This is a genomic window from Bacteriovorax sp. Seq25_V (genome assembly GCF_000447795.1).
Taxonomy (GTDB): Bacteria; Bdellovibrionota; Bacteriovoracia; order Bacteriovoracales; family Bacteriovoracaceae; genus Halobacteriovorax_A.
Window position 1 is genome coordinate 400,611 of the sequence record NZ_AUNI01000009.1, and the last position, 57,671, is coordinate 458,281.

The following is a 57,671-nucleotide window of genomic DNA, read 5'->3' on the forward strand; positions in this document are numbered from 1 at the left end:
ATGATTGGGTTTGATGTTGAGACAGAAGATGAAGTTAAAAGATTATATGCTAAGGCGATAGAGCTCGGTGGGTCTTGTGAAGGGAAGCCATCTCGAAAAGGTCCAAGATTCTCCGGATATGTGAGAGATCTCGATAATAATAAGTTATGCTTTTTTAGCTAAGTACATTTATGTTTCCTAAGCTTTATTTGTTCTCTTCTAATATGTTATACTTCAATAGAGTTTAGAAATTAGAATAGGTGAAAAGCTTTGAAATTAAGAAATCAGATAGAATGGGCAATACATTGTATGGAGTTTTTGGCGAGGGCCCCGAAAGGGGTATTCATACCGACAAAAATTCTTGCTAAGTTTCATGGGATTCCTAAGGAGTACTTGTCTAAAGCTTTACAGCAATTGGCCTCGAGTGGACTGATTGAAGGAACTCTAGGGCCGAGAGGTGGTTACCAATTATCAAAAGCACCATCCGAAATTAGTCTCTTAGAGATTGTTGAATCGATTGAGGGAAAGAAAAGAACTTTTAACTGCCAAGAAATTCGTTTTAATAATCCTTGTCTTAAAAAGAAGGACAAAGATAGAAGCGTTAAGTGTGCAATCGCAAGTGCCATGCTCGAGGCCGACGAGGCATGGAGGAGAGTTCTTGAAGACAAGAAACTTTCTGAAATCGTCACCGATATCAATTCGCAAGTTCCTGCAGAGATCTTTGAAAAGGCAGAAGAGTGGGTAAATGAAGAAATGTCTTAGCCCTGTGCTTTTTTGATTCTCCAAAAGATATACCAATTTGACGTGGCCAATAAAATTGTAAAAATAATAAAGTCATAAGCTTGCTTAAAGCCTAATGAGAAAATCATACTAATAGTGAAGGTCACTAGAAGTAGAAAACTTGCTAAGAAAGTTTCTTTTAATTTAATATTGAAGACGAAAAAAATCGCCAATACAAGCTCGACAATTGTCGCGACATAGCCCAGAACGTAAGAGAGTTGCTTTGGAAACCATGGGGTTATGCTTGCTGTATAATTCAAAAACGTCTCAAAATTTCCCCAGACAACTCCCATATTTCCAGCAGGACCAAGTAGGCTTAATCTGTCTGCAATTACCCATAAGTATGTCGTAGCTAGAAAAAATCTACAAACAATAACAAAAATTTTGAAAGACATATTTTCTCCTTGAATTTATTAAGGATATAATATATCCTTAATTTAGGATTAGCAATAAGTTTTGTAAAAAGGAAAATATGAGTCAGGACAAGAAGTGGAAGATTTTTTTCTTTTCTATATTTTTAGGAAATCTCTGTAGTGGGTTATGGATGTTAATAAGTCCTGTTCATTGGTATGAGAACTTTCCTGGTCGAATCCCAGATTTTGGTCCCTTAAATGAACATTTAGTTCGTGACTTAGGATGTATATTTTTACTTCTAAGTATAATTTCATTTAAGTCCATTTACGATAGTTCATGGAGAAGAAATACACTTTTTATACTTCAGGTTTGGTTTACTTCGCATGCCATAGTACATCTCTTTGATACTTTCCGAGGTCTCGTTGCCATAGAGCACTTATATATGGATATTCCTTTGTGTCACTTACCACCAGTCTTAATTGGGTTTATGCAGTTTTATTACTACAAAGAACACAAGTCAGAGTCAAAGGAGTTTGCTTGTTGAAATTTTTCTTCTTCACCTTGGTTGGAATATATCTAGGGTTGTCTCCTTTTTTAACTTACTACTTTTCTCATGGGCCAGCTTGCCCATGTCATGCTTTGATAAACTTAGACGATGAAATAGACTGAGTAAGGAAAGTTTGAAAAACCTCCTCTGTAGATTAATTCAATTTTTCCATGACGTCGGTTAAAGGCTAAATTCATAGTTTTATTTATGAATAACTAATTTTTTATGATTGACATTGTGCAAAGTGGTTACAGTTTTATTATTTTTCACACCAAATTTTAAAGTTTTGATGCTGATATAGGACCCCTACCTTCCCTACAAAAAATGTAAGAGGTTTACTTTTAGTATGTATAGAGCAATCCAAAGTTGATTGAAAGCGAATACTATCTGGTCCCCAACAATCAATAGAAGCAATTGAACCCGCAGCCCAAGGGTCGAAGGTACACTCAAATAAGGATGTTTCCCATATTTTTGTCTTTTTGTTTAGGTACATAAATGATGGTTCAGCCATTGTAGTGTTCTTAGTAAGAATAAATTTGTATGGAGCTTTGTCTTCAGCGCAACATTTTAAAGATAAAGTTGAAAGTAGAAGAATAATGGAAATGTTTAACAATATTTTTTGTCTCATACTGACATCTATTTAATTTTTTTATTATTTAATGTTTTTATTCTAAAGTTCTCTTTATGCTTCTTGTTGTTGAAAAAATAAGAAAAAGACTTGATTATCATTTCTTCAATTTGAACTCTGTATTTTATTAAATCTTTCGGGAGTACATCAAACCTAATTTTGTTCCAGTTCGGAATTTCTGTTCTTTTAGATTTGAAGCGTGTTTTAAGTTCCTTGGCTTCGCCAATATAGAGCTCTTTGTTTTTTTCATCGACGAGATAATATATAACGTTTCGCTGATGTTCTAAACCTTCAAAGTCGTCTTTAGTAAACCATTCACTTTTCGAAATTTTTTCATGTCCTTTAAGTTCATCCTCAATTGATGAGATAGATGGTGACTTCGAGAGTATTTTAAATAGCTCTGGGAAAATTGGTTTTTGAGTAAACTGTGGAGTGAAAAATATAGTGTTTGATTCATTGAAGTATTCAATATCTAGAAATTCCCAAAAGGGAATTTCTTCTTCAATCTCGTTTGATGGAATTGATTTGAGCTTATTTTTGTTTTTTCTTAAAAGTGCTTCTAAATATCGAAAATAAGTCATTGGGAAAAGATTTTGGAGTATTTTTAATACTTCATCATCAAAGCAAATCAGCCATGCAGGATTATTTCTCATTTTTGAAGATTTTCTAATGTAGCCCTTGAACTCAGTTTTAATATTTTTAAACTTAATATTAACAATCGAGGTCTTAGTTTTTCCTGGATCTTTGAATCTACTTTTTAAAACCCATATGTTGACATAGGCATTAGGAATAGTTGTTGTTCTATGCTCAAATATTGAAGCGTCAACCTTCTTTCTCCACACTGGTACTTTTATATCGGATCTTTCTGTTGTCATGAAAATCTTATCGGTTTCTATTCTATCTCCATTAGGGCGATCAAGAGATGGGGGTTCAAAATTATCAATATGAGAAAATCTCGGTTAAGAAAAGTTTATTCAAGCGCGATTAGACTATGATGATATTATAATGAATATAATTAGAGCTGATTTGAATAGATGGCCCATACTGAACCATCCTGTATTTCTTGTGATTTCAAGCTGACTTCTTTAGATAATAGGAAGGTTGGTAATTTGTCGTCTTTGATCCTTTTTTAGTATATGTTGGTTTAAGTCCAAGTTCATCGCATATATTGTTGAAAATCTTTTTTGATTTTTTATCAACAAGAAACCAAAGGCAACCACCTTTAGCCGTTTTGTCTAATGTTTTGATTTTGGTTTTGGAACATTTCGAGATTAATATTTCATACTTGTCTGTAACATCGTCGGATTTAATTGTTACTTCAGCTGGAGACGACGCGGAAATACTTTGATTATCCATGATTATAAGGCTTTTAATTCTTCTCAATGCAAAAGTTCTATCTTCGTTTCTGACTGAACAGAAACCTCTGAAGCAAAGCTTATTGGCCATCTTGAATATGCTGTGTGGTTTGATTTCTCTTTGTGAATCTTTCCCTTGAGCATTTGTATACTCTATTTCAATCGATTGATCTTTATCTATCGCATCTTGAATCATCTTTTTGAATTTTGCCGAATTATTTTTTGCACTTATAGAGCTTTGAAAATAGTTTTGGCTATTTCTGGAATAATTATCATAAAAATAATCATCATCGTTTTGTTTTATCGGATTTGAGATAGTAGTATTCTTTGTTTTCGAGCTAGCTACTTCCTGGGGAATTGATGATTTATTTGAAATTGGTTGTTTCGATTTTCCCCCAATAAATAAATAATAAAAAAAGACTATTGAAAAACATACTAAAAACTCCATCATTACCCCCTGACGATATATTAAATAAAGCAATATAGATGCCAAGTTAATTGAACGAAAATCTGTTATTTATAGATTGATACTTCAAAAAATGTTCAATTTTTAGTCTCTTCTGACCAAAATATAAGCAAAATTTTCTTATCTGTGTACCGACAGGTAATGAATGTCAGCTTCGTCGCAGCACTTAAGAAACTTTTTTGATGTCTCTTTTTTTAGATGTTTTACGTTTTGATTAATTTTTCTTAATCCTGGAGTCGTTTGAAGTAAAGACAACATAAATCTTTTCTCTATTAACCTATTTGCTAGGACTCTGTCTCTCTCTTTGCTAATCATTGCTGTTATTCTGTTGCAATCGTATGTTGCTATCAAGTTCTAATACAGCTTTATAAATAATGAAATTATAAAAATATACGATATCATTGTAATGATATTTTTAGATATATAGCCGAAATATAATAGAATCATTTATTAACTTTAAGTTTATTTATAAAACTCGACTCTTAATGATTAATATTTCTTGATTAATTAATTTGACTCATAAACCCGAATGGTTATCATGCAAAAAAAAGACGACAAATTTATTCTCTCCGCTGGAGATATTAACGGTTTTTTAAACTGTAAAAGACTGACTGAATTAGACACTCTTGTAGCTAATAAAGAACTTATTGCTCCTGAATTTAGTAATCCTCACTTGAAAATTATGCAAGAACGTGGCTTTGAGCATGAAAAAAGCTATGTGGATTATTTAATTGAGCAAGGCCTATCGTTTGAAAGTGCGGAAGTCGGGGTCGGGGAAGATGGATATCAAAAAACTATTTCTCTGATGAAGAAAGGTGTCGATGTTATTACTCAAGGAGTATTGAGGCTTGATGGATGGTATGGACGTAGTGATGTACTTAAAAAAGTCCTCATGAAGTCTAAACTTGGTGATTACAGCTATATTGCATTAGATACAAAGCTCTCTAGAGAAACAAAGGCCGGGTCAATTTTACAATTGTGTTTATATTCAGAAATGTTGGAAGAGATACAAGGTATTTTGCCTGAGGTGATGTTTGTTATCACACCTGAGGATGATGATACGTTTAATGAAGAGTGTTATCGTGTTGATGATTATCAAGCCTACTATAGATTAGTTAAAAGTAAGCTTCTGGAGTCCTTGGGAAACATTCAAGCTTACCCTGAACCAGTAGGTCATTGTGATGTGTGTAGATGGTGGGAGAGTTGTTCTAAAAGAAGGCGTGATGATGATCACTTGTCCATTGTTGCGAATATTACTAAATCACAGAGAAAAGATCTAGAAAGTATTGGCATTAATACGATGAAGGCCTTTGCCTCAGCGAATATAGATGATTTCAAGAAGCTTCCTTCTGGTACTAATTTAAGATCTTTAGAGCTTTCAAAAGAACAAGCGAGAGTTCAAGTTCAAGCAAGAGAAAGTGGCGAATTAGTTTCAGAGTTTATGCCATTTGAGGACGGAAGAGGTCTAAGTCGCTTACCAGAGCCAAGCGCAGGAGATTTATTCTTTGATATCGAAGGTGACACATTTGTTGGACGTCATGGTATCGAGTATCTGCTGGGATTAACATATTTTGATAATGGAAGTCAGAAGTATCAAGGCTTTTGGGCGATAAAACCTTCTCTCGAAAAACAAGCTTTCACTGAACTCATGGAATTCATTTTACAACGAAATAGAGAATTTCCTGATTTTCATATCTATCATTATGCAGCCTATGAACCGGGAGCTATTAAGAGATTAGCTCAAAGATATAGTATATATGAGGAAGAAGTAGACAACTTATTGAGGGCAGATAAGTTTGTAGATCTTTATGGAGTTGTTAGGCAAGGTATTAGAGCAAGTGTTGAGAAGTACTCTATAAAGGACTTAGAAGCTTTTACTGGATATGAAAGAAAGATCGCTCTTAATGATATGATCATTCATAAAAGAGCATTAGAACATAATTTAGAGCTGAGTCGCTATGATGATATCAATGAGGCGATGATAAATGCTGTTCAATTGTACAATCAGGATGATACAGATTCAACTCTTGTATTAAGGAATTGGCTAGAAAAAAAGCGGTCCGAAGCAATAGATGCGGGTAATGAAATCTTAAGACCTGAAGCTCCAGAGCTAAATGTAAGTGAGGAGATAAGAGAGAGAGATCAAAGGTTAATTGATATTAAAAATGCTCTAATCGCAGGCATTGATTTTGATAGCGATTTAAGTAGAGAGGAAGAAGTAAAAGTTTTATTAGGTGATCTTGTCTCATTCTACAGAAGAGAAGAAAAAGTTGCATTATGGGAGCTGTTTAGACTTCGTGTGATGAACGAAGCAGAACTACTTGAAGATAAGTCAGGCCTTGCAGGTCTTCAATTAAAGGAACGTGTCGCCCCAACAGGGAGGGCGAGAACATATACTGATGTATATACTTATCCTTATCAAGAAGCAGATTTTAGATCGGGGGATGAAATCTTTGAGTGCGGAGGTGTGAAAGTCGGAACGCTTGTAGAATATAATCCTTATGAAAGAACGGTAAGAGTAAAAAAGACTGCTGCTACAAATGATCTTCATCCAACATCGATATTTCGGTTCTCCATTGTCCGAGCAAATGAATTAGAAGAAAGTAGTATTAAAGTATGCGAAGAAATAATTGAAAATGGAATGACGGATAAAAAATATAAGGCTATTAAAGATATTCTTTTGAAAAAGAATCCGGATTGTAGTGTGCAAATCCAAGTACCTGAAAATAGTTCAGTGCTTGACCATGCCTATAATATTGTTAGCTCTTTGGACAGTTCGTACCTGCCAATTCAAGGACCACCCGGAGCTGGAAAATCATATACAGGAAGTCATCTCATTCAACATTTATTGAAACAAGGAAAGAAGGTCGGAGTAAGTGCGATTAGCCATAAGGTTATTAACGGACTCTTAACGTCGACAAAGAAGCTAGTTGGCGATGAATTTCAGATCATTCACAAGGTAAGTGATCAAACTGTGGAATATGATTATCGAGTGACAAAGAAAAACCCAGATTGTGAAGCACTGGCAAATGGAGAAGAACCGGTCCTTATTGGTGGAACAAGTTGGTTATTCGCTAGAGATGGTATGGAACAAACATTAGACTATCTATTTATCGATGAAGGTGGACAGTTGAGTTTGGCAAACCTGCTTAGTATCTCTAGATCTGCAAAGAATTTGATAATACTTGGAGATTGCCAGCAGCTCGAACAGCCAATTCAAGCGGCCCATCCTGATGGGGCAGATCTTTCGGCCTTAGAATATATTCAAGGGGAGAGTGCAACTATACCAGAGGATAAAGGACTGTTTCTTGCAAAAACCTTTCGTCTTCACCCAGGGATTTGCAAATTTAATAGTGAGTTATTTTACGAGAATAGACTTTATTCAACAGAAGGGAATGAAGGCCAGAATGTTACAGGACCGATGAATTTAAAGCCATTAATGTATCTAGAAACAGTTCATACTGGAAACTCAAATTATTCACTCGAAGAAGTTGAACGTATTGATCAGTTAATTAATGACTTAGTAAAAAAAGAGCATGAATTTTCTATCTTCAATAATAAAACTCAAAAGCTTGAGACTAAAGTTCTTGGTCTTGAGCATATTATGGTCGTGGCTCCTTATAATGCACAAGTGCAACGATTAAAAGATAAACTTCCTGATGGAGTTGAGATAGGAACAGTTGATAAGTTTCAAGGTCGAGAGGCTCCTATTGTTATTTACTCTGTGACAACATCAAGTCCTGAAGATGCTCCACGTGGAATGGATTTTCTTTATTCGCAAAGTCGATTGAATGTAGCATCAAGTAGGGCCCAGTGTTCTTTTATTATGGTTGCGAATAAAGAAATTTTTGAGCCTTCATGCAAGAGTCCAGCGCAGATGAAGTTAGCGAATGCTTATTGTCGGTTTCTTGAGTTTTCTTTAAATAGATAACTCTGAAATGATTGAATTTGATCTGGTATAACTTTAATGTTTTTTGAAAGCTGAGGTTTATCAATACTCAGTGATCTGTAAAGGTATATTGATTACAGATTAAAATGGAATAAGCCGATTATAGTATAAATAAGGAAATTATGTGATATTTTTAGCCGCTAATCTTTTTAGTGATATTTTACAAAAAGTAAAAAAGAGTAAGACAGATGTGACTATTTTTAGCCCATATGTAAAAATATCGGTACTTAAAGAATTATTAGGTTTTCAAAGCTCACGTCTTAAAAGATCTATAGTCATAAATCTCTCTGTGCAGAATATAGTAAATGGTTCGATCGATCTTGAAGTGTTAGAATACTGTATTAATAATAATATCAAAGTCTATGTGAACAATGATTTACATATGAAAGCATATATCTATGATATGGAATCTGCTCATATTGGTTCAGCAAATTGTACTAATTCAGGTCTAGGGACAAACGAAACACCAAACTTGGAATTACTTATATATACAAATGAGCTTCCACTTCACTTCCTCTATTATTGTAATCATATTATACACAAGTCCAGGCTTCTATCTTTGGATGATCTAAAAAGAATATATCAGATCATTAATGACTTAGAAATTCCGAATACTAAGATTCAAGAAGTTGAGCTCATTTTAAAGAAGGATGAGCCTCTCAAAATCTTAGCATCTGAGTTACCACACACTAGTAATGTAGATTCTATTTTTTTCTATATAAAGAACGGTGAAATACATGAAGACGAAAGCTATATTTTACACGACATCTATATGTTTGATCTTCAGAATTTAAACGCTTCTAGTTTGAATGAATTCAAGAAGAAGCTAGAATTTAGGCTTTTTGAACATCCATTCCTAAAAATGATATTTGATTCTTTTAATGAATCTATAAATTTTGGTATGATTCGAAGGCTTCTTGAAAAAAAATGTGAGGATGATCCTAGACCATCGAGAATTGATGTTAACGTTTTGATAAACAACCTAATTAACTGGATAGAATCTTTTGACAGTGAAAATTATGAAGTTATTCAACCCAATCATACTAAAATATTAAGGAAGAAATAACATGGAGAAAATCGACATATATTTACGTGTTTGGTCTCTGTTACGCGTTTTTTTCTATTTGGAAAATAAAAGAACAGCTAAATCTATAATGCGGTTCAAAGAGATATTAAAACGTTGGAATCTAGGAGAAGATGCTTACGAAATCGGATTCTTTGGAGAAGAGCCTTTTGAAAGAAGTTTAGAAGCAACCTATAAGGAAGTGAATGCTTTTTCACAGGATCTTTTGATTGGGATGGATGAAGTTGTTTTAACTGTTTTGTTCTCAGATTTATGTGACGTTATATATTCTGATGGAGAAATTGGAGAACATGAAAAAGAACTTTTGAACATCCTGAAGAACAATTGGAAATCGGTACTAGATAAAGAGCTTGACTCTGTTTTAAAAATTCAGCCAGGAGAAAACATATTGCCTCAGAATTCTCTTGTTGCTTTGGGGTACCTTTTTCTTATAACGATGAAGTCAGATGGGGTTATTGATAAATCAGAGATATCTAAGTTAAGGGCAAATTTAAAAGTATGGAATAATGAAAATGCAAGATTAATACTTGCTGCAATAAATATTGCGGAAAATGCTGTTGAGTCAAATGATATTCTAAAGATATTTGAGGAACAAAGCTACTTTAATGATGAGATTAAAAATCTAATAGTGCGTTGTTTAGAATATTTAAAGGAAAATGAATATGTTGGTGTTCGTAGAATCATGTACCAACAATTGATGGGCGTGATTTTGGCAGATAGCAAGATACATAATAACGAAAGATGGATAAGAGAAAAAATCAGAGAGATTTGGGATGATATCGAGGGATAGATGTATAAAAAATTAGAAGATTTACTTTTAAAATGCCCTTTTGAGCATCTTCAAAAAGCGCTAGGTGAAGAGATTATAAATCTTGCAGAATATATTAACGATGACTTGACGCCACGTAAGTTAGTTGGAGTTACTATAGGAGGATTTGGAAAATCGATTTTAGAATTAAAAGAAGTACGCTTTATTTTATTAATTAACAATTTGAAGAGTAACGAAATATTAGATTTAGGAAATAGTATTAAGTTGTCCGAGGCAGACCCCGCGAAAATGGCTTTGCTGATTGCTAGTATTCCATTTTCAGTTAACATCAAGACTAAAAAAATATTGGAGGCTCTTGGTTTAAGTGATGATTACATGCCAAAGTTAAAATCTTCAGTAGAGAGTGGGCAAGAAAAAATTTATAAAGATAAAAATAGTTTTCTCTATGAGCAGCTAGATTATCAGTATGACATAAGACGTAGATTGATTAGGCATTATAGACAAATTTCTGGTAGTCGTGCTCTTATTCATATGCCAACAGGGGCGGGAAAGACGAAAACTGCTATGCACATAGTTCAAGAGTTATGGCGTTATGATTACAATTCGACTGGATTCGTATTGTGGGTTGCTCACTCTGAAGAGCTATTAAGGCAAGCTACTGAGACCTTTAAAGATGTTTGGAGATTTCTTGGCCAGTTCGATGTAGAAATTATCAATCTTTGGGGAAAGTTCGACTTGCCGGAAGAACTACCTGAAAATGCAATTATTTTTGGTGGTATTCAAAAACTACAAGCAATTGCCAAGAGAAGTGGAACGGAGATTAGTAAAATTAGTGAGGGATTAAATCTTGTTATTGTAGATGAATGTCACAAAGCCCCAGCTTCTAAAACTTATGATCTATTATCAACCCTACTAAATAGTAAAAATGTATTTAATAAGTTTCCCAATCTCTTAGGTTTAACTGCTACCCCTGGAAGAGCAGGAGGTTATGATATTGAAGACGTTAAATTAAGACATTTATTCGAGAATATAAAAATAGGTATCAATATTGATTTAATGAATAATTATGATCCTGGCTTTGAACATGCTACAAATGCTATTGAGTTACTCCAAAGGAGAAATATTCTTTCTACTTTTTATCGAGATCCCATACATCTAAGTATGGATGATTTAAACTTATCACCCAGCGAGATAAATTCTTTGAAAAAATCATTAGCATCAGATGGTGAAAAAGAGATTTCTTCAGAGGTAATGAATAAAATTGCGAATAACAAAAAAAGAAATAAGTTGATAATTGATAAGCTTTTAGATTTGGAAAAAAATGGAGTTAAAACTATATTTTTTGCTTGTAATGTCAATCATGCAAAAATGATTACTGCTGCTTTATATTTAAACAAGGTCAAGGCTGGTTTAGTTCTTGGTGAAACAAACTCTGTAGAAAGAGAAGATGTTATTTCTGCATTTAAAGACAACGAATCAGATATGAAAATTTTGATTAATGTAGGAGTACTTACTACTGGCTTTGATAGCCCTAATATTGACTGTGTTTTCATTGCTCGTCCTGTCTCTTCAGTTATTTTATACAGTCAAATGATTGGCCGGGGAATTAGAGGAAAACTGATGGGAGGAAAACCTGTATGTAAGCTAATTGATGTTATAGATAATATAAACTTTGGTGATGAAAAATGGGCATTTAATTATTTTGATTCATATTGGAAAATTTAAAGGAAGGATTTATGTCGAATATAATAAATATTAAGAACTATACTGATGCTTTAAGAAACACCGGTTATCGAAATGTGGAGAGTGCTATCGCTGAAATTGTTGATAATAGTCTAGAGGCTGACGCATCAGATGTTCTCATTGTTTGCTCCTTAGATTCTTCGAGTGGTAGAAGAGGGGTAGAGGAAATTGCTATTCTAGACAATGGCATAGGAATGGATATAGAGACGTTAGAGAAATGCCTTGTTATCGGAGAAAGTACTAGAAGAAGTCGAAAAGGAATGGGACGATTTGGGGTTGGATTACCACAAGCCTCGCTTCATGTTTCTCCTCGAGTAGAAGTATATTCATGGCAAAAATGTGGAGACATACGACTTGTATATTTAGATATTGAAGCTATTAAATCGGGAAAACAAGAGAATGTTGGCTATGAAGATTTAGCTGAGATTCCAGCAAAGTATAGAAAATATATGACCAACTTTAATTTTAAAGGGAAAAAAATGGACTTCTCTGAGTCTGGTACCCTCGTTATCTGGAAAAACTGTGATAGGTTAAGGCCTAGAACTGTTGCTCCATTATTCGATAGGTTTAAGTTTTTACTGGGAAGGAAATTTAGATATTTTGTTCATGAGGGTAAGCACAATATTGGCCTAACAGTCTGTGAATCATCAGAATATGATGAGTTATTAAAGCCTAATGATCCTCTGTGTATAATGAATGATAATATGATCTTAGGTGATTTAAACGATCCCAAGCAAATAAGAGGTGATGGTGAACCAATTTTTGAGTATTGGGAAAACGGTGATGTTTGCGGAGAAGTAAATTTGAAAATTCCTTATCTAGACAAAGGGGGCAATAAAAAAAATGGCACAGTGACAGTAAAGTTTAGTTGGGCGAAGTCTGACTTTCACCAAGCAGGCGGAGAGAGTCAAATTGGTAAATTTATCAAAAAAAATGTTGGTGTTTCAATTGTAAGAGCAGGGAGAGAAATTGATTTCGGAAAATTTGATTTCTTTTCTGATGTAAATGAACCACAACATCGCTGGTGGGGGTGTGAGGTGAGTTTTGAGCCGGAGCTAGATGAAGTTTTTGGTGTTGCAAATAATAAACAGCAAGTAGAATTATTTGAACTTGATGGTGATGATTATATTGACGAAGAGATTAAACCCGTATGGTTTACTTTGAATGACTTAATTAATAAGGAAATTTCAAACATTTTTAAAGCTTTGAAAGCGAGAAAGAAAGGAACAAGGGCAGCTGTCAAAAAGACTACTGAAGAGCAAATTGTTGCAAATGTAGAAAAAGATAATAATACAACAACGGCTTCAAGTCACTTCAAAAAAGAAACTTCCACTGAGGACTTATTAAAATTAGCAAAAGAAAATTTAGTAGATAATGGGATACCTGACCCAAGTGAAGAAGAGCTAAAAGAGGCTTTGTCTGTCCCTGTAAAAATTCAGTATAAAGATCTTGGGGACAATTCTACCTTTATAGAAGTTAATAGTAAAATGGGAAACACTTGGCTTACCATAAATACGGGTTCAATTTTTTATCGTGATCTTTATTCTAAACTAGAGAACTATGATGAATCAGTTAAAAGAGCATTAAATTTAATACTTATGGCTTATGCAAGAGCAGAGGATGAAGCTTACAATAATAAAACATTGTATGAATCATTCCATGACGTGAGAGAGCAATGGGGAATCAAGTTGAGAAAATACTTAAAAACTGATTATCAAGCTTAAAATGGAGTTTAGATGACAACAAAATATGATAAATTTAAAATTAAAGACCTAATTGTTGAAACGCTAAATGAAAAAATTGTTTTACCAAATTTTCAACGTGACTTTATCTGGAAGGTAGAACCACAACAGAAGAAATTAATTGCATCAGTGATTCTCAAAATGCCAATAGGAAACTGGTTGTTTTTAATGGGAGAAAAGAAGTCATTTAGCTTTAGAACTGTTGGACAATCAGATTCTAGATTTGAAAATTCGAATACAGAAGAGGTTAAATTCCTCTTAGATGGTCAACAAAGATTGAGTACTATCTGCTCCTGTTTCTCAGATTTGTATTTGGAGGGGAAGGGATCTGAGGATGGAGAGTGGGAACTAATTCATGAAAAGACATTTTTAGGTCTTAGAAATAGATGGTTTCTAACTCTACATAATAAGAATAATGAAAATTTACAGGAATTTGGGCTACAAAGTTTTAACTTTAATGATTTAAATGGAATGGAGCCTTTTGATTTATTCGATAATTTAGAAGTATTAAAGGTGAATAATAAAAATAAAAACAAAGCCGGTCATCCGTCATTGGGAAATGACTACCCTGGAGAAGCAGGCGAAAAACTTGTAAAATATTGTGTTGAAAATTACAAGTTCCCGCTTTATTTAGTTAACGGTCAACATGATTTTCTAAAAAATAGAATAATTGATGGCATTGCAGACAGGCGCTTCAATGAAATGAAAGATTCGGACTATGCGTGGAAAAAAAAAGAAGCATTTATTTCGATTATGAAGAATACTCGTGTTGTATCCCCAAAAGAGGTTGATAAGGTTCTCGAAGACAGGGATGTTTTTATAAAAAAGCTTAAAGGTTTAAGTGATGTATGGGCAGATAAACTTAAAAACTACTTTAAAGAAATTATGATTGAAGAGGTCCCGGTTACTCTTTTACCCATTACCGAAATCGAAAGAGCAGCTTCAATTTTTGATACAATGAATACCGCAGGAACCCCATTAAGTACTTTTGACTTATTTTCTGCAAAATGGGCAAAATCATCCGAATCAACTCTTGGTGAGAATATTCGGCAAAGTCTTGAGAAGCTCGAAGAAGAGGCAATACCAAGTTTCTTTTTGAAGGATTTGCAGAGTAAAAAGAAGCTCACTTTTGACAAAATGAACTTAACTTCATCTGATGATAGTCGCTCACTTGAAAAGGTTATTAAAGATCAGTTTCTTAATTTATTATCTTTAAATAATACGAGGGCTGAGAATTTAGAAAATAATGAATACAAGAGAAACGAACTTGAGGCAATTAAGAGAACAACAATACTACAGCTTAATACATCTCAAATTGATAAGGTTTACAAATGCACAATTCAAGGGCTCTATCGTGCTAACTTATTTTGCTTTTATAGGTTAGGCATTGGTGGAATAATAAACTTGCCATATACATTAATGATTCTACCAATTGCTATCCTATTAGCTGAAGATAAAAATTGGAATTCAGAAAAAATTGTTGCAAGAGTTGAATTATGGTATTGGGTTTCTATATTCAGTGGACATTACAGAGATTCTCAAAATAGGAAAGCGATTGAAGATATAGAACATTTGCAAAAATATTCTAGTGGCGACGTTAAAAATTTTGAAAAGAGAAGAGAGGATATATTTAAAAATAATGGTTATTCAAAATTAGAGAACTTCTTACCATTTGATGAAAAAACTGGAATGCGAGAAATGGATTTAGATTCATGTCCTGGAGCAATAGTTAGCTCCTTCCTAGCGTTTCAATTGAGAAAAACACCTCGATTCATTATAAAGAATACTAAAAAAATGAATATAATTGATACGATTGACGATAAACTAGAGAAACACCATTTAATACCTCTGGGCTCTACAGTTGACAAGTTCACAAGCAGTACCTCAAGCCTAAGAAAAGATAAAAATAATATTTTAAATTCAGTTCTAAACTTAGCATATGTTACGAGCTCAGAAAATCGATCCATTAGCGATATGAAAATTAACGAATACATAAAAATAGATAATTTTCCTTTATCAGATTACTACTTACAGGACAAAATTTTTAAAACTGAGGACTGGAAATCTAAGCCTACAATATATCAAGCATTAAAATCTAGATTTCATGCATTTGAAGATGCAGTGAATAAACATTTAGTCGACTTAGAGAATACCATTGATTGATTTTTAAAACTTTACTTTCCCCAAAATTTACCCCAAAATTACCCTAGAAAACACAACACACTCTAGGGTAATTTTGCAACATGTTACATCCACTTTCTGAAAGGCAACAAGAAACGCTTAGGATAATTCACGATCACATTTGTGAAAAAAACTATCCTCCAACGATTCCAGAGATTCAAGAATACTTAAAAATAAGTAATCCTGGAGCTGTTCACAAGTGCTTCATCGCACTAGAAAAAAAAGGTTACATAATAAGACATAAAGGAATGCATAGAGGCCTAGACTTGACACAAGAGGCCAGGGAGTTATTGCAATGAGATTTGGAGCACACCAAACTTTCCATTTAAGAGATAGCTGGTTACTTAAAGGCTATGACGCAGTAGTAGCTGACGAAAAAATCTTTAAAAGTAATAACTCAGTTGAGACGCTTGGCGTTGGTAAAAATATGGTTGAGGCCATAGAATATTGGATGACTGCTTTAAGTCTTTTAATTAAAGATGATAGCAAGTATTATTTAACAGAAATTGCTCAAGAAATTTTTACTAATGATCAATTCTTAGAACTTGATGGATCTCTACTTACTCTTCACTACCTTTTAGCGTGTAATGTAGAAAATGCAACCTCATTTCATTGGTTCTTTAATAAGTTTGCTGCTACTGAATTTGATACAGAGTCACTACAAGTATACTTAGAAACTTACGTACAATCATTAGAAAAGAAAATTAATCCAAATACTCTAAAAAAAGATATCAGTTGTATTCTTAGGATGTATAAGGAGCCTATCTATAAGGATAAGGTTAATCCGGAAACTGAAAATCCATCTCCCTTCGTAAAGTTTAATCTTGTTACGGAGGAGAATAAAAAACTTAAGAAAAACAAATTGAGAAAATCGGATATTCATCCATTGATTTTCGTTTATTTGACTTATTTGTTTTGGAACGATGTTCTTATGCAAGCAGAGTCATTTAATTTGAGTGAATTAGTTAATAAAGAACTCTCTCCAGGACTTATCATGGGATTCTCTGAAGATGATGTCGTACAAATTATTGAAGAGATAGAACGACTCTACGGAGATAAATATATGACATACTCACGTACTGGTGGATATTTTATTTTAAACTTAAAATCAAAAACAGCAGCAAAATCATTGGAAAATTATTACCAAGAATTTACTACAAGGTTAGGATACTAAGATGTCTCAAACTTCATTATTCAATACAGATGTAATCAAACTAGCATCTAGCTTTAATAGATCTACTAATCTTGAATTAGATTATAAAAGTGGAAACAAGTTAAGCGATATTTTTATAACACCAAAATTCTCATTAGGCATGACTGAAATTCTTGGTTCAATTAGTGAGGAAAACTCGAATCAACGTGTTAGAGTTCTTTCTGGTTCTCCAGGTCTTGGTAAATCGACATTTGCTCTATTAATGTCAGCAATCGTTTCGAAGAAAAATCCACGTGTTGTAAAAAAAATGATTGAGGCAGCCGCTGATTCAGAACTGCTAAATTTATATAACGATTTTCAAAAAAGTAAGAATACAAAATTAGTGCCTGTTTTCTTAAATGGTTACCTTGGAAATATCGAAGACGCATTTATTGAAAAGTTGAAAGATGCTTTCCAGGATGTCGAATTAGAAAGTGAATTATCTAAAGTCCTTCAAAAGTCTTCAAAGAAATATTGGGCCATAGTAGACAAATGGAATAAAGATTATCCAGAGATCTATGAAAGTTACTTAAGTGAAGTTGCGGTTGAATGTGATTCTGTTGATGAGTTCCAAAAATCTCTGAGAAAAGGTCATGTATCAGCACGTGAAATATTTGAAAGAATTTATTCAAAAGTAACAGGTGGTGGATCTCTAGCACTTAAGGCTAATAACGATGTTGTTTCAATTTATAAAGAAGCAATTACACTATTACAAAGTAATGGATATAATGGAATCTTTGTTGTTTATGATGAGTTTGGAAAATATCTTGAAAGAGGTATTCACAACCCATCTGCACTTAATATTCAATTCCTCCAAGATTTTGCAGAGTTTTGTGACAGATCTGGTCAGGCACAATGTCACTTAACTTTAATAACTCACTTGTCAGTGTCTCAGTATGCCAATCAACTACCAATAAATATCCAGAAGGAGTGGGCAAAGATTGAGGGACGTTTTCACGAGACGTCTTTTTATGATAGAGGGACAACTAGTATGGATATGATTTCTCATGTTTTTGAGAAAAATATTTATGTTGGTGATAAGAATCTTGCAAAAAAAGTTGAAAAATTTAATAAATCATTTTGTGATTCAATGAAAGGGAACGGATTAACAGGTATTGTTGATCGAAAAAATTCAGTTGAAGCACTTACTAAGTGTTATCCACTACACCCTGTTACATTAGCGTTTCTTCCTCTACTTTCCCAGAGAGTTGCTCAGAATGAAAGAACTCTTTATACATTTCTAACTCGAGATGAAGAGTTTGGCTTAAAAAGATTCTTAGATAATGGATTAAGCGAAAAAGATTTAATGTTTTTGATGCCATTAGACCTGTATAACTATTTCTCATCTTTAATTGCTAAAGATGTCGGAGTCGGTGGTTCATATAAGGTAAGCTTAATTGTTGAAGAAGCCTTTGGAAAAATACCTAAAGAAGACATCGTTGCTAAACAAATAGTTTCACTCATTGCACTGTCTTCTATCGTTAAAAATTACAATTTTGCGCCACTTAATGAAAGTTTTATAGTGACTTCTTTTTCCGGAATTTATGAAGAATCGGAAGTTAAAAAGGCAATTAAAACACTGCTAGATAAGAAAGTGTTTTTATATAATAAAATATTAAAACAGTACGAATTACAACAAGGTTCAAGTATTGATATCGATGAAGAAATCAATAAATTTAGAGAAATTAAATTAACTAGTAAGGATCTCGTTTCTAGAGTCAAAAATTATTATAAGACAGATTTTATCACACCTAAAAGATATAACTACCAAAATAGTATCACACGCTTTTGTGATACAGAGCTTATCTCTGTTGAAGAGCTGAAGGCCGGCAAATTCACTCGCAAGCCAGACTACTATAGAGAGGATGGATTACTATATTACGTAGTTCCTTTCGATCAAGATGAATTAGAGTTAGCAAGAAGAATTGTTAGAGAAAACAAAGACGAATTAGTGATCTTTGTTCTTCCAAAGACCTTCGTTGAGTGTAAGAGAGATATTGAAGAGCTTAATGCTATCAATGCACTTTTTGGAAACAAAGATGTGATGAATTCGGGTCCTTTGGTGCGTAAAGAACTTGATCGCCATAAGGTGATAACTATCCAAGCAATAAGATCAGTACTTGATCCTTTGATTGGTAAGTTTTCGCTTGATGCAGAAGTTTTCTATTCTAAAGAAAGTATGCGTGTTGGTATAAATTCATATGCGGAACTTTTAATTAAAGTAGGTGAAGTATTTAATTTAGAGTATACCTCATTTGTTCCTTTCAATAACGAAATGATTAATCGTCATAAAGTTTCAGGTAATATCTCTCTTGCTAGAAAACAAATTATAGATCGTCTTTCGAGTCACCCAGAAGAAAAAAACTTAGGAATGGAAGGAAACGGCCCCGAGGTAACAATCTATAAATCTCTTGTTAGCAATTATGGTGTTAATTATAAATCTGACGAGAAAAAATTTACGATTAAAAAGAACAATAAGTTTGCATCACTTCTTTCTGAGTATAAAGAAATTCTTGCAAGCTATCCGAAAGGACTTGTTGTTCAAAAATTGTATGATACTTTGGTTGCCCCTCCGTACGGTCTAAGAAAATCAATAATTCCTTTATATTTATCAATTTTTGATAAGGTTCTTGAGCATCCTGTAAATCACTATTTTGATAATGAATATATTCCTCGTCCAGATGGTGATCATTATGATCTGATGTTAAAGCACCCTAAGAATTGCTTCGTAAAGTACACTGAAATCTCTAAGGCGAAATCTGACTATCTTGCTCAATTAGCAAAGGTCTTTGAAGACAAGACAGATTCTCCAACTGTGAGTAGTGTTATTGAAGCAATATTCAAATGGAAGAAATCTGTTCCTGATTATACTAAAAATAGTGGAAAGCTATCCGTTGAGGAAAAAAAGCTATTAATTTTTATTGAATCTGCTAAAGAGCCTGATAGATTGGTATTCGAAAACTTACCAGATATTTTCAATATTGAACCTATATCAAAGAATACAAGTATCGAGGATATAGAACTTATATCTTCTCAATTGATAAAGATAAAGAAGAAAGTATTTGGAGTTTATCCAGAGTTAATTGCTGACCTTCACAAGTTGCTAATTGAATCACTTCAGTTCTTACAAATTAATTGTTTAAACATAAAGCCTATTTCTTATAAAAAAGGAATGAGCCTAGCTAAGGAGTATCAGGATAATTTAGCACTGCTACCCGAAGAAATTCGTTCTTATCCATTTAATTCGTTAACTGCAAAATTCCTTGGACGATTAAAGTCTTTTGATTCCACAAAGCATTCTCAATATTTTGTAGAAACAATCGCTGATGCTTTAACCGAATCTAATCCACGCTATTGGGCCGAGAAAGGGAAGTCTTTATTTGAGACTAACCTTATTAAATGTAATAATGAGATAGAGATGGTTACAGAGTTACTTGACTCTGAATTTAGTGGGCAATCTGTGGTCGCCTTTATTAACAAACAGAGTGGAGATAAAGAGTACTTACGACTTGGAGTTTATACTGATTCTGGAGAAAATGAGATTAAAGATAGTATCGAAAAGCTACTGTCCTCTTTGAATCCAAAATCTCGTAATAACTTACTTCTATCATTGTTAAAGCCAATTGAAGAAAATAGCCAATCTGTTGAGATTAAGAATGTAAAAGGAAAATACATTGAGTAATATATTTGATTTGAAAAACTTTTCATATGATCCTAGTCGCAGGCAAATCTGCCCTTTATCTGGAGGGAAAGATTCTACGGCTTTAGCAATTTTACTTAAGGGAAAAATTCCAAACCTTGAGTATGTTTTTACAGACACAGGAGCAGAGCTTCCCGAAGCATATGAATATTTAGATAAGCTTGAAGCATTTCTTGGGCAGCCTATTGTTAGGCTTAACTCAGATAAGACATTTGATTTTTTATTACAGAAACATGGTAATTATTTACCTTCAGCACGAGCCCGTTGGTGTACAGCTGAGATGAAAATTAAATCGTATGAGCGTTATATAGGTGATGACTTAATTGAGTCTTACGTTGGAATTAGGGCCGATGAAAATAGAGAAGGTTATATCTCTGATAAGCCAAACATTTCACCGCGATACCCATTTAAGGAATATGGTATTGACCTTGCTGGTGTAAATCAGATTCTTGAAGACTCTGGAATTGGGATGCCTAAGTATTATGAATGGCGTTCTCGTTCTGGCTGTTACTTTTGTTTTTTTCAAAGGCAAATTGAGTGGGTTGGTCTGAAAGAAAGACATCCTGATTTGTTTGAAAAAGCAAAAGAATATGAGAAGCGCGGATATGTTGGGGAAGGTCGAAACTTCACATGGGTTAATGGAACCTCTCTTGAAGAAATGGAAGCTCGCTCTGAAGAAATAAAGCAAAAGCATGAAGAAAAAATGGAGAAGGCTAGAATTAAGGCCTGTGGAAAAAAAGATTTATCGGATATCTTCACTGATGTCGTAAATGATGATGACGGAGAAGATGCCTGCTTAATCTGTGACTTATAACTTTTTTAACTGATGACCTTTAATTATAAACCCTTCTTCCTGTAGGAACTTTTCCCAGTTTAGACGAGTTCCTATATGATTGTGTCCTAGAAGGCCAAACTTCTCTTCTTTCAAAGTCAATTTCTTGAATTTATCAAATAATGGGTAGTCTTCATCTATAAATGTATCTTTTCTGTGTAGTATTGGTGGATTTTCTCTCTGTCTAAATTCCCAGAATTTTACATTGTTTTTTGGGATATCCATTACAAGAGTATAAAGAAGAGCTGGATGAGCAATACTATCAAAATCTTCGTATACAAGAAAAGAAACTTTGTCTTTTAATTTATTTATCTTTAACAAATTACATTCATCGATATCTCCAACTAGCTTTTTTGCAATACCTACTTTAACTTGGATAGGAGCTGGAAGCTTATTGATTAGAGATGGATGTATATAAAATGCATCAGGTAGCTGTTTCCCAAGATTACAGGCTCTGAATGATTTTTGCATTACAGTTTGATTACCAATTGAGAAAAGAAGATTTTCTGCTTCTCTTTTGCAGTTTGAGTACGTACCCAAAAATTCTTTAATATCTAAAACCATATTTTCTGGTAAGTCAGATTGTTTCGGGAAGCCTTTCCTGTCAAATTTTCTAAGTGCAAAAAATACAAGTAAGTCAGTGACTCTAGACTGTCGTATTTGTTCTAATCTATCTTGATCAATATTTTCAAGTAATAAGCTTTTGACCTTTGTCTTACTTTTGAACTCTCTGATTAATTCTTTATAAGAGGAGCTTTCTAGATCAGTAGGTAGTCTACCGTGGTTAAATAGAAACGAAATAGTCTCTTCGAAAAATGGGGACTCTTTTATAAGTTCTTCTAATTTTGGTTTGAATACTTTGACTCTAGTTCTTTCTTTAGAAATGGGGTCAATTCTTGTGTAGTCGAGAATTACTGGACGCTTATATCTAGATTGCAAATAATTTAACTTATCTTGTTCATATCTAAAAATGAAAAAGATTCCCGGAGCGATAGCTATTGCATCTTTATCCAATAATGATTCTAAGTAATTTTTAATTTCTTCTTGTTCATAGTATTTTTGAAATGTTCCTCGAGAAGAGAGGACACCATCCCCAAGACTAATGCCTTCGTAACCCTGTTGAATTTTAGTCATAACTGAGACACAAAGGAGTTTATTCGCTAGTGAATATGCTGTTTTGAGAGTCTCTGATCTTTCATTCGGTTTTTCTATGACATTGAGTACAAAACCAAGATTTACAATATCTGATTTTATATGCTGAGAATCTGGTCGATAATACGGATCATAGCCTTGAATTTTGGAGAAACCATTCTTTGCAAGAATTGTTAAGTCCTGTCCGTGGCCACAACCATAATCAAAAAAGCTAGATTCTTGAGTTAGTAAATTACTCTCTAGCAAGAGGGAGACTGGTCTTGAAACCTTATTTCTTTTTATTGCTGTCTTGTGTCGTTCAATATTTATATCTATCACATTACATTTTATATACGAAATGTTACGATTTACCAAGATACTAAGGAGAATCATACGTGATTTATTTAGATTATAATGCTACTGCGCCATATAGTGATTCTGTAAAAAAATATATACAGGATGGAATGATAAACGATTGGGCAAATCCTTCATCTGAACATGACTTTGGTTTTGAACTTATGAACAAAGTTAAGGACTCTCGTCGTTATATTGCAGACTTTTTTGGAGTGAGTAGTAGATCCATATTTTTTACAAGTGGAGCAACCGAAAGTATAAATTCTGTTTTATCATTTTCAAATTTAACCAAAAACAATGTAAGAACAATTATATCTTCTAAACTTGAGCATCATGCAACTTTAGATACGTTGAAACGTTTAGAGAAATCTGGTTTTAATGTTTTGAATGTGAGTAGTAACCAATCTGGTCAGCTTGATATCAACGAATTAGAGGACTTTTTAAAAAAAGAGAAAAACGCTCTCGTTTCTTTATTGTATGTTAATAATGAAACAGGGGTGATTTCAGATATTCCACAAATATCTCGTTTATGTAAAAAATATGATGCTTTAATTCATATCGATGCGGTACAAGCTCTTGGAAAAATGAACTTCAATCTCGAAGATTTAGAAGTTGATTTTGCTAGTTTTGCTGGTCATAAAATTGGTGCATTAAAAGGAGTTGGATTACTCTATATAAAGTCTCCAAAGACTTATGAACCCTTGATGACTGGAGGAGGTCAGGAAGGAGGTGTGAGGCCAGGAACTTACAATTATCCGGGAATAAAAAGCTTCGAGCTCGCTCTGAGAGATATTAATCCTGAGACAATTGAGTCGATTTGTAATTTACGTGCAGATTTTGAAAAACAAATTGTAAGTAATACTTCCTTTGCAATTAACTGTGTCGGTGTACCAAGAGTTGCAAACACTACTAATATTTATTTGAATGGTCACGATTCTCGTGCTGTTTTATTAAACCTAAGTAGAAAGAATATTATGGTGAGCTCCGGGAGCGCATGCTCTTCTGGGAGCTTCGAGCCAAGTCATGTTATTAGAAATCTGGGTTTTGATAAAGAGTATGCTTCTTCGTGTCTTCGAGTTTCCATCGGTGGGAAGACTACTCGTGAAGAGCTTGCATCCTTCTTAAATGAACTTTTAGTTATTACTTCTTCATTATCTGATTAGATATTTTTAGTAATTCCTCAATAGTATGATTTTTATATTCAAAATAGACTTCAATAGATATTTTTGTAGGTCTATTTGTATCAATCTTTTTAAATTCATATACTTTTGAGTTTAATTGACAATCATCAATATTAAGAAATTTAAGAATTTCTTTCCTTAAACTAAGATCATTAATTCTAAACACTAAAAATGCTAGAAGAGTGTTATTTTTGTTCCAGTTCAAGGCCCCCTCCTGTTCAATAGAAAATATATGTTCGAAAAAGCTCTTTTCACCTATCGATATAGTACATGATTTTAACGACTAGGAATATTTCTTATGTTTAACAATGGTGCTCTCTGGATAGAAATTTTCTCAATAATTTATGAAAGCAAATAATTACTTTGATAATGAAAATAAACTCTTCATCAGAGTTAAGATAAATTAATTTTCTGGCAATCTTTTTAATTTAATTAGTTGATTTACTTTTAAATCTATAGATCATAACTTAAATTATATTAATGATAAACTATTACGACGAAAACTTTCAAAGCTTTATTGATACAACTTTAAATATCGATATGATATCCCTTTATATACCTTTCTGTGAACATCTCAGGGCGAATGCACGCATTCTAGATATTGGCTGTGGTCCAGGTCGTGACCTGAAGTATTTTAAGGAGCAAGGCTATGATGCTCAAGGAGTGGAACCGAGTAATAAATTAGCGGTTTTTGCCCGTGAGCATAGTAATTGTATAGTTCATGAAGGACTTTTGCAGGAAGTTGAGATTACTGGTAAGTTCGATGGAATTTGGGCATGCGCTTCTCTTCTTCATGTACCTAGAAATGAGTTAACTTCTGTATTTGAAAAAATCGAATGTTTAATGAATAGTGACGCAGTTTTTTATTGTTCATTCAAATATGGTGAATTTGAAGGTGAGAGAAATGGACGCTTCTTCAATGATCAAACTCTCGAATCAATACATGAATTTCTACCCAAAAATCTTGAAATTAAAAAGTCTTGGATTACTGAAGATAAGCGACCTGATCGCGATGAACGTTGGTTGAATTTACTATTAAAGCATAAATGAAACTAACTTTCTTCTCCGACACTCACACCAAGCACAGCGAAGTTCCCATTGGTTCAGGAGACATTCTCTTTCACTGCGGTGATATCACTCGAAGAGGTGACTTAAAAGAGCTTACAGACTTTGCAAGCTTCATGGCCACTTTGAATTTTAAGCATAAAATTGTCATTGCAGGAAACCATGACTTCTGTTTTGAAGATAATCGTAGAGATGAGGCGGAAAGAATATTAAGGGATCATGGAATCACTTACCTCAATGATAGTGGAATTGAAATCAACGGTCTCAAAATTTGGGGCTCTCCAATTCAACCCGAATTTTTTAATTGGGCCTTTAACAGAGATAGAGGCGAAGATATCAAAAAGCATTGGGATCTCATTCCTGCTGACACTGATATTTTAATTACGCATGGACCACCGTATGGGATCTCTGATCTGTGCGCTCATGGAGAGCGAGTGGGATGCCATGATCTTCTCATGAGACTCAGTGAACTACGCAATCTTAAGATTCACGCCTTTGGCCATATCCATGAAGGTTACGGACTGACTTCTATTGATGGCGTTAAATACATCAATGCTTGTAGCCTCGATGAGAAATACCAGTATGCTAACGGGCCAATTACTGTAGTTTTGTAGCTTCGTAGAATACGTGAAGCCAAGTTAAGAAATCTTGATTTAGATAAGATGACACTTCCTCCGATAAAGACTTAATCGCACATTCGGAGAAATGCTTTGAAAAGACTTTTGTTGAAGTTGTCAGTTTGTTTAATGTTTACATGTCTGTCTCATTCTTATGAGGCGAATATGTTCTCTATGGGGGAAAATTATGAGGTCTGTACTATTGCAAATTCAGATATCTGTCAGGGAGAAAATTGCAAATTTAAACATTATATAAATCCCAAATGTATCGAGGGGCAACGTAATATCGGTAAAGATCACTTTACCGTTTCTCAAAAATCGAAGCCTAGGCAGGTCTCATTTCGAAAATTAAAATCAATTAATGGCAATAAATATATCGAAACTAATTCAGGTGAAGAAGTTATTATAGGTTTTGATTTTTTAAATGATTATCCTGAAGAAAAACGTCCGCATTTTTCTAATGGGAATCGGGAGACTATTTCAATCCCTTATCCTAAGCTCAAATATTTTAAAAATGACAAGTATCCTGTTGCGTATTTATCAATAGAAGGAATGATGACTGTGGAAGAAATACCTTATTTTGATAAACCCGATGGAGCGAAAATAGATATTTTAAGCTTTTCGACTAACATAGGAGATGATTGCCATAATCAAAATATTATTAGCTTTATCGATATGGACACATTTCCTTACGGCTATAAGTGTTGGAAAACATTTATTAAAGTATATGAAGTTCAAAATGATCTCTGGTTTAAAATCAAATTGCTTGATGGAAAGTTTGCTTGGATCAAGCGTGATCCTGCAATAGTTCACTTATCGTCGCTAATAAATATGAAAAATTATGCTATTGTCACAGCCGATAAAAAAATATTTAGGGATAAGAAAAATCGTTTGATTTCACTCGGTAATGCTGATGTAAACCTTATTGATTACCGTTTTAGGAAAGGAAAATTAGAATATCAAGTAAAAGTAACAGTGCCGGGCTGTGGTGGTAATTATGATGAGAAGGCAATTAAAGCCTATGATACAGGATGGATAAGATATGAGGATTTTCTCACTCTTTGGCAACCCAATAGTTGCTAGAAGAGCCCTCAATAAACTGCCCCTAAACTGCTCCATTTAAATGGGGACAGAATTTCTGATTACTCAATAATTACTTCGCGATAGATAAAGTTATTTCTGGCGGTTCGAATAATAAGACAGTAAATATTTAATATAGCAGGGAAATTTCTAAAGTTGTCCCCATTTAAATGGAGCAGTTTAAGGCTTGTATATCACTGAAAATAGGGGATATTCCCAAAAAGAATACATTTAATTGCAAGAACTTACGATAAGAGCATATGCAATTTATCAAACTTCGATACTTCTTCCAACTAATACTTCTTCTGGTATTAAGCTTCGATAGTATCAATTATAGCGCACACAGAAAAATCAGTTCTACTTACTCCACGCGCCCGATAACTGATATTTCTTGTCGTGAGGCCCTCGATCAATTCTTCGCACCAAATGTCGTTGAAGATAATGTCATTCTCTGGCACGAATTCAAATCCAATGAAGCAATAATTAATCCAAAATATTCAATGCATGAAGATTTTGAAAACCTCGCCGCTGATCCCGACCATAATTTTACGCAAACACATACGAGTCAACTTGAGGCGGTCAGTGGTATCTACGCACGAGAGAGGGGAGTCATCACTGCCAACATCATCAGAGGTCCTGAAGGCACAGAGTTTGTGGATGCTGATGGCATTTTTTGGGATGTTAAAACACCCGTCTCTCCTCAGATAAATGACCGCTGGGAATTTGATATTGATAATGTCGGAACTAGTATTAAAACTAAGCTTGAATCAAAGGATAATATAAATATCCTTGTGGATCTCTCCTATATGCGAGTTGATAATAGAGCACATTTGAGGTCTTGGATTGAAGCTAATATCTCAGAGAATTTTCAAAATCGAATCAAATTCATCAGCGTTCCTGATGCAATTATTGGCAACCATTAAACTGCTCCAGTTAAATGGGGACAGAAATCCCGAAAACGTAATAATATCTCTGCATTAAATTATTATTTTATGAGCTGTTAAAATATTTACAGGCCAAGCACTTAATATAACAGATAATAGTCTTAATATTATCCCCATTTAACTGGAGCAGTTTAAAGTATCTATATATTTTTTAATGTGCTATAGTGCATTAAGGATAAGGTTTTTCTTTTCGTTTCTTCATTTTTCTTTAAAAAGTCAAGTCGACAAACAATCGTAAAATTTAGTTCAAAATTTATTTTCCACAGGAACTTCCTGTGGGGCTGCTATATCGTACATTATTAATACGTACGACATAGTACTCAAATATATCAAAGGAGATAGTATGAGTAACAAAATGTATGTAGGAAATTTATCATTCAACACTGTAGAAGATTCATTAAGAGAAGTTTTCTCTCAATATGGAGAAGTCTTATCTTGTAGACTTATTATGGATAGAGACACTGGAAGAAGCAAGGGATTTGGTTTTGTAGAGATGGAAACATCGCAAGCTGCAATGACTGCTATTTCTAATCTTGATGGTAGCGACCTTGATGGTAGAAACTTAAAGGTTAATGAAGCTAAGCCACAGGAAAGTAGAGAGAGAAGCTTTGGTGGAAGTCGCTGGTAATTAGCATGCAGGCAAATTAAGTTTTGCCTTTTTTTTCGAATAGAAACTAGCTTAATGATAACGTAGCCTCAATAGAAAGTGATAGACAGTTCGTCTCTGATTCTTCGATGCCGATGATATCGTTTTGGGTAAAGAGGATGAGGGAGTAACATGGAACAAGTTGAAAGTATTATTGGTAAAAATATAATTAGTAGCAATGTTGGAATTGGGGAGATTGTGGGTATTACTACTCTTCAAGATGATGGAGAAGAGTTTTACAAAGTTTCTTTTCCAAAAAATAAATGCATTAATTATTTCTCAGTAAAAAACAATACTGGTTATAGAGTATTGGCCACGCCAAAAGTTATCAATAAAGCAATTATTCAATTCAAAACTAGTTTTGATCATATTGAATATGCGACTACTCAAGAAAAAATAAATATGCAAAAACAAATGTTGAAAGAGGTTAACGTGGTTAAGTTAGCGAAGTCTCTTTCAATATTAAATAGTGAGAAGACATTACACGCGCAATTAAGTAAGCCGTTTAATGATTCTCTATCTTCATTTATAGATGAGATTGCTTTTGTTTTAGGTGTTAAGCATGCTGATGCTTACTTAATGCTTGATTTAAAAGTACCGGCGAAAAAGAAAGCCTAATCTTAACATTACAAAAGATGATCGTATTGATCATTTGATATATCAGGAGAATTGATGAAAACAGGAACAGTAAAATTTTTTAGTGATGAGAAGGGTTTTGGATTTATTACACCAGATGGAAGTGGAGATGATATCTTTGTTCATGTTTCATCGGTAGAAAATGGAACATTAAATAAAGACGATAAGGTTACTTATGAAGTTGGCCAAGGGGCAAAAGGTCCTTGTGCAGTTCAAGTTAAGGCAAACTAAAAAAAATGCTGTCGTATACTTAATCTTAGTTACACGACAGCTTTATACACAAATCCGTCATGCTTATCGCATAAATCACTAGAAAAAGTTTGGTTTTTATTTTCTTCTCTCTTATTATGTTAGAGAACAAATTTTAATTCTCCTTAATTAATCGAGAGAAGAGGTGAGTGTGACTATTTTTATAACTTCCGTTATTTTTGGGTTGGTTTTACTTATTTGGAGTGCTGACAAGTTTGTCGATGGTGCATCAAATGTTGCCCGTCATTATGGAATGTCTCCACTTCTCATTGGAATGGTTATTATAGGTTTTGGAACATCAGCACCTGAGATGGTCGTTTCAGCACTTTCTTCGATGCAGGGAAATCCTGGAATTGCTCTTGGAAATGCCTATGGTTCAAATATTACTAATATTGCTCTAATTTTGGGAGTTACAAGTTTAATTGTCCCGATTACTGTTCATTCGCAAGTACTGCGTAAAGAGCTTCCAATTTTATTTATTATCACTTTAATTAGTATTGGTGCACTTATTGATTTTAATCTCTCAAGAGTTGATGCAGTTATTTTACTCCTGCTTTTTGTTGGAATCATGGGCTGGACAATTAGAGAGGGGATCAAAAATAGTAAAGATGCATTTGCCAAGGAGATGGACGTCGAATTAAAGGAGCATAAGGCCCCTCTTTCTCGATCATATTTCATGCTCATTGGTGGTTTGATTCTTCTTGTTGTTAGTTCCAGGCTCCTTGTTTACGGAGCAGTCGGCATTGCTCAAGCTCTGGGCGTTTCTGATATCATTGTTGGATTGACAGTCGTTGCTGTTGGTACCTCGTTACCAGAACTGGCCTCATCGGTCATTGCTGCGAGAAAAGGAGAACCTGATATTGCTCTTGGGAATGTTCTTGGGTCAAATCTCTTTAATACACTTGCTGTTGTTGGTATCTCGGGATCAATTCATCCTTTCGCAATAGAGAAAGAAATTTTCTACCGTGATATTGGTGTGATGACAGTACTCACTTTCTCTTTATTTATTTTTGGATCTTCTTTTAAAAAACAAGGAAAGATAACGAGGTTAGAAGGGGGGATTCTTCTCTCTTCTTATGTGGCCTACACTGTTTATTTAATTTCGACTGTGGCGAAATAATCAAAAGATGGCCGGAAATGGCAGAAGAAGGCTTAGTCCTTCTTCTTTAAATTTTTAATTGTCTCACATAGTTCGTCGATTTTAATCGGCTTTTGTACAAAATCGACCATTCCGGCTTCAATACATCTTTGCTTGTCTTCACTTAGAACGTTTGCAGTCATTGCAATTATTGTAGATGCACTCTTATTCCTTAATATTTGCTTTGTTGCTGTCACTCCATCCATGACAGGCATTTGCATATCCATAAATATAAGGGAGTACTCATTTTTAAGGGCCATCTCAACTGCAATTTTTCCGTTGTCTGCGATGTCACATGAATACCCAAGTTTTTTTAAAAACTTTTTGCAAGAGTTTGATTAATTCTATTATCTTCGACGACTAGGATATTATGTGGATATTCATGAGAAAAGTTTTCATAATTTATTTTACTGCTCTCTTCAATTAATTGATTTCCCTCTTCTACAGTTAGGAAAAAAGAGAATTTTGATCCCTTTTCTTTTTCGCTTTCAACTTTGATTTCTCCACCCATGAGTTGTGCAATCTTTAATGAGATCGAAAGTCCAAGGCCAGTTCCTCCATATTTTCTTGTGATTCCACTATCAACTTGTGAAAACTCTCTAAATAATTTTTCCTGCTCTGTTTTCGACATGCCAATACCATGATCTTCTATACTGAAGCATAGCTGAATATTATTTTCACTATCCATAATTCTTGAAATGATGAAATAAACATCTCCTCCTTCGTTGGAGAATTTGACAGCATTACTGAGTAAATTGATGAGTACTTGCTTTATCCTGATTGCATCTGAAAGTAAAATATTTGGAATTGTGTTATCTATCTCTGTATGTATTGTAATTCCGCGCTCTGATGCAATATTGGCAAGCAGATAAACCACGTCATCGATACTTTTCCTTAGATCAAAACTATATTTTTCAATCTCTAGTTTTCCTGATTCTATCTTTGAGTAATCAAGAATATCATTGAGAATTGTTAATAAACTATCTCCACATGATTTAATTGTTAGTAACATCTCCTTCTGTTCATTGTTTAAAGGAGTATCGCCTAGAAGGGAGACCATTCCGATAATACCATTCATCGGCGTTCGAATTTCATGGGACATGTTTGCGAGAAAAAGTGACTTTGCTTTTGCAAAATCTTCAGCACGGTCCTTTGCCTCAACAAGTAGGTTTTGATATTTTACTTCTTTAGTGTTATCCCAGTTCGTCCCAATCATCGCATACGGCTCCCCATTTTCGTATCTAAGGACAACGGCTTTCGCTCTGATGTATTTAGTCTTGTTCGTAGCTGTTTTTATGCGAAAGGTTGTATCAAAGTCTCTAATGCCATCTATCGCATCTTGGAGCTCTTTTTCGCCTTGCCGTTTATCATCAGGATGAAGACTCTTTTCCCATGCATCATAATGACCAGTGAAGTTATCCTTGTCGATTTCGTAGAGCTTGTACATTGAATTATCCCATACAAGGCTATTGTCTATCAAATTGTATCTCCAAAGAGCAACCCCAGTTCCATCGAGAATCAGTCGTGATTGAAGTTCTGTTAGATCTTTTTCTTTCTTTAGGTTTTGATGTCCTATAATCTCGCCGATTACTTCTAGAAAAGGTTTGAGTGAATTAAAAAATTCATTAGAGTATCCACTCTTACGGTTAGCAACACCCACCATCGCTACGAATTGATTATTGAAATAAATTGGAACACCAAGAAATGCATTGAGGGGTGGGTGTCCTTTTGGAAGGCCTGAAGAACTTGGATGCTTTGAGGGAGTGTTTGTTATTACCTCTTTTCCTGTTTTTATGACTTCCCCAAATAGGGTCGCTAGGTTTTTAAACACCAGTCCATTTTCTGCATTTTCTTGATAGAATTTTTTTGTCTCTTCATTCCAGGAGATATCAGTTATTGCAAATGTTTTTAAGAAAGGATTTGAATCTTGATCACGTAATATTTCACCGATGAAGCCATATTCACTTTGTGTGATTTTTAGAACCTCAGAGAGAAGAAAGTTATAAAATGTATTGCTATTTTTAATTTCTTTTGAAATTGCTATACTTGTATAGTCTATGTACTTTCTTCTAACTTCCGAAATTGATTTAGTGATTTCGTTACTAATAATCTCATTCGTGATATCAGTAAATGTTGCTATCGATGTTATACCTTGATCTGTTGTCAAAGGAAGTGCATTTATTTTCAACCATCTAGAATTGCTTTTTCCTGTTGATATTCCCATTATAACGTCATAAATAGGTTTGTTTTCCTTCAGGCAACGAATCGATGGATGCTCATCAGGCGGAAATAGTGAACCGTCGAGTTTAATTGATTTCCACCTTGGATCGTAAGAGTCAACTCCTTGGAGCTGCTCTTCTGTTAGTTCTAAAATATCAAGTGCACACTTATTGAACTGTATGATCTTTCCTTTTTCATTCTGGATGACTACACCATTAATCATATTATTCAATATTTCTTCAAAATGTTTACTTTGATTTATAACAACTTCTTGAGCTTTTCTTAATTCTAAAAGATTGATGACTTGCTTTGAAAGTGATTTTAGGGCGAGTTTTTGATGTTTCTTCAATGACTTTGCTTCACTGTCAATTACACACAAGGTTCCAATTCTAAAACCATCTGGTGTAATAAGTGGTGCTCCAGCATAAAATCTAACATGTGGTTCTTGAAGAAATAATGGGTTATCACAAAACCTTTCATCAAACTCAGCATCCTCGATAACAAAAATTTCATCAGACATAATAGCATGTCCACAGTATGATATATCCCTTGGAGTTTCTGGAGCATCAAGGCCATACTTAGATTTAAACCATTGTCTCGATTCATCGACGAGACTGATTAAAGAGATTTTCGTCTCACAGATAGCAGCTGCTGTATTTGTGATTTCATCAAAAACAGCCTCGGCTTCAGTATCAAGAATTTTGTATGACTCTAGTTTTTTAACTCTTTCACTGTCATTACTTGGAATTGGTGCTTTTTTCATTTTATATTATCTCTAGTTAGATCTATGAATGAGTAATAATCTTTTTGCGAATAAACTCGAGTTTTTTAATTTATTTTTAGTTAAGTATATTATCGGAACTCATGTCGATAAGATTAATTTAAGTGGTGCTAACTTTGGAGGTTTACTTTTTCCTGAAAAGCCTGAGGTGAAGAGTCGGATATTTGTAGGCATTACTTCACTGTCATTCATAATTTTTACATTTTAAATTTCATTCATTCATTTATTTAAAAGATCTCATTATCAATGTCATATTGAGTTGAAGTTAGTATTTTAACTTTATCTTTACAAACTTTTTTGAAAATATTTTCCATTTCTTCTGAAGATAATTTTTTAGGGAAAGGTATTGAGAAGTATGGGATTCCATTCGTGTTCAAATTTATACTTCTTTTTGCCCGAGCAAAGAGACCTAGGTCTTTTACGACTTCTTTTTTGAAGATAATGACTAAGTGTTTCTTTAGCTTTTGAGTTCCATCTAAATCTCTATCGATTAGAAAGTCGCAAATGATTACTTTATCGATCTGAGGCTACTGGTAAGTTGTTGACTCAGCGACTAGTCCTGCAGAGAGTTCGATAAAAGTGTCGCTTGCAGTCAGAATATTATCACCTGTTTTTGAATGAATGAGTTTCCTCGTTCTTGGAAATAGTCCTACTATTACGATTAGACCAGCAAGCGAGAAGAAAGTACCAAAATAGACCGAAACTTGTTCATTGACCTTTTCGTGTCCTACATAGATGAATATCAAACCCATTATAAGAAAAGCGAGACCAAGGAATAATTGGTATAGAATAACGCCCCATTTTTCTCTGAAGATAACAATTTGGTCAGAATATGTCTTAATTCTAACTTGCATAGGATTTATTATCAGAGAAAACCAACTTCTACTCAAGAACCTTTTTTGTATAAGTTAAAAAATATTGCTTTGGAAAATGGCAGTACATTTCTTCCTTGCACAAAATTCGCAATTTTGGACAGGCCAAAATTTTAAGCTTTTGCTACAATTTAATAATGGCAAAATTAGTACAAGAACACTTCCATAAAATGCAGCTCGCGAGAGCTAAGAAATTCATTAATTCAAATCTTGAGTACAAGTTAACTCTTGATGCTATCGCAAAATCTTCGGGAGCATCTAGTTATCACTTTATTCGCATTTTTTCCGCATACACAGGAGAGACTCCATTTGGCTATATTCGCCGAGAACGAATCGTAAAGTCTTTGAGGCTCCTCGAAAATGACTTAAGTATCACAGAAATTGCACAACAAGTTGGATTTGAAACTTCGAGCTCTTTTAATAAGGCATTCAAAAAAGAAGTTAAGATCTCTCCAAGTGATTTCCGCAATCTCGGACAGGCCAAGAGATCAGAAATATTTAATAATCTTCTTATGGGACCTAATCTAAAGGAGATTATTATGAATGTACAAATGGAACTAAAGCCGGAAATTATTACAAGATCAGAAACTGTAATATATGGCCACAAGGCACAGAATGACTCAATTAAAGATGCTGCTCAAATTGCATGGCAGGAGTTTTTACAAATTATTACAACAGTCAAAGAAGATCTCTCTCAGTCTGAATTTCTTGGAGTAGGGGATATGGTTAATGAAGAGTGCTCTTATAGTGCAGCGATTTCGCTACCAAGCAATGAAAATGCCGTTATACCAGGATTAGAAAGAGAGATTATCCCAGCATCAAAGTATGCTAAATTTTTATTAAAAGGTCCTTATGAAGGCATTTGGTATGCTTTTGATCAGGCGTTCAAATTTATCAACGAAGGTGATTTTGAAATTGGTGATGCTCCATCTTTAGAAGTATATCTTAATGACCCAAGTATTACTCCTGAAGCGGAATTACTTACAGAAATTTTAATTCCAATTAAATAGTTATTTGCAGGAGAATTTGTCATTCTCCTGAATACTTATTATGTAATAATTCTTGTTGACTAGATTTAATGTTATTTCCTTGGCAGTAGCTAGTCTTTTTTGCATAATAGCCCTAGAACCAAAAGGCCTTCAATCTTTCGGTATTTCCTATGTTCCAGGCCTCTTGATTCTTATGCTTTTTATTGTAAAAACGACAGAACAAAGGTCTACGTCATGAAGAAACACTACCCAACAGTTATTATTGGAGCTGGGTTTGGTGGCTTAAATGCGGCCATTAAACTTGGAAAAAAGAAAAAAGAAGCTCTTATCATTGATCGAATGAATCATCATTTATTTCAACCACTCTTGTATCAAGTAGCAACGGCAGCACTATCCCCAGCAGATATTGCGGCACCAATTAGAGAAGTCCTAAAAAAGTACTCTTCGCTTTCAGTTATTATGGATGAGGTTAGTATAATTGATAAGAATGCAAATAGTCTTGAAACAAAAAGTGGTCTGGTTATCACTTTTGATAATCTCATTATTGCGACCGGTGCAAGACATTCATATTTTGGAAAAGATGAGTGGGAGTCGCTCGCACCAGGGCTTAAAAGCTTAGAGGACGCACTTCATATTCGTGAGAATATACTACGCAGTTATGAATTAAGTGAGATGGCAACAAATATAGAAGACGTAAAAGCTCTTACCACTTTTGTTGTTATCGGTGGTGGACCTACTGGAGTTGAGATGGCCGGAGCAATTGCAGAGATTGCTTCTAAAACGATGGTTAAAAACTTTAGTCATGTTAATACTCGCGATTCGAAGATTTATCTACTTGAAGGTGGTCCTCGTGTGCTTAATGCTTTTAAAGAAGAACTTTCAGCTAAGGCGAAGAGCGATCTTGAAAGACTTGGTGTTAATGTGAGAGTGAATACTTTGGTGACAAATATAACTCAAGATGGAGTTTATATTGGAAACGAATTTATCCCGTCAAAAAATATAATATGGGCAGCTGGCAATAAGGCGAGTCCACTTTTAAAAGTTTTAGATGTTAAGGTTGATCGTATGGGACGTGCAATCGTCGAATCAGATTGTAGTATCGAATCTCATCCTAATATATTTGTTATTGGTGACGCCTGCGCGTTTGCTTCTGGACAAACATATCTCCCTTCTCTCGCACCTGTAGCCGCACAACAAGGAAAGTATGTCGCAGGGTTGATTGTGAAGAACTTAAGTAAAGGAAAGAGAAATTCTTTTAAGTATCTCGATAAAGGAATTATGGCGACAATTGGAAAGAGTAAGGCGGTGTTACAAGTTGGCGCCTTGAAGCTGTCGGGGTTCTTTGCTTGGATAGCATGGTCACTTGTTCATGTCTTATTTTTAGTTCTTTTTAGAAGTAAAATTTCTATCCTCTTAAGTTGGGTTTATAACTACTTCACTGAACAGCGTGGGGCGCGAATCATAAAATAGAGCATCTTCTAATCGAGAAGATACTCTGCTACTCCATAGAGACCATTTTGGTGAAAACCAAAAACTACTGAGTTTCGTGAGTCACTATAAATAACTTTTGAGCTTGAACAAGTAATTGTACTTGAACTCCAAGTTAATTGAGTTTCTGTTGATGTGTTGTAAACATATTTATAGAGCTTACTTCCTGAACAGTAGAAAAACTCAAGGTTGCCATCTTTGTATCTATAATCAAAACCACCAATTCCTCTTGGAAGAGTTCTAAAAGCTGTTAGAGGACCACCATTGAGGGATGTATAAATTGTATCAGAACCAGAATTTGTAAAAAACTCTTTTTCTATCCCATCATTAGGGTCGACGATCTTTCTAAACTTTGTAAATGTTCCACTTGTGGATAAATCACGTAAGTTAGTCCCCGTGGTCATCTGTAAAGAGCAGGTTGCACTAGAGTTACCCATGACGTGAGATTGTCGATACGAATCGGTCGTGTCATAAGCTTTCAATGTACAACCGTAGTTACTGCCAGAGGCCCATGAGTGCTTACGGTAGTATAGCTTACCATCAATAAATCCAGCCGTTTCATTGTTATAACCTGAGATTAAGTTAATCGAAGAACCGATGACACCATCTGTTGTTGAAAGGTGATACTGGCTTGAGCCGCCACCGACGACATAAGTTTCAGTGTTGGTTCCTCCTTCAATTTTTCCAATTCTCGAACCTCTAGGGATATAGATATCTCCAGTTGATTTATCAGTTTCAAAACCATAAGGACCATGCCATGAAGCGCCTGCGCTCGCGATATTTGTAATATTCCCGTCTACTTCAAATTCTCTAACTTTATTAGTTAAGTTGTCCATCAGAACAAAAGTATTCGGAGCAGATGACTGTCTCAGCTGAATATCTGTTACGTTAGCGATACGAGCACTCGTTGCAAGGACTCCATCTCCATATCCCGAAAATTGACCAAATATCGTTACAACTTTTCCATCGCCATCAATAGTTCTCAGTAGCCCATTATCCATGAAATAGTAGTTTCCTGTTTTTGTGACAAACGCAGTTTCAATATCAACCTGACAAGAAGTTGCAAGAGTCCCATCAGCACATGGAGTTGTTGAGTAGCTTCCCGTTCCTATAACATAATCCATCGTATTTGTCGCCGGATCATATTTTCTTAGACCTTGTCTAAAACGTTGAATGAGATAAAGCTTACCGTCCATTCCTGTCATTGCGACAGAATAAATGAATGGTAAATCATATGGCGCCACAGCAGGGTAGTCAGAGTTTTCACCTCCGGCCGTGTAATCAATTCTTGCAGGAAGTGGGTAAGAGTCTCCTGTGAAAGACTTGTGAATGTTTTGCGCCATAAACTCAAATGCCGAACTTGAAGTGTTATATGAGAACATCAGGTCGTGTTTTGATCTCGATGTCCAATCATAAGTAGAGTCACTTGTCACACCCTGTCCAGTAACATTGATTAATTCGATTTTATTGTCGCTTGCACGATATCTTCGATGGTGTAATGAACCCGTTGGCGCAGTGAAAATAATATCTCCATTTGGAAGAGGTACTAGTGTACTTCTATAGGCATCAAAGCCTCCAAGTGAAATGTCTGATGAGTTAACTGTTGTTAGTGGATCAGTTTGAGCTCCACCTCCAATAATTGTTTCAATAATTCCTGTGCTGATATTGACACGTCTTACAAGATTAGAGTCCCAAATTAAAAGCCTATTTTGGTGATCAAGAGCAATTGCACTAGGATGTTTTAGCGTTGCACTTGTAACGTTGCCACCATCGCCAGAGCTTGTTCCTGTTTTTTGAATATAGACTTCCAGGTTTCCGTTTGATGGATTAACCCAAAGTAAGCCCCTCGAAGGATCGATGTAGAAAAACTTACCGTCATCACTGACGACTAGTTTATTCTTATATCCGTAGGCGTTAGATACTGCAGAACCGAATCGATAAAATACAGCAGTACGAGCTGAACCATTAAGTCCGTGTTCTGTATTCCCAGCAAGAATTCTAAGTTTTGATTCATTTAGCACTGGGGTGTTGTAGAAAACTGTTGTTCCTTCATTATCAGCAGCAATAACTCTAACCTTGAAATAACCACTTGTTGGAGCAGCAACCATCTTGCAGCCTGTGTATGAACCGTTTAATGTACAGCCTCCATTAGAAGCATTTAGTAAATTCTGACCACCTGGTAAGTCGACAAAGTTAACGTCGTCAGTACTATATTTTAAACTTATTGGAGTCGCACTTAATCCTTCAACGTCGGATGCGATCCACGACACATATAAATTTGCCCCCGAAGCAACGATAAACTCACTTTCTACTGGTGGATTTGAAGGTACATCTACGTTTACCGCAAGAGCATCAGAAACGGTTGGAGGATTATCTGGTATAAAGTTAATTGCAAAGTGATCAGTGTTTATAGTCCCTGTGTTGTCTGATACGTTCCCGGCCTCATCCATTACCCAAGCATAGATGTCGTAGTTACCACCAGCAAATCCTAATAGTATATAGTAGTTAGAAAAAGAAATGCTTTGAGCTGGAGAAATTCCTGGTGATGAAGCATCGACTCTAATCCAACATTTGTCAGCATCTGCAGGCAACGTATTATCACCAATTTTTAAACAAAATTTTATAATCTTTGAAACGCTATCAGATGCACTAAGAGAAGATGTCACGTTTCCTGAGTTTGTCGTTGTTACTCCACTGTTTAGGCTTAGAGATGTTAACGTCGGCTTCGAAATATCTGTGGTGAGGTTAGCTGTTGAAACGGTTTGGTTACCAGCTAAGTCAGTAAAAGTAATTTTAAATTGTAGAACTTGTCCATTTGTATTTGGGGTTGTTACTTGCTCAAGATATGGCCTTTGAATTAATGGACCATTTGAAGCCGCAATAGTTGTTGTCGCCCAAGAAGTTCCATTGTGATATTCAAAAGTAATACTCTGTGAGCTTGAAGCATTTTTCTCTGTCAGTTTAAATTTAACATCTGCGACACTTCCACCCTTGATGAAAGACTCCATGTCAAACTCAATAGTAGGGTTTGTCACATCGTAATAAACGATTAAGTCATTAGACGTTGCTGAAACATTTCCATGGGAATCTTTTGACCAGGCCTTTAGAGTGTGTGTGCCTTCTGTAGAGTTTTCTAAAGTATGAGTGATTGCCCCTGCTGTTGTCGAACAAGCCTGCCAATTAGCATCGCCCGCTAATGGTTGAGATCCCTCATTAATAAGTACTTCACTAATGTCTGAACACGCTGATACTGTTATTGCTTGTCCTGTTACATTTCGATATTGTGTGTGCGCTAGCGAAACTGTTGGTGGGGCAGATGGTGTTTTGTCTGTCACGTTAATCGTTATTGTCGCCGTACTTGCAGCATCGGCAGTGCCATCATTTGCGATATAAGTGAATGAATCACTTCCGTGATAATTAGTATTTGCCTGATACGTACAAGTTAAATCAGAGCCATAGCTTCCTGTAACAATACAGTTCGATAAAGTCCCATTTGATGGTGTTGTAACTAATTTGTAGCTTAGCGAGTCACCATCAATGTCGAATGCATTTGTAATGGTGAAGTTAAGAGGTGCATTGTCGTCAGCTGAAAAAGTTTGGTTGCTCGCCATCACTGGGATGTCGTTGATTGGATTTATAGTGATGTTCACCGTCGCTATATTTGAATCTGCTGTTCCATCATTAACCTTGTATGTGAATGATGTCGATCCATTAAAATTTGCTGTTGGGGTATAGGTACAGGCCGTAGAGTTTCCTCCTGTACAAGAGAGAGTACCGGAAGATGGATCTGTCACTTTAATATATGAAAGAGTATCTCCTTCAATATCTGAACCTGTCGCAAGATTGAAGTTTAATACTGTGTCTTCATTTGTAGCAAAGGATTGAGGAGATGTCAGTGTTGGTGCATCGTTAACAGAATTTACAGTGATATTAACAGTCGCTGTGTTTGAGTCAAGCGCCCCATCATTAACTTTATAAGTGAACGAAACAGATCCATTGTAGTTTGCCGCTGGAGTGTATGTACAAGCAGTTGAAGTTCCGCCTGCACATGTAAGAGTTCCGGATGCTGGGTCTGTGAGTTTTGTGTATGTTAAAGTACTGCCCTCAATGTCGCTACCCGCTCCTAGACTAAAGTTTAAGACTGTATCTTCATTTGTAGCATAAGACTGTGGCGTAACTAGTGTTGGAGCATCATTAATAGGATTTACTGTAATATTTACGGTTGCAACATTTGAGTCAAGAGAGCCATCATTAACTTTATATGTGAATGAGACCGATCCGTTATAATTTGCCGCCGGTGTGTATGTACAAGCCGTTGATGTTCCGCCAGTACATGTAAGTGTTCCAGAGGCCGGATTTGTAAGTTTAGTGTAGGTAAGAGTGTTGCCTTCGATATCTGATCCCGTAGCGAGATTGAAATTTAGTACCGTGTCTTCATTTGTCGCAAAAGACTGTGGCGTCGTCAAGTGTTGGTGCATCGTTAACAGAGTTTACTGTGATATTAACAGTAGCCGTGTTGGAATCAAGTGAGCCATCATTAACTTTATACGTAAACGAAACTGAGCCATTGTAATTTGTCGCTGGAGTGTATGTACATGCCGTTGATGTTCCGCCTGTACATGTAAGAGTCCCAGAGGCCGGATTCGTAAGTTTTGTGTAGGTAAGGGCATTGCCTTCGATATCTGATCCCGTAGCGAGATTGAAATTTAGTACCGTGTCTTCATTTGTCGCAAATGATTGTGGTGTCGTAAGTGTTGGAGCATCATTAACAGGAGCAATATTAATTGTTACAGTTGAATATGTTGCTGAGTCCACAATGCCATCATTCACTCTATAGGTAAATGAATCTGTGCCAAAGAAGTTAGCATTTGGTGTGTAATCGCACGTTACATCTGTTGAATATGAGCCTGTTGTTATACAGTTAGTTAAAGCCCCATTCGTTGGTGCAGATACAATTTTATAACTAAGTGTCTGTGAAGGTATATCGATATCACTACCACCATTTAGGGTGAATGATACTAGCGTGTCTTCGTTTGTCGATACCGATTGATCTGCGAGCATTGTTGGAGCATCATTTGTATTGCTGATGTTTAGAGTAACCGTTGCCTCGCTTGAATCCAAGGCCCCATCATTAACCTTATATTTGAATGTGTAAGTATTAATATCGTTACTTGCAGGAGAGTAAGTACACGCATTTGATGTTCCGCCTGTACACGACAGTGTTCCAGCAGCAGGGTTCTGAGTAATGATATAAGTTAGAGTGTCCCCATCAATGTCAGAACCAAGATTGAGACTAAAATTTTGTGCTGTATCTTCTATAACTCCTACAGTTTGAGTTGATGAAAGTGTTGGTGCATCATTTACTGCAGCAATATTAATAGTGACAACAGTAGTAGTTGCAGAATCAGAAAAGCCATCATTTGTTTTATAAGTGAAGCTGTCCGTACCGTTGAAGTTTAAGTCTGGCGTGTAGAGACAAGAGAGGTCATTGTCTGATGACATACAATTGGTAAGAGTTCCATTTGATGGTGCCGTAACAATTGAATAGGTCACAGGATCTGAGTCGATATCAGTTCCAGCCGTCGCAGTAAAATTTAGTGGCGTATCTTCATTCGTTGAAATTGCGTAGTCACTAGGAGAAATAGGACTATTATTAGTAGAAGTAAAAGATAGATTGATACTTGCTGAATCCAGTCCACATGTCCAAGTAAGTGTCGATGATTTTGCGCCTTTCGTTACTGGTTTAGGACGAACAGAAACTTGACAGTTGCTTCCTGCTGCAAGTGTGCTTGAAGCGCATCCATCTGTAGTAATTTCAAATTCACTAGAATTCGTCCCACTCAGACTCGGTGGAGAACAATCTTTTGTTGCCGTATTTCCTGTGTTTAAAATCGTTAGCGCCGTGGCACTTGGAGTTGAACTATTTAGTACGCCTCCAAAGTCAAGGGATGAAGGAGAAAACCCTAAGATCGGTCTTTGTATGTCAATTTGTGATGTTTCTTGAATCGTGTTGTTTCCAATTGAGTCAGTCAGGCTAACTCTAAATTTACCATTAGTTGTCGCGATATTTGGTAAAGTATATGTTGTACTAAAACTTTGATTATTAAGCACTCCATCTGCCGATGAGACAGCTGGCAATGAGACCCAAGTCGACCCGTTGTAGTATTCAATTGAATGCTGATTACTAGAAGTCTGATTACTCTCGGACACTGTCCAGCTAAGAGTAAATAATGTGTCAGCTCGTGCTGACGATGGTACACCTACAAAATTAATGACTGGTCCCGCAGTGTCATAGTTAATTGTGAAACTTTTCTTTGCACTGATATTCCCATTGATATCTTTTGCCCATATGTTGATGTCAATATCACCATTACTATTAGTGAGTGTATAAGGAATTGTTTGTATGTTCGCTGTTGTACAAGAGTAAGTAAAATCACTATTACTTGGAATATCATTGTTCTCAGTTATTGCAAAAGAAGAAAATGATTCACAGTTTGTATAATAGCTTCCTTGATCTGTTCCTGTTGATAGATCAATATTGATATTGGCCGTAGGCGTAGGGTTTGTTGAAGAAGCATTTAGGCTGATATTTGGTGCTGTCGTAGCTATGTCGTCAGATATTGTTATGTTGTAGGTCAGTTCATGATATGGGAAGTTACGGTCTACATCGCTGCCTGCACCGCTGACGGCCTTACCAATATAAAGTTTGATAGTCTCTGCTCTCTTCGAATTAGCCGAAGGTGAATAGTTCCATGTTGCGAGGTTTGATTTCTTTACATTGTCTGCATGCCATTCAAATGCTGTTGTATAACTAGAACTCCAGTGTTGAGTATTTACAATGAATGAACTCGCCACTTTCTCTTGTAGAACTGAAGGTATTATCAGGTTTGTAATGTCAGGTGCTGAATCTGCTAGAATTGAATACGGCTCTCCTTCGAAAGCGTCAGAAAATTTATTTTGAATTGCTGAATCATTCTCTACTTCAGAGTAAGACACCTCAAAATCATCAGTAGGATTTATTCTATTGTCTACTTCTGTGATTATTGCTTCAACTTTTGTCCCTTCAATATTTTCAATATCAACAGTCGCAGAAGTTTTGATAATTTTAGATACTAGAGTCGATGTTGGAGTCAAGTTTTGGTCAGTGTAATAACTCGTGATGATCCTCTCATAATTTACATCACAACCGGAAGTCTTTAATAGGTATTTAGTAGGTTTGCTCAAATCTAAGTCAAAGACAGCTGGATTAAATTCAAACCGCGTTGTCGAAGAGAGGGATTCTATCGTAATCGGATTGTCTGCAAGAGGCGTCATTGTCTTAATGTCAAAAATTGTTATTTTTGGACTCGTGCATGTTGATGCAGAGTAAGCTTCATTGATGAAAAATGATTTTGTTCTCGATGCAATTATTCCATTTAATGGTGGAACACTTCCTTTAATCATTGGAGTCGAAGCGACTTCAATCGGATCTGTTCGTGACGAACTCCCTGATGATGAACCTTCTGAAGAAGAAGATGTTGATTCATCAGAGCTTGAGTTAGCGCTAGAATTTTGACTACTGCTAGGACTTGATAAATCTGACGCAATAGAGCCTGCTCCTGTCAATGCTGAAGCCTCACTCTGTGTTGCTGAATCTCCAGTATTTACAGAATTGCTAGATTCTTGAATATTTGAAAGAGTTCCATCGGCCTGATCGTAATAAGCACTAGGTGATCTTTGGAGTGAATTATTTGAAGAGAACGAGTTATTTGTATTACTAGAAGCTGTAGAAAATGGATTACTACGTACCTCTCCATAATAATTGTCGTTATCTTCTTCAGTTCTTTTTGCCGAGTAATTTCTCTTAGTATCTGAATCTGGCTGGGTATTATTAAAGTTTCTATTAGAAACACTTTGAGAAATAGAGCTTGGTTCTCTCTTTGTTGCTCGAGAATCGGAGGTGCTGTTAGAAACGACTTTTTTTGAGGCAGCTTTACCTTTGTTAAAACTATAAGTTGAACTTGGAGTTATATTAACGGGCTCAATAGAATTATCTAAGTTATACTTAACAGCTATCGAAACCGCCACGATTGTTAAACCGAATAAGGAATATTTAAAATAAGAAACCATTAATAAAACCCTTGTCGCTAACGTTCTGTATCGGATTTTTATACTCATATATTAGTGTATTTTCATGGACTTTTAGGTGTGATTCTTGAGAAAACTTTAAGTCGTTGAATATCTTGATTTGTTGAAAAATATTTAAACTACCTGAATTTAAAAGTGCCAATTATTTTGGTCTTTTTAGATGATTTCTCATTAAAATAGAGAAAAAGTTGTTCTGACCATTTTTCTGGAACTCATGTGATAAATGGATTAAGCTATATTTATTTATTAGTAAGGAATAGTATGAACTTTGAGAAGCCCGAAGAAGCAATCTACTTAATACAGAAAATTTTTAATATTGATCAGAAGTTTTCAGGAAAAGAGTATGTTAAAGCTCTTGTGCAAAATATATCAGAAGGCCTAGGGATTGAGTACCTTCTTGTTGGCATGCCCAAGTCAGATTCACCACAGGTTATAAAAACTGATATAACTTGGGCCGGTGGTAAATTGGTAGATAATATTGAATATAACTTAAGTGGGACTCCGTGTTCGAATGTGATCACGGGAAGAAGAGTTTGTATTCATTCAGAGAAAGTTGCTGCCGATTTTCCTGATGATGTACTTCTTCAAGAGATGGGGGTTGAGGCTTACGTTGGAAGTCCAATCATTCTTCCAGATGGTGAATTGTTAGGTCTCTTCGTGTTGTTGGATACAAAAAAATTTGAAAATTCAGCCTTTCTCGAAGCTGCTATTGAAATCTTCGCAAGTCGTATTGGTGTCGAAATTGCTCGAGAGCGAGCTGATCAGAGAATTCTCGACTTGAATGATGAGGTCAAAAGCCAAGTTAGTGAGAAAGAGTTGATTATCAAAAAAACTCACCAGTCACTTCTTGAACAAGAAAAACTTGCTTCTTTAGGAAAGCTTGTAGCCGGGGTTGCGCATGAAATGAGAAATCCTCTTAATCTCGTTCTTAATTCTTCTATTATCGCAACAGATATGGTGAAGGAGTTAGAGAAAAAACTTGATCATGAAGATGACATCGTTTCTGAACTTAGAGAATGTTTAGATATAATTCATCTTCATAGCAATCGGATGTACAATACTCTTAAGATTATGCTTGATCATGAGGTGGAGCCAGAAAGTATAGGGACTGAACGCGATCTTATTCAAATTGTTGATGAGTCTATAAGATATGCATATCATGCTTCAAAAATTAAAGAAGCTGGAGTTGTCGTTGATTTGCAAAAAAAGTTTTCTTCTGAGTCTTTGAAATTGGAGTTAACGGCAGATATTCAATCGGTTTTTTTAAATATTATTGAAAATGCACTATTCTCCATATACACAAAATATATGAATCAAAAGTACTCAGCGAAACTTTCTATCGACGTATTAAAATCTGAGAATGGAGTAAGAGTAATTATTGAAGATAATGGAATGGGTATACCTGAAGGTATTTTATCTTCGATTTTTGATCCATTTTTTACAACCAAGAAAGGGGCTAATGGGACAGGTCTAGGCCTTTCTTTAACTAAGAAAATAATTGATAAAAATAATGGAAGGATCTCTGTTGAATCAGTAGAAGGTGAGGGGGCTAAATTCACAATAGAGCTTTAGTATGACCTCTTTGCTCTGAGTCTTTGAGTATGGTGATATAAATCATGTTATTTGGGCCTCGATCTTTACTCTAATTCTTAAACTTATAAACTATTCTATCTTTCTTATTTTTGATATGTTAGAAGCTTCAAAAATTGAGAATATTGTTTGGGAATAGGGATTCTTTGAAGCTATATAAAATTTTAATTTCAACTCTGACTTTGAGTGGAATCGCAACATTTATTTGGTTTGTCATATTTACTGCGCCCGTAAGTTTTGTAGTTTCAACAATGATTTATTCTAAGGGATACTCTTATTTGTCAGATGATCCGAAAGCTTGTGTGAACTGTCATGTTATGCAAGATCATTTTTATGCGTATGAGAAATCATCACATCATGCTGTCGCAAATTGCAATAGCTGTCATACCCCGGAGGGATTTCTTCCGAAATATCTTTCAAAAGCAGTGAATGGCTGGAATCATGGGGTCGCATTTACGACTGGGGATTATCCATGGCCATTAAAAGTAACACAATTCAATAGGAATATTACAAATAAGGCATGCTTGAAATGCCATAGCGATCTTGTACATAATATAAATATCAAGTCAGAGACAAACTGTATCCAATGTCACTCTGAAGTGGGGCACATGAAATGAAAAATTTTACTAAGAGAAGAGTACTACTAGCTTTAATATCAATTTTTGTAACAACAAGTTGTATTCTCTTAGTACTGAATATTCTTGAAAGAAAAACTGAGGGAAAATTTCAAACCGTGCACTTGAAAGATATAGGTGAGCTAGAAGATGATCCGGCCGTTTGGGGAGTTAATTTTCCTTACCAATATGAAGATTACTTGAAAAATGTAGATCAAGTTAGAACACGTTATGGTGGTAGTGAAGCAGTTAAGAGGGTTTCTGATAGTTCTGATCCTAGGGAGATTGTAAGCGAAGATAAACTAAAAATTGACGAGCGCTTTGTCACGATGTGGTCAGGTTACGCATTCTCTAAAGATTTTAGAGAGGAGAGGGGCCATGCGTTTATGCTGATTGATCAGCTATACACGAAAAGACAAAATGTTGGTCAACCAGGAACTTGTATTAATTGTCACGCTTCTACATATTCTGCAATGATGAAGCTCGGTGATGGTGATATTAATAAAGGCTTTCATGCTCTTAATAAATTACCATATTTTGAAGCTGCTAAAAACGTAAAGCATCCTGTTAGTTGTATTGACTGTCATAATCCAAAAGATATGAGTTTGAGAGTTACACGTCCTGCTTTTGTTGAGGGAATAAGGGAATTCAAAAAAAGTGTTGGCGTCCATGAGTACGATGTGAACAAGATGGCCTCGAGACAGGAAATGAAAACTTTTGTGTGTGCTCAATGTCACGTTGAATATTACTTTAAGGGCAAAGATAAGACACTAACTTACCCATGGGGTAAGGGGCTTAAGGGAGATGAGATTCTTAGCTATTATAATGAAATCGATTTTAAAGATTGGACCCATAATCTTACTAAATCTGCAGTGCTCAAGGCACAGCACCCAGAGTTTGAAACATACTCTCAGGGGATTCATGCGCGAAGTGGAGTGAGTTGTGTTGATTGTCATATGCCTTACAAAAAAGTAGGAGCGATGAAAATTACTGATCACCATATCAATAGTCCAATGCTTAAAGTGAATCAATCTTGTCGTACTTGTCACAATATCTCTGAGGACAAACTACTTGAGCGTGTGGCCGTTATTCAAGATAATAATCATGAGATGAAAGATACCGTTTTTAATGCTCTTGTATCTTTCATTAAAAAAATTGAGGCAAATTCAAATCATCCAAAAATTGAAGAACTTCGAAAAGCGCAAAGGGATGCGCAATTTCTTTTCGATTTTGTTGAGGCCGAAAACTCAAATGGTTTCCATGCCCCTCAAGAGTCGGCGAGAATATTGCTAAAGTCACTTGATATAATTAGAAAAGGGGAAGAGCTTCTGTGAATTCACAGTTAGCTTTTTACTTCCTTAAAGTTTTCTAAGTTTATGATATTATTCATTTTTTATGGTTTTGATTGAGATGTTCTAAAAAACTTGTCACTGTTCAGTTTCTGCAGGTTTCTCCGATAAGTGATATATGTTTACTAGGATTAATCTCTTTAGAATAGTTTTAAAAGGACTCACTTTTCTTAGTTTGAGCTCATGCCTCAATCCTCTCGTTGATGTTCAGATTGATAAAGACGGTAGTGCTATCTCATTTGGTGGATCAGGTAGCTCTCTTTCCTTTGCGACTTCATCTATTTCTGTAATGGCCGGCGACGATATTATTATCACGTCGTCTAATGGAACAATTCCATACTCTGCTACGACAATAAATTATGGATCATTTAATGCTGGAACATCGACATATTCTGCACCTTCAAGTCAAGGACCTGTCAATCATGTTATTAGCCTCGATGATTTTCTTGGGGTGAGTGGAGATCTAACTGTTAACATTTTAGGTTTTGGTGAAGAGGCTCTTGTTGATTTTGAAATGGGAGCCTCGTGGCAAAATTACCCAATGAGTTTAGTTCAAACGACTGATGGTTCAATCTATCTCTCTGCTATTTTTGGAGATGGAGGTCTTGGTTGGGAAGGAGCTGCTATCTATAAAAGTATAGATAATGGCGCAAGCTGGTCACGCTCCGATACATATTTTATGTACATTGAAGGTGAGTCTCATTCGCTTCAACTGGCAGCTAAAGATAACGATGTTTATTCATGTGGATACACCTTTGGGAGCGTAACTTGGAATACAGAATGGTATATAAGAAAAACTTCGAATGGGGGAAACTCCTGGAGTACAATTGATCATTACATGCCAATTAGTGGAGATATTTCTTGTTCTGCAATTGCAGTCGCACCAAGTGGTGATATCGTCGCCGCAGGAAATGATGAAAATGATGATGTCTATATTAGGACAAGTAATGATGATGGTGTAACTTGGACAACTATCGAACAGCTATCAGGTATTGGTGAGCTTTATGATATGAAGATTTCTCCAAGTGGGGATATTTGGTTATTAGTAAGCGATAAAATCTATGTCGGCTCATTCTCTGGAAGCTGGAGTTGGAGTGGCCCACATCAAATTTCTGCTCTTACATTTAGTTGGGTTGCATATCAAAAAAGAGGAAAGATAGAATTGGTTTCTGATTCTGAAGCTTACTATGTAGGTCGAGTTGGAGGGAAGTGGCAAATCTTTAAAACCACTGATGGGGGAGTGTCTTGGACAGGTGTTTACGACTACGGAGCGACCTCGGAGGGGGTCGATGTCATTGTTCTCTCTACAGGGGAGATAATATCATCTGGAAATAATGCCACTAGTACTCACAATCATATGGTGGAGAAGAGTATTGACAATGGACTAAGCTGGACTCAGACCTTAAATGTTGGGGGGACTACTTCGGCAAAGTATGAGGGTAATTATTCTTTTGAACTTCAAAATGGTGATGTTCTAACAATTAGTTCAGATTATAATACCGACGGGATGAAGATTTATAAATCCTTTGATAAGGGAGATTCCTGGAATCTCACCTCTCATATCTATTATTCATCTTACACATACTCAAGCCTCGATGATTATGCAGAGGATGCAAGTGGAAATATGTATGCAGTTTCCTACATTGCACCTCAGGGAGATGCTGATCCAACTTCTCCTTTTGCCATTTCTAAATCTGCTGACAATGGTAACACTTGGACGACCATTGGTTATGAAAGAACTCCTGGTGCACATCTTTGGTGTTCAGAGCTTGAAATAACAAACCTAGGTCATTTGTTTGCGATTAAAAAGAAAGACGTTAAAGAAATACGATACTCTATTGATAATGGAGTTTCTTGGAGCAATATTGCTGCTTCAAATAGTGTAAACGAGCTTCATCACTTGAGAGCAGTTAGCAGTGGAGAGCTTTATTATCTCGAAAACGAGGTTTTGAAGAAAGTCTCAGCAGACGGGTTAACAGTTACGGATGTTTATACCTTCGCTATTGCCAGTGGGCAATCATCACTTGAAGCTAAACTGAGACTGGAAGTTATGAGTGATGACACACTCGTTGTTAACGTAAGGTATCGTGATGGGGGAATCACAGAAACGATGTCAATTTTTACCTCAACTGATGGTGGGGGAACTTGGAATGAAAAATTAAAAATTGCTTCATCTACTTTTGCAGCTCCATATCTGTTTACAAATGGAACTAGTGATATTTACTATATCTTAAGCGGAAAGATTTACGAGAGTAAAGATCGGGGCAATAGTTGGAATGAGATCTACGATGGCTCATTAGGTAGTGCAAGACACATAGTATTTTCTTCAGATAATCAGCTCTTCTTCTCTGCTGGAGATAATGTAATTACTTATTCAAACGTTAAAGCAAGTTGGTTTGTCGTTTGGAGTTCTGCTGTCGCTATCACACCTGATTATGGCAGTGAAATAGCAAATCTCATCAATTGTAAGTTAAGCTCTAAAAGAGTTTGTGTTGTTGCTGTAAACTATAATAAGGGACTGGATAGTGCGAATTATATTTGGCCGTTAAATTAAATGAGTAAGATACTATTAACAACTGATCGAACTGTAGTAAGAAGAATCGAAACAAGTGATCTCGGTATTCTTACAAAAATGATGACTGATTCTGAGACAATGAAGCACACTGGATTTCGTGTTCCTCAAACAATCGAAACTATCAATGAAAAAGTAAAAGTATGGACGACTGATAACAGAGTGTGGGGAGTCCAAGAAAAAACTACTGCCGATTTTATTGGTTGGTTTATGCTTAAAGATACAGGACTTGGCTTTCCTGAACTTGGGTTTATGATTACTAAAGAGAAGTGGGGAATGGGCCATGCTTCTGAAGTCGCTCGAGCCATTTTAGATTACGCTTTTGATGAACTTAAAATTGAAAAAGTCGTCGCGAGAGCCGATCGAACAAATATTGCATCTATTAAGGTGTTAGAGAAGATTGGGATGCACCTTGAACCTCTAAAGTCCAATGAAAAGAGCGTATTCTTTTCCAAGTCTTAATACTTGTAATCATTACATACCTTTTAAATTATCTAGTAATAATGTTAACAATATTTTATCTCTAACTTGTTTAATAAGCCGGAGATTTATGTGAAAACTATTTTTGTTGGATTAATTTTATCGTTGTTATCAATAACTAGTTCTGCTGCTACTAAAGAGCAGGTTTTTAATTGGTTTGAATCTCTTCAGGATCAATCATATACATTGAAGGGGTCTGAAGGCTGTGGTGAGATTTCAATTTCAAAAGTAATGTATGACTTCGGAGCTGGGCCAAACACTCCAATGATCGTTATTAAGTCTGAAGAGTTAGGTGAGGAAATTCACCTGGCCGGAAGTAAATTCCACGATAAGAATAGAAGCATAAGTGCTGATAAGTATACTTTTAAAATGAAAGGTGGTTGCGAAGGTGACTTCTTCAATGGCATGTGCGAAACAAAATTTGAGATTACTAAAAGTGATGATACAGTTCTTTCTTTGAAGCTCATCAAGAAGAAAAGTAAATTTCTTTTGCCTGTTTCAAAAACAGTGATGAACTGTTCTTTGTAAAAATTAAAAATGGGAGAATACTACTTCTCCCAACTTCGATTAGGCATAGGCATGTTTTATGCTTTCATGATTTTTCTGATTATTGAATCTTCGCTTCTTCCAATCCATTAGCTGTTCTTCGATATCTGCTTCCATATGCAAATAGCAGTGATAGGGATTGTGTGCTATTTTTCTAGAATAAAAAGTTTCTGTTAATGATTTAACCATAATTTCGCCAATGTATCTAGATTTTCGTTTTACAAAGTTTAAGGCAATAGAACAATGAGCAGGACATTTTTCTTTGAGGATGTCCATGCGTTTTCTAATCTGTTGATATTGAGTTTGACTAAGTTCAATACCAAAATAATTAACATTCGGTTCATGTGAGATTTGTAAGTCTCTTTCAAATAACATACTGCCTCCTTGTTAATGTTGAAGGTCAAAGTGTTTCTAAATCTTTAATGAATTAGTCAGATATATAAGATCCTGAAATTAGAACTCTTTGACCGTGACATATAAAAAATAATATCAAAAATATGAACGTCAATATTTCAAGGAAATTTTTTTTTAGTTTCTAACCTTGACACTATTCCTTGCGATACCAGATTAAAATAAATAGATCGACGGAGGGTCTTAAGTTATTACGTTTGAAGATAAATACTTAATTTTTCTAATTTAAAAGCCAAACACTTTTAGGTAGCAAAGAGAGAACTAGGTAGATATTTTTGAAGTGTTTCTCTTTGCAATATGTGACAAGGAGATGCATATGATAAGTCCATTAAGTGAATTAAATGTCCTAGGAAATGTACGTTTTTTCAATCTCAGAATAAATGAGGATGATGAGCAAGAGATTTACTCGATTCTCTCTCCTGTTAACTCATTATTTCGCGCTCATAAAAATAACTCGATTTATATTTTTAAAGATGGTGAGAACGTTCATGCCGAGGCCCTTATTAACATCAATGGAATTTTAAGAAAATCCCAAGCAATGGGGCAATCCGCAGTCGATGTTTTGAAAAAACTTGTTCCTCGTATTTTGAAGAACACTTCAATGATGGCTCGAGTATATGAAAGAAATTATGAACTAGTGGGGTAGATGATGGATAAGACAAAAAATAATATCTTACTTATTGCTGCTGCATTTATTTTTGGAGGACTTCTTACTTACTTCATTACTGACTACATCAGATTGAAACAAGGCGATCTGAATAGAGACAGGGTAAGATCAACTAGAAATCTTGAATTAAATGATCCTTTCTCACAAATGGATAGGCTTCACCAACAAATGCAAAATAGAATGAATAGCTTTTTTAGTTCGTCCCTGTCCGATATAGGGTCATTTGAGAGTATGGTGAGTGATGACATTAAAGTCGAAGAATTTGAAGATGATAAATTTAAGTATGTGAATATCATCACTGATGGAATTGATAAGGACTCCCTAAAAATGGATATTGCTAATGGAATGATATCTATATCCGGACAAATATCGAAAACAAATAATAGTCAGTCACCAAATTCTACTGCAATCTCTAGCTTTACATCAAGTTTTGCTCGTAGCTTCACAATTCCAGATGGTGTAGCTGAAGACAAGGTTGTTGTTGATACAGACGATGATAAAATTATAATCAAGTTTCCTAAGGTTAATAGTTAGAAGGAGGTTGAAGTATGAATGAGAAAGTTAGTCGTCAAACCACAACTCAAGTAAGAGATTTGCTCTTTTTTTTAACAGCACCTGTAATATATCTTCAAGTTCTACCGGCACTTCTTATTGATGTATTTGTGACAATATATCAAAAGATATGCTTTCCCATTTATGGAATTCCGCTTGTCGAGAGGAAAGATTATGTTAAGTTTGATCGACATTTGATCAAATTTTTAAATCCTATTCAGAAATTAAATTGTCTGTATTGCCGTTACTTTAATGGGGTAATTGCTTATGTGAAGGAAGTTGCCGCACGTACCGAGGTTTTTTGGTGTCCTCTTCGCAATCTGAAGAGAGTTGGAGAACATGAGTATTATAAGAATTTTGCACATAGGGATGATCATAATGAGTTTAGAAAACGCTATAATCGCTGGAGCTCTTAGGGTGTAAAGTATCAGCTTTAAAATGGATTTTACTGAGAAAAAGTGTAAACTTTTTTGACAGTATTCATAAAAATTACATTCTGTTCATTGTTACTCATCTGATCGGTTACTATATTACCAATTATTTAAAACTGATTACGGAGTCGATATGAAGAGATTATTATTAGGTTTTCTAATCTTAAGTGGCGTTCTAGCCTCAATTTCAGATGCAAATGCAAATGGAAGTTTTGAAGAGTATGACATTGCATGTATCAAAAAAATGAAATGTTCTGAGTATAATGATGGAAAATCTAATTTACTAAGAGCCATCGTCGCAGATCATCAGGTTTCAGCGACAATCCCTGATCGTGTATTTATAAAAATCGCTTTTCGCAATAGCGCTGGTCAAGATATCGTTCTTACAGGAAAGAATGACTTCTATGGAATAAATATAAATTCAAGATTTTTGAGAGCAACTCCAGCTCAGCATAATAAATCGAGAATGAATCAGTATGAAGTAGCAGTTAAAGAATGTAATAATATGATTGAAAATCTCGAATTTATGTATGACAAGTGTGAATAAGGGATCATGCCTTTGCGGTGTAGTTAAATTTGAAGTAGTTGGAGAGTTAGAATCTTTCTTCCTTTGTCATTGTAAGTATTGTCAGAAGGATACTGGGTCTGCCCATGCTGCCAATATCTTTACTTCTAAGGCTACTCTGACTTGGTTAAATGGAGAAGATAAAGTTAAGACTTTTAATCTCCCAAATACAAGGCATGTAAAAAACTTTTGTTCGAATTGTTCTTCTGCTCTTCCTGTAAAGGTTTCTGATTCTAATATGATTGTCATACCAGCTGGTTCACTTGATACTAATGTTAGTATCGTTCCTAGTGCTCATATTTTTACAGCAAGCAGAGCAGGATGGGATAAAGATCTTGAACAGGTTTGTGAATTTGAATCTTTTCCTAAATAATACTATGTAGAAAGTTCACACTATCTTTTCTATCAGCACGTCTATTTATAAGTTTCACATAGATCTTTTCAAAGGATAATGTGATGCTTAGATATCTTCTTTTACTCCTACTTGTTCAAAGTTCTTTCGCGGTACCGTTCCCAAAAATTCAGGGGCAGTATGAAGTAGGTCTAAAGCATTATACATTCAAAGATTTTTCACGGCGTGAAGATTTTAAGCACCAAGCAAGAAACTCGTTTGAGTGTAATGTTTCAGGGAGTTATCGCTCTATTGCCGTTGATGTTTATTATCCTGCTTCTCAAACGATAGGTTTTGCAAAGTCATCTTATTTACCTCAGGCCGTAGCAAAGTTATTTGGTCTTCCCGATGATGTTACTAGAATGGAAAAGCAAAGCTTTTTAAATGCCACACCTTTAAATGAAAAATTTCCTTTGATTTTCTTTTCTCCAGGTCTTGGAATTTCGAGTTTATTCTACACAGCACTACTTGAAGAGGTTGCGAGTCATGGTTATATTGTTGCAGCATTTTCTCATCCATTCATGTCTGGAAATGTTTATCTTTCAGATTCTCAATGTGCAATTCCAATGATTGATCTTCCAACAGAGAGAGAAGAGCTTGTTGTGCTACTTGATAAGTTAATTTCAAAGAACCTCGGCGATTTTGAGTTTGTAAGAAAGAAGCTTGCTTCACTGTTTAATTATTCAAAACTCTTTGTGATGGGACATTCTGGTGGTGGAATGAGTGCAACAATGTATTGTGATAAACCTTTTACAAAATGCGACGGAGTCGTGAACTTAGATGGTGGTGACTTCACGGGAATTGGCGTCGAGGTCCCTGGAGCATGGCCTAAGAAAAAATCAACTTCCTATCTTAAAATACATTCTGCAAGTTTTCCTGACATTGATAAAATTCCTGGCTCTGAATTTGGTAATAAGCAATACTTGGTTGATGTTGATAAAATCGATCATCAAACTTTTAGTGACAAGGCTTTTTTCCCAGGTCTTATTCCAGGAGATTATCTCGCTCCAGATGATTCTCACTTTATTATTGTCTCAAATGTACTTAGTTTCCTTAAAGCTCAAAACACTGGAAATCCTGTTAGATGGCCACATTTTGGGGACTATCGCGATGAGCTTTTTCATCTGAAGAAGCCGTAGTCTTGGCACAGACATTGCTTTAATTTACTCATATCGTGAATAACAACACTTAAATTTGTTGGAAAAAGTACTGTCCTAACGGCTGCACATTGTCTCTTCAGACAAGAAAAGGGTAATGAAGTAATAAAAAATATGTATTTCTATCCCGGCGATAAAAATGCAACTCAGCACTATCAAGATAATTGTCGTTTATGGCAAGTTTCTGAGAGAGTTGTTCAGTATGATTGTGACATATTCAAGGGGCAAAGAGGATCTGCACTAATTAGATATAGTGAGGAATTTAAACTTTACTATATTCTTGGTGTCATTACTTCTGAGCATATTTATAAGAACTTGGGAAGTCGACTAACTCCTGAAGGACAAAAAATAATTAGGGCCATAAGTGATGAGACATATAATGCCTCAAATTTTAATGAGCAGTTTGTAACGCTTGATCATTCGCTCTCTAAAGAAATAAATATCATCGTAAAAAATGACTGCTCAAAGCCTTTACTCTTGGCCACCTACTATAAAAATTTAGATCAAGGTTGGCTAATAGATGGTTTCTACACTCTTGAAGGTGGTGAAACAAAGGTCTTTCATAAAACGGAAAATGGGATTTTCTATTTTGCTGGCACTTACAATCGTGGACAAACATATGCGAATAGATATGATTTAACTCGTAATCTCGATAATGGAAATGGGAAAACGTTAAATTTGAAAAGAGTAATACAAAAGTTTGGGGTGATTATATCAAAACTTTTAAATGTAACTAGAAGAGGTTCTTCTAGTTACTTTCTTAATACGCTCTTGCTACAAATTTTTTGAATACTTCTTTATGTTTTGGTAGATCAAAGTCAGCGGCAACCGAAACTCGAACAATATAGTCTTTATCGCTCTCTTTTGTCGTTCCTTGGGTTGATGTAGCTGGTACTGTCCAGTAACACCCTTTTAGTTGTCCGTAGCTCACACAGTGCTTACTTTCAGTAGGAATTGCCTCTATCATCATACGAATAAGTTTATGATTAAGCTCGCGCTTATGTTCTTCGTTGTTAGCTGGAAGATCTAATGAAAAAACCGAAGGCGTGAAAGTTGCATTTGCAAGCTCATGTGATACAAAATTAATTTTCGCCTTTGGTAGCAATTCGTGAATATAGTCAACAAAAGCACGAGTGTTTGTATAGGCCTTTGCAATTCTTTCATTCATTCCAGGCATTTCTCTTGTTAGTATTTGTAGTTGTAAATTTGTCGCAGTATTATCACATAGGGTAAGGTGATCGATGATATAATCCATATAATCACTAGCGCTATCACTTGCTAGCGCATAACCTGCAGTACACAATCCACCACTTGGAAATTTAGAACCACTGACATAAGAGATAACTTTCACGTCATGAAGATATCCATTGTCTCCGAAGAACTTCACGTTTGGACAGAAAGTCTGATCGAGATTAAAGACCGCCTCAATAGCAGTTTTTCCATCTTTTGTTTGTCTTGGCTTTTTAAGTGTTTCACGAAGTTTAATAAGATCAGGGATCTCAACGCGTGGGTTTGTCGGGATCTCTC

General features: G+C 35.3%; 49 protein-coding genes (2 of these 49 cut by a window edge). 36 read left to right on the top strand and 13 right to left on the bottom strand.

Annotation, left to right across the window (positions count from 1 at the left end; translation table 11 throughout):
* Together M900_RS03315 and M900_RS03320 are read left to right on the top strand one after the other, a co-directional pair.
* On the top strand, window positions 1-162 hold the 3' portion of the coding sequence (locus tag M900_RS03315; protein ID WP_021273569.1) for a VOC family protein. 195 nt of this gene lie to the left of the window's left edge; 162 of the gene's 357 nt are visible here — the last part of the coding sequence; its start codon lies off the left edge, out of view; its stop codon occupies window positions 160-162.
* Window positions 163-249: 87 nt separating this feature from the next.
* Window positions 250-741 carry an Rrf2 family transcriptional regulator gene (locus M900_RS03320; RefSeq protein ID WP_034730902.1) on the top strand — a complete coding sequence of 164 codons (492 nt, stop codon included), beginning with the start codon at window positions 250-252 and terminating at the stop codon, window positions 739-741.
* On the opposite strand, the gene M900_RS03325 is transcribed toward M900_RS03320, so the two are convergent.
* From M900_RS03325 to M900_RS03345, 3 genes are all read right to left on the bottom strand, one after another.
* Window positions 738-1,154: a MauE/DoxX family redox-associated membrane protein gene (locus M900_RS03325; RefSeq protein ID WP_021273574.1), complete on the bottom strand. Its 417-nt coding sequence runs from the start codon at window positions 1,152-1,154 to the stop codon at window positions 738-740. The two genes, M900_RS03320 and M900_RS03325, sit on opposite strands and share 4 nt — an antisense overlap.
* A 1,142-nt stretch (window positions 1,155-2,296) precedes the next feature.
* Window positions 2,297-3,163 carry a GIY-YIG nuclease family protein gene (locus M900_RS03340; protein ID WP_021273488.1) on the bottom strand — a complete coding sequence of 289 codons (867 nt, stop codon included), beginning with the start codon at window positions 3,161-3,163 and terminating at the stop codon, window positions 2,297-2,299.
* Window positions 3,164-3,359: 196 nt separating this feature from the next.
* Window positions 3,360-4,091: a WYL domain-containing protein gene (locus M900_RS03345; RefSeq protein WP_021273196.1), complete on the bottom strand. Its 732-nt coding sequence runs from the start codon at window positions 4,089-4,091 to the stop codon at window positions 3,360-3,362.
* A gap of 556 nt (window positions 4,092-4,647) precedes the next feature.
* Between M900_RS03345 and M900_RS03350 the strand changes: the two genes are divergently transcribed.
* The 10 genes from M900_RS03350 (at window position 4,648) to M900_RS03395 (ending at window position 21,283) form a co-directional block, all read left to right on the top strand.
* On the top strand, window positions 4,648-8,040 hold the full coding sequence (locus tag M900_RS03350; protein ID WP_021273124.1) for a TM0106 family RecB-like putative nuclease: 3,393 nt from the start codon (window positions 4,648-4,650) through the stop codon (window positions 8,038-8,040).
* Window positions 8,041-8,182: 142 nt separating this feature from the next.
* Entirely contained in the window at window positions 8,183-9,124 is a 942-nt protein-coding gene (locus tag M900_RS03355) for a phospholipase D-like domain-containing protein (RefSeq protein WP_021273235.1), read from the top strand.
* A gap of 1 nt (window position 9,125) precedes the next feature.
* Window positions 9,126-9,932, top strand: a complete 807-nt coding sequence (locus M900_RS03360) for a TerB family tellurite resistance protein (RefSeq protein WP_034730904.1) — start codon at window positions 9,126-9,128, stop codon at window positions 9,930-9,932.
* On the top strand, window positions 9,933-11,636 hold the full coding sequence (locus tag M900_RS03365) for a DEAD/DEAH box helicase (RefSeq protein ID WP_021273331.1): 1,704 nt from the start codon (window positions 9,933-9,935) through the stop codon (window positions 11,634-11,636).
* Between the two features lie 11 nt (window positions 11,637-11,647).
* On the top strand, window positions 11,648-13,378 hold the full coding sequence (locus tag M900_RS03370; protein WP_021273234.1) for an ATP-binding protein: 1,731 nt from the start codon (window positions 11,648-11,650) through the stop codon (window positions 13,376-13,378).
* A gap of 12 nt (window positions 13,379-13,390) precedes the next feature.
* The gene (locus M900_RS03375) at window positions 13,391-15,559 is read left to right on the top strand and encodes a DUF262 domain-containing protein (protein WP_021273465.1); all 2,169 of its coding nucleotides are present in this window, start codon (window positions 13,391-13,393) and stop codon (window positions 15,557-15,559) included.
* An 80-nt stretch (window positions 15,560-15,639) separates the two neighbouring features.
* Window positions 15,640-15,876: a hypothetical protein gene (locus tag M900_RS18030; protein ID WP_052600758.1), complete on the top strand. Its 237-nt coding sequence runs from the start codon at window positions 15,640-15,642 to the stop codon at window positions 15,874-15,876.
* Window positions 15,873-16,751 carry a DUF4007 family protein gene (locus tag M900_RS03385; protein ID WP_021273531.1) on the top strand — a complete coding sequence of 293 codons (879 nt, stop codon included), beginning with the start codon at window positions 15,873-15,875 and terminating at the stop codon, window positions 16,749-16,751. Before M900_RS18030 ends, M900_RS03385 begins: the two co-directional genes overlap by 4 nt.
* Window position 16,752: 1 nt before the next feature.
* Window positions 16,753-20,451 (top strand): hypothetical protein, encoded by a 3,699-nt coding sequence (locus M900_RS03390; protein ID WP_021273457.1) that lies wholly within the window; start codon window positions 16,753-16,755, stop codon window positions 20,449-20,451.
* On the top strand, window positions 20,444-21,283 hold the full coding sequence (locus M900_RS03395; protein ID WP_021273498.1) for a phosphoadenosine phosphosulfate reductase family protein: 840 nt from the start codon (window positions 20,444-20,446) through the stop codon (window positions 21,281-21,283). Before M900_RS03390 ends, M900_RS03395 begins: the two co-directional genes overlap by 8 nt.
* Here M900_RS03395 and M900_RS03400 read toward each other — a convergent pair.
* A complete protein-coding gene (locus tag M900_RS03400) occupies window positions 21,278-22,771 on the bottom strand; it encodes a DNA phosphorothioation-associated putative methyltransferase (protein WP_034730907.1) in 1,494 nt (497 codons plus the stop codon). The genes M900_RS03395 and M900_RS03400 overlap by 6 nt on opposite strands.
* A gap of 56 nt (window positions 22,772-22,827) precedes the next feature.
* On the opposite strand from M900_RS03400, the gene M900_RS03405 reads away from it, so the two are divergent.
* Window positions 22,828-23,949 (top strand): cysteine desulfurase family protein, encoded by a 1,122-nt coding sequence (locus tag M900_RS03405; RefSeq protein ID WP_021273276.1) that lies wholly within the window; start codon window positions 22,828-22,830, stop codon window positions 23,947-23,949.
* On the opposite strand, the gene M900_RS03410 is transcribed toward M900_RS03405, so the two are convergent.
* Window positions 23,927-24,172: a hypothetical protein gene (locus tag M900_RS03410; protein ID WP_021273368.1), complete on the bottom strand. Its 246-nt coding sequence runs from the start codon at window positions 24,170-24,172 to the stop codon at window positions 23,927-23,929. The genes M900_RS03405 and M900_RS03410 overlap by 23 nt on opposite strands.
* A gap of 275 nt (window positions 24,173-24,447) precedes the next feature.
* Here M900_RS03410 and M900_RS03415 point away from each other — a divergent pair, with 275 nt between their 5' ends.
* The 8 genes from M900_RS03415 to M900_RS03450 all read left to right on the top strand — a co-directional run bounded on the left by M900_RS03415 (window position 24,448) and on the right by M900_RS03450 (window position 30,324).
* Entirely contained in the window at window positions 24,448-25,017 is a 570-nt protein-coding gene (locus M900_RS03415; protein WP_021273418.1) for a bifunctional 2-polyprenyl-6-hydroxyphenol methylase/3-demethylubiquinol 3-O-methyltransferase UbiG, read from the top strand.
* Window positions 25,014-25,646, top strand: a complete 633-nt coding sequence (locus M900_RS03420; RefSeq protein ID WP_021273507.1) for a metallophosphatase domain-containing protein — start codon at window positions 25,014-25,016, stop codon at window positions 25,644-25,646. Before M900_RS03415 ends, M900_RS03420 begins: the two co-directional genes overlap by 4 nt.
* Window positions 25,647-25,742: 96 nt before the next feature.
* Entirely contained in the window at window positions 25,743-26,732 is a 990-nt protein-coding gene (locus M900_RS03425; RefSeq protein ID WP_157680532.1) for a hypothetical protein, read from the top strand.
* 257 nt (window positions 26,733-26,989) lie between these two features.
* Complete coding sequence (locus tag M900_RS03430) at window positions 26,990-27,652, top strand: hypothetical protein (RefSeq protein ID WP_021273149.1); 663 nt, start codon at window positions 26,990-26,992, stop codon at window positions 27,650-27,652.
* A gap of 364 nt (window positions 27,653-28,016) precedes the next feature.
* Complete coding sequence (locus M900_RS03435; protein ID WP_021273483.1) at window positions 28,017-28,301, top strand: RNA-binding protein; 285 nt, start codon at window positions 28,017-28,019, stop codon at window positions 28,299-28,301.
* A gap of 150 nt (window positions 28,302-28,451) precedes the next feature.
* A complete protein-coding gene (locus M900_RS03440) occupies window positions 28,452-28,937 on the top strand; it encodes a hypothetical protein (protein ID WP_021273554.1) in 486 nt (161 codons plus the stop codon).
* A 54-nt stretch (window positions 28,938-28,991) separates the two neighbouring features.
* The gene (locus tag M900_RS03445; protein WP_021273199.1) at window positions 28,992-29,186 is read left to right on the top strand and encodes a cold-shock protein; all 195 of its coding nucleotides are present in this window, start codon (window positions 28,992-28,994) and stop codon (window positions 29,184-29,186) included.
* Window positions 29,187-29,355: 169 nt separating this feature from the next.
* Entirely contained in the window at window positions 29,356-30,324 is a 969-nt protein-coding gene (locus M900_RS03450) for a calcium/sodium antiporter (RefSeq protein ID WP_034730912.1), read from the top strand.
* 32 nt (window positions 30,325-30,356) lie between these two features.
* Here the strand turns inward: M900_RS03450 and M900_RS16900 are convergent, their stop codons facing one another.
* From M900_RS16900 to M900_RS03465, 4 genes are all read right to left on the bottom strand, one after another.
* Window positions 30,357-30,632, bottom strand: a complete 276-nt coding sequence (locus M900_RS16900; RefSeq protein ID WP_084703429.1) for a response regulator — start codon at window positions 30,630-30,632, stop codon at window positions 30,357-30,359.
* A gap of 23 nt (window positions 30,633-30,655) precedes the next feature.
* Complete coding sequence (locus M900_RS16905; RefSeq protein ID WP_021273106.1) at window positions 30,656-33,325, bottom strand: ATP-binding protein; 2,670 nt, start codon at window positions 33,323-33,325, stop codon at window positions 30,656-30,658.
* 245 nt (window positions 33,326-33,570) lie between these two features.
* On the bottom strand, window positions 33,571-33,720 hold the full coding sequence (locus M900_RS17650; RefSeq protein ID WP_021273185.1) for a hypothetical protein: 150 nt from the start codon (window positions 33,718-33,720) through the stop codon (window positions 33,571-33,573).
* A 150-nt stretch (window positions 33,721-33,870) separates the two neighbouring features.
* Window positions 33,871-34,197, bottom strand: a complete 327-nt coding sequence (locus tag M900_RS03465; RefSeq protein ID WP_034730917.1) for a hypothetical protein — start codon at window positions 34,195-34,197, stop codon at window positions 33,871-33,873.
* Window positions 34,198-34,352: 155 nt separating this feature from the next.
* Between M900_RS03465 and M900_RS03470 the strand changes: the two genes are divergently transcribed.
* Both M900_RS03470 and M900_RS03475 read left to right on the top strand, forming a co-directional pair.
* On the top strand, window positions 34,353-35,225 hold the full coding sequence (locus tag M900_RS03470) for a GyrI-like domain-containing protein (RefSeq protein WP_034730919.1): 873 nt from the start codon (window positions 34,353-34,355) through the stop codon (window positions 35,223-35,225).
* Between the two features lie 213 nt (window positions 35,226-35,438).
* Window positions 35,439-36,674, top strand: a complete 1,236-nt coding sequence (locus M900_RS03475) for an NAD(P)/FAD-dependent oxidoreductase (RefSeq protein ID WP_021273070.1) — start codon at window positions 35,439-35,441, stop codon at window positions 36,672-36,674.
* Window positions 36,675-36,682: 8 nt separating this feature from the next.
* Here the strand turns inward: M900_RS03475 and M900_RS03480 are convergent, their stop codons facing one another.
* The gene (locus tag M900_RS03480; RefSeq protein ID WP_084703431.1) at window positions 36,683-41,170 is read right to left on the bottom strand and encodes a tandem-95 repeat protein; all 4,488 of its coding nucleotides are present in this window, start codon (window positions 41,168-41,170) and stop codon (window positions 36,683-36,685) included.
* Window positions 41,127-44,801, bottom strand: a complete 3,675-nt coding sequence (locus M900_RS03485) for an Ig-like domain-containing protein (protein WP_034730923.1) — start codon at window positions 44,799-44,801, stop codon at window positions 41,127-41,129. Before M900_RS03485 ends, M900_RS03480 begins: the two co-directional genes overlap by 44 nt.
* Window positions 44,802-45,080: 279 nt before the next feature.
* On the opposite strand from M900_RS03485, the gene M900_RS03490 reads away from it, so the two are divergent.
* From M900_RS03490 to M900_RS03515, 6 genes are all read left to right on the top strand, one after another.
* Window positions 45,081-46,391: a sensor histidine kinase gene (locus M900_RS03490; protein WP_021273452.1), complete on the top strand. Its 1,311-nt coding sequence runs from the start codon at window positions 45,081-45,083 to the stop codon at window positions 46,389-46,391.
* Window positions 46,392-46,555: 164 nt separating this feature from the next.
* Window positions 46,556-47,026 carry a cytochrome c nitrite reductase small subunit gene (gene nrfH, locus M900_RS03495; protein ID WP_021273582.1) on the top strand — a complete coding sequence of 157 codons (471 nt, stop codon included), beginning with the start codon at window positions 46,556-46,558 and terminating at the stop codon, window positions 47,024-47,026.
* On the top strand, window positions 47,023-48,357 hold the full coding sequence (locus M900_RS03500; protein ID WP_021273395.1) for an ammonia-forming cytochrome c nitrite reductase subunit c552: 1,335 nt from the start codon (window positions 47,023-47,025) through the stop codon (window positions 48,355-48,357). Before nrfH ends, M900_RS03500 begins: the two co-directional genes overlap by 4 nt.
* Window positions 48,358-48,490: 133 nt before the next feature.
* Window positions 48,491-50,926, top strand: a complete 2,436-nt coding sequence (locus tag M900_RS03505; RefSeq protein WP_034730926.1) for a sialidase family protein — start codon at window positions 48,491-48,493, stop codon at window positions 50,924-50,926.
* Window positions 50,927-51,406 (top strand): GNAT family N-acetyltransferase, encoded by a 480-nt coding sequence (locus tag M900_RS16910; protein ID WP_021273243.1) that lies wholly within the window; start codon window positions 50,927-50,929, stop codon window positions 51,404-51,406.
* A gap of 90 nt (window positions 51,407-51,496) precedes the next feature.
* Window positions 51,497-51,952, top strand: coding sequence for a hypothetical protein (locus M900_RS03515; protein ID WP_021273071.1), 456 nt, complete (start codon window positions 51,497-51,499; stop codon window positions 51,950-51,952).
* A 39-nt stretch (window positions 51,953-51,991) separates the two neighbouring features.
* On the opposite strand, the gene M900_RS03520 is transcribed toward M900_RS03515, so the two are convergent.
* A complete protein-coding gene (locus M900_RS03520; RefSeq protein ID WP_021273153.1) occupies window positions 51,992-52,345 on the bottom strand; it encodes a hypothetical protein in 354 nt (117 codons plus the stop codon).
* A gap of 352 nt (window positions 52,346-52,697) precedes the next feature.
* On the opposite strand from M900_RS03520, the gene M900_RS03525 reads away from it, so the two are divergent.
* The 7 genes from M900_RS03525 (at window position 52,698) to M900_RS03555 (ending at window position 56,933) form a co-directional block, all read left to right on the top strand.
* Complete coding sequence (locus M900_RS03525) at window positions 52,698-53,027, top strand: hypothetical protein (RefSeq protein WP_021273459.1); 330 nt, start codon at window positions 52,698-52,700, stop codon at window positions 53,025-53,027.
* A 3-nt stretch (window positions 53,028-53,030) separates the two neighbouring features.
* Window positions 53,031-53,582, top strand: coding sequence for an Hsp20 family protein (locus tag M900_RS03530; protein WP_021273584.1), 552 nt, complete (start codon window positions 53,031-53,033; stop codon window positions 53,580-53,582).
* Window positions 53,583-53,596: 14 nt separating this feature from the next.
* Complete coding sequence (locus M900_RS03535; protein ID WP_021273464.1) at window positions 53,597-54,016, top strand: hypothetical protein; 420 nt, start codon at window positions 53,597-53,599, stop codon at window positions 54,014-54,016.
* A gap of 148 nt (window positions 54,017-54,164) precedes the next feature.
* Window positions 54,165-54,578: a hypothetical protein gene (locus M900_RS03540; protein ID WP_021273405.1), complete on the top strand. Its 414-nt coding sequence runs from the start codon at window positions 54,165-54,167 to the stop codon at window positions 54,576-54,578.
* On the top strand, window positions 54,562-54,969 hold the full coding sequence (locus M900_RS03545; RefSeq protein WP_021273089.1) for a GFA family protein: 408 nt from the start codon (window positions 54,562-54,564) through the stop codon (window positions 54,967-54,969). Before M900_RS03540 ends, M900_RS03545 begins: the two co-directional genes overlap by 17 nt.
* A gap of 83 nt (window positions 54,970-55,052) precedes the next feature.
* A complete protein-coding gene (locus tag M900_RS03550; RefSeq protein ID WP_021273298.1) occupies window positions 55,053-56,126 on the top strand; it encodes an alpha/beta hydrolase in 1,074 nt (357 codons plus the stop codon).
* A gap of 132 nt (window positions 56,127-56,258) precedes the next feature.
* Window positions 56,259-56,933 (top strand): serine protease, encoded by a 675-nt coding sequence (locus M900_RS03555; protein ID WP_021273066.1) that lies wholly within the window; start codon window positions 56,259-56,261, stop codon window positions 56,931-56,933.
* Here M900_RS03555 and M900_RS03560 read toward each other — a convergent pair.
* Window positions 56,905-57,671 carry the end of a cystathionine beta-synthase gene (locus M900_RS03560; protein ID WP_034730930.1) on the bottom strand. The gene runs 967 nt beyond the window's last position, so only the last 767 of its 1,734 coding nucleotides appear in the window; its start codon lies off the right edge, out of view; its stop codon occupies window positions 56,905-56,907. The genes M900_RS03555 and M900_RS03560 overlap by 29 nt on opposite strands.

Excerpts from the sequence above, each read along its gene's own strand:
- M900_RS03530 (WP_021273584.1), top strand. The coding sequence starts at position 53,031 with ATGGATAAGACAAAAAATAATATCTTACTTATTGCTGCTGCATTTATT.
- M900_RS03550 (WP_021273298.1), top strand. The coding sequence starts at position 55,053 with ATGCTTAGATATCTTCTTTTACTCCTACTTGTTCAAAGTTCTTTCGCG.
- M900_RS03385 (WP_021273531.1), top strand. The coding sequence starts at position 15,873 with ATGAGATTTGGAGCACACCAAACTTTCCATTTAAGAGATAGCTGGTTA.
- M900_RS03325 (WP_021273574.1), bottom strand. The coding sequence starts at position 1,154 with ATGTCTTTCAAAATTTTTGTTATTGTTTGTAGATTTTTTCTAGCTACG.
- M900_RS03470 (WP_034730919.1), top strand. The coding sequence starts at position 34,353 with ATGGCAAAATTAGTACAAGAACACTTCCATAAAATGCAGCTCGCGAGA.
- M900_RS03505 (WP_034730926.1), top strand. The coding sequence starts at position 48,491 with ATGTTTACTAGGATTAATCTCTTTAGAATAGTTTTAAAAGGACTCACT.
- M900_RS03340 (WP_021273488.1), bottom strand. The coding sequence starts at position 3,163 with ATGACAACAGAAAGATCCGATATAAAAGTACCAGTGTGGAGAAAGAAG.
- M900_RS03375 (WP_021273465.1), top strand. The coding sequence starts at position 13,391 with ATGACAACAAAATATGATAAATTTAAAATTAAAGACCTAATTGTTGAA.
- M900_RS03540 (WP_021273405.1), top strand. The coding sequence starts at position 54,165 with ATGAAGAGATTATTATTAGGTTTTCTAATCTTAAGTGGCGTTCTAGCC.
- M900_RS16905 (WP_021273106.1), bottom strand. The coding sequence starts at position 33,325 with ATGAAAAAAGCACCAATTCCAAGTAATGACAGTGAAAGAGTTAAAAAA.
- M900_RS18030 (WP_052600758.1), top strand. The coding sequence starts at position 15,640 with ATGTTACATCCACTTTCTGAAAGGCAACAAGAAACGCTTAGGATAATT.
- M900_RS03360 (WP_034730904.1), top strand. The coding sequence starts at position 9,126 with ATGGAGAAAATCGACATATATTTACGTGTTTGGTCTCTGTTACGCGTT.
- M900_RS03475 (WP_021273070.1), top strand. The coding sequence starts at position 35,439 with ATGAAGAAACACTACCCAACAGTTATTATTGGAGCTGGGTTTGGTGGC.
- M900_RS03500 (WP_021273395.1), top strand. The coding sequence starts at position 47,023 with ATGAAAAATTTTACTAAGAGAAGAGTACTACTAGCTTTAATATCAATT.
- M900_RS03465 (WP_034730917.1), bottom strand. The coding sequence starts at position 34,197 with ATGCAAGTTAGAATTAAGACATATTCTGACCAAATTGTTATCTTCAGA.
- M900_RS03415 (WP_021273418.1), top strand. The coding sequence starts at position 24,448 with ATGATAAACTATTACGACGAAAACTTTCAAAGCTTTATTGATACAACT.
- M900_RS03420 (WP_021273507.1), top strand. The coding sequence starts at position 25,014 with ATGAAACTAACTTTCTTCTCCGACACTCACACCAAGCACAGCGAAGTT.
- M900_RS03345 (WP_021273196.1), bottom strand. The coding sequence starts at position 4,091 with ATGGAGTTTTTAGTATGTTTTTCAATAGTCTTTTTTTATTATTTATTT.
- M900_RS03555 (WP_021273066.1), top strand. The coding sequence starts at position 56,259 with ATGTATTTCTATCCCGGCGATAAAAATGCAACTCAGCACTATCAAGAT.
- M900_RS03365 (WP_021273331.1), top strand. The coding sequence starts at position 9,933 with ATGTATAAAAAATTAGAAGATTTACTTTTAAAATGCCCTTTTGAGCAT.
- M900_RS03535 (WP_021273464.1), top strand. The coding sequence starts at position 53,597 with ATGAATGAGAAAGTTAGTCGTCAAACCACAACTCAAGTAAGAGATTTG.
- M900_RS03520 (WP_021273153.1), bottom strand. The coding sequence starts at position 52,345 with ATGTTATTTGAAAGAGACTTACAAATCTCACATGAACCGAATGTTAAT.
- M900_RS03390 (WP_021273457.1), top strand. The coding sequence starts at position 16,753 with ATGTCTCAAACTTCATTATTCAATACAGATGTAATCAAACTAGCATCT.
- M900_RS16910 (WP_021273243.1), top strand. The coding sequence starts at position 50,927 with ATGAGTAAGATACTATTAACAACTGATCGAACTGTAGTAAGAAGAATC.
- M900_RS03490 (WP_021273452.1), top strand. The coding sequence starts at position 45,081 with ATGAACTTTGAGAAGCCCGAAGAAGCAATCTACTTAATACAGAAAATT.
- M900_RS03480 (WP_084703431.1), bottom strand. The coding sequence starts at position 41,170 with ATGCACCAACACTTGACGACGCCACAGTCTTTTGCGACAAATGAAGAC.
- M900_RS03430 (WP_021273149.1), top strand. The coding sequence starts at position 26,990 with ATGCAATTTATCAAACTTCGATACTTCTTCCAACTAATACTTCTTCTG.
- M900_RS03440 (WP_021273554.1), top strand. The coding sequence starts at position 28,452 with ATGGAACAAGTTGAAAGTATTATTGGTAAAAATATAATTAGTAGCAAT.
- M900_RS03525 (WP_021273459.1), top strand. The coding sequence starts at position 52,698 with ATGATAAGTCCATTAAGTGAATTAAATGTCCTAGGAAATGTACGTTTT.
- M900_RS03485 (WP_034730923.1), bottom strand. The coding sequence starts at position 44,801 with ATGGTTTCTTATTTTAAATATTCCTTATTCGGTTTAACAATCGTGGCG.
- M900_RS03350 (WP_021273124.1), top strand. The coding sequence starts at position 4,648 with ATGCAAAAAAAAGACGACAAATTTATTCTCTCCGCTGGAGATATTAAC.
- M900_RS03370 (WP_021273234.1), top strand. The coding sequence starts at position 11,648 with ATGTCGAATATAATAAATATTAAGAACTATACTGATGCTTTAAGAAAC.
- M900_RS03545 (WP_021273089.1), top strand. The coding sequence starts at position 54,562 with ATGACAAGTGTGAATAAGGGATCATGCCTTTGCGGTGTAGTTAAATTT.
- M900_RS03435 (WP_021273483.1), top strand. The coding sequence starts at position 28,017 with ATGAGTAACAAAATGTATGTAGGAAATTTATCATTCAACACTGTAGAA.
- M900_RS03445 (WP_021273199.1), top strand. The coding sequence starts at position 28,992 with ATGAAAACAGGAACAGTAAAATTTTTTAGTGATGAGAAGGGTTTTGGA.